At 67.3% G+C, this 53,195-nt stretch carries 65 protein-coding genes (2 of these 65 cut by a window edge); 31 read left to right on the top strand and 34 right to left on the bottom strand.

Features of this window, described 5'->3' with window-relative positions; translation table 11 throughout:
• On the top strand, nt 1-333 hold the 3' end of the coding sequence (locus tag ACIA49_RS22715; RefSeq protein WP_396379279.1) for an ATP-binding cassette domain-containing protein. Its footprint begins 2,028 nt before the window's first position; 333 of the gene's 2,361 nt are visible here — the last part of the coding sequence; the start codon falls outside the window, past its left edge; its stop codon occupies nt 331-333.
• A complete protein-coding gene (locus ACIA49_RS22710; RefSeq protein ID WP_396379277.1) occupies nt 320-847 on the top strand; it encodes a pyridoxamine 5'-phosphate oxidase family protein in 528 nt (175 codons plus the stop codon). The genes ACIA49_RS22715 and ACIA49_RS22710 overlap by 14 nt, the downstream gene beginning before the upstream one ends.
• On the opposite strand, the gene ACIA49_RS22705 is transcribed toward ACIA49_RS22710, so the two are convergent.
• The 3 genes from ACIA49_RS22705 to ACIA49_RS22695 are packed head-to-tail and all read right to left on the bottom strand — an operon-like array spanning nt 808 to nt 2,076.
• Nucleotides 808-1,353, bottom strand: a complete 546-nt coding sequence (locus ACIA49_RS22705) for a maleylpyruvate isomerase family mycothiol-dependent enzyme (RefSeq protein ID WP_396379275.1) — start codon at nt 1,351-1,353, stop codon at nt 808-810. The two genes, ACIA49_RS22710 and ACIA49_RS22705, sit on opposite strands and share 40 nt — an antisense overlap.
• A 10-nt stretch (nt 1,354-1,363) precedes the next feature.
• A complete protein-coding gene (locus tag ACIA49_RS22700; protein WP_396379273.1) occupies nt 1,364-1,669 on the bottom strand; it encodes an alpha/beta fold hydrolase in 306 nt (101 codons plus the stop codon).
• 50 nt (nt 1,670-1,719) lie between these two features.
• The gene (locus ACIA49_RS22695) at nt 1,720-2,076 is read right to left on the bottom strand and encodes an alpha/beta hydrolase (RefSeq protein ID WP_396379271.1); all 357 of its coding nucleotides are present in this window, start codon (nt 2,074-2,076) and stop codon (nt 1,720-1,722) included.
• A gap of 68 nt (nt 2,077-2,144) precedes the next feature.
• Between ACIA49_RS22695 and ACIA49_RS22690 the strand changes: the two genes are divergently transcribed.
• Together ACIA49_RS22690 and ACIA49_RS22685 are read left to right on the top strand one after the other, a co-directional pair.
• Nucleotides 2,145-2,429, top strand: a complete 285-nt coding sequence (locus ACIA49_RS22690; protein ID WP_396379270.1) for an ArsR/SmtB family transcription factor — start codon at nt 2,145-2,147, stop codon at nt 2,427-2,429.
• Complete coding sequence (locus ACIA49_RS22685) at nt 2,426-2,821, top strand: VOC family protein (protein ID WP_396379269.1); 396 nt, start codon at nt 2,426-2,428, stop codon at nt 2,819-2,821. Before ACIA49_RS22690 ends, ACIA49_RS22685 begins: the two co-directional genes overlap by 4 nt.
• Here ACIA49_RS22685 and ACIA49_RS22680 read toward each other — a convergent pair.
• Nucleotides 2,810-3,490, bottom strand: a complete 681-nt coding sequence (locus tag ACIA49_RS22680; RefSeq protein ID WP_396379267.1) for a VOC family protein — start codon at nt 3,488-3,490, stop codon at nt 2,810-2,812. The genes ACIA49_RS22685 and ACIA49_RS22680 overlap by 12 nt on opposite strands.
• A 102-nt stretch (nt 3,491-3,592) precedes the next feature.
• Entirely contained in the window at nt 3,593-3,988 is a 396-nt protein-coding gene (locus ACIA49_RS22675) for a cupin domain-containing protein (protein ID WP_396379266.1), read from the bottom strand.
• A gap of 109 nt (nt 3,989-4,097) precedes the next feature.
• On the opposite strand from ACIA49_RS22675, the gene ACIA49_RS22670 reads away from it, so the two are divergent.
• The gene (locus tag ACIA49_RS22670; protein ID WP_396379265.1) at nt 4,098-5,159 is read left to right on the top strand and encodes an HAD family hydrolase; all 1,062 of its coding nucleotides are present in this window, start codon (nt 4,098-4,100) and stop codon (nt 5,157-5,159) included.
• Here ACIA49_RS22670 and pqqB read toward each other — a convergent pair.
• The 5 genes from pqqB to pqqA form a co-directional block, all read right to left on the bottom strand.
• Nucleotides 5,156-5,965 (bottom strand): pyrroloquinoline quinone biosynthesis protein PqqB, encoded by an 810-nt coding sequence (gene pqqB / locus ACIA49_RS22665; RefSeq protein WP_396379263.1) that lies wholly within the window; start codon nt 5,963-5,965, stop codon nt 5,156-5,158. The genes ACIA49_RS22670 and pqqB overlap by 4 nt on opposite strands.
• Nucleotides 5,962-7,077: a pyrroloquinoline quinone biosynthesis protein PqqE gene (pqqE, locus tag ACIA49_RS22660; RefSeq protein ID WP_396379262.1), complete on the bottom strand. Its 1,116-nt coding sequence runs from the start codon at nt 7,075-7,077 to the stop codon at nt 5,962-5,964. The genes pqqB and pqqE overlap by 4 nt, the downstream gene beginning before the upstream one ends.
• Complete coding sequence (gene pqqD / locus ACIA49_RS22655) at nt 7,074-7,361, bottom strand: pyrroloquinoline quinone biosynthesis peptide chaperone PqqD (protein WP_396379261.1); 288 nt, start codon at nt 7,359-7,361, stop codon at nt 7,074-7,076. The genes pqqE and pqqD overlap by 4 nt, the downstream gene beginning before the upstream one ends.
• On the bottom strand, nt 7,358-8,038 hold the full coding sequence (pqqC, locus tag ACIA49_RS22650) for a pyrroloquinoline-quinone synthase PqqC (RefSeq protein ID WP_396379260.1): 681 nt from the start codon (nt 8,036-8,038) through the stop codon (nt 7,358-7,360). Before pqqC ends, pqqD begins: the two co-directional genes overlap by 4 nt.
• Before the next feature lie 198 nt (nt 8,039-8,236).
• Nucleotides 8,237-8,335 (bottom strand): pyrroloquinoline quinone precursor peptide PqqA, encoded by a 99-nt coding sequence (pqqA, locus tag ACIA49_RS22645; RefSeq protein WP_396379259.1) that lies wholly within the window; start codon nt 8,333-8,335, stop codon nt 8,237-8,239.
• Nucleotides 8,336-8,534: 199 nt separating this feature from the next.
• Between pqqA and ACIA49_RS22640 the strand changes: the two genes are divergently transcribed.
• From ACIA49_RS22640 to ACIA49_RS22625, 4 genes are all read left to right on the top strand, one after another.
• The gene (locus ACIA49_RS22640) at nt 8,535-9,191 is read left to right on the top strand and encodes a hypothetical protein (protein WP_396379258.1); all 657 of its coding nucleotides are present in this window, start codon (nt 8,535-8,537) and stop codon (nt 9,189-9,191) included.
• 28 nt (nt 9,192-9,219) lie between these two features.
• On the top strand, nt 9,220-10,041 hold the full coding sequence (locus ACIA49_RS22635) for a GNAT family N-acetyltransferase (RefSeq protein WP_396379257.1): 822 nt from the start codon (nt 9,220-9,222) through the stop codon (nt 10,039-10,041).
• 159 nt (nt 10,042-10,200) lie between these two features.
• Complete coding sequence (locus ACIA49_RS22630; RefSeq protein ID WP_396379256.1) at nt 10,201-11,430, top strand: hypothetical protein; 1,230 nt, start codon at nt 10,201-10,203, stop codon at nt 11,428-11,430.
• Nucleotides 11,431-11,455: 25 nt separating this feature from the next.
• On the top strand, nt 11,456-12,520 hold the full coding sequence (locus ACIA49_RS22625) for an inositol monophosphatase family protein (RefSeq protein ID WP_396379255.1): 1,065 nt from the start codon (nt 11,456-11,458) through the stop codon (nt 12,518-12,520).
• On the opposite strand, the gene ACIA49_RS22620 is transcribed toward ACIA49_RS22625, so the two are convergent.
• The gene (locus tag ACIA49_RS22620; protein ID WP_396379254.1) at nt 12,508-13,476 is read right to left on the bottom strand and encodes a helix-turn-helix transcriptional regulator; all 969 of its coding nucleotides are present in this window, start codon (nt 13,474-13,476) and stop codon (nt 12,508-12,510) included. The two genes, ACIA49_RS22625 and ACIA49_RS22620, sit on opposite strands and share 13 nt — an antisense overlap.
• Before the next feature lie 89 nt (nt 13,477-13,565).
• Between ACIA49_RS22620 and ACIA49_RS22615 the strand changes: the two genes are divergently transcribed.
• Nucleotides 13,566-13,967: a RidA family protein gene (locus tag ACIA49_RS22615; protein WP_396379253.1), complete on the top strand. Its 402-nt coding sequence runs from the start codon at nt 13,566-13,568 to the stop codon at nt 13,965-13,967.
• Nucleotides 13,968-13,987: 20 nt separating this feature from the next.
• Here the strand turns inward: ACIA49_RS22615 and ACIA49_RS22610 are convergent, their stop codons facing one another.
• Nucleotides 13,988-14,614: a hypothetical protein gene (locus ACIA49_RS22610; protein WP_396379252.1), complete on the bottom strand. Its 627-nt coding sequence runs from the start codon at nt 14,612-14,614 to the stop codon at nt 13,988-13,990.
• Between the two features lie 9 nt (nt 14,615-14,623).
• Nucleotides 14,624-16,405 (bottom strand): FAD-binding dehydrogenase, encoded by a 1,782-nt coding sequence (locus ACIA49_RS22605; protein WP_396379251.1) that lies wholly within the window; start codon nt 16,403-16,405, stop codon nt 14,624-14,626.
• Between the two features lie 157 nt (nt 16,406-16,562).
• On the opposite strand from ACIA49_RS22605, the gene ACIA49_RS22600 reads away from it, so the two are divergent.
• A complete protein-coding gene (locus ACIA49_RS22600) occupies nt 16,563-17,105 on the top strand; it encodes a dihydrofolate reductase family protein (protein ID WP_396379250.1) in 543 nt (180 codons plus the stop codon).
• Here ACIA49_RS22600 and ACIA49_RS22595 read toward each other — a convergent pair.
• The 5 genes from ACIA49_RS22595 to ACIA49_RS22575 form a co-directional block, all read right to left on the bottom strand.
• Entirely contained in the window at nt 17,098-17,517 is a 420-nt protein-coding gene (locus ACIA49_RS22595; RefSeq protein WP_396379585.1) for a VOC family protein, read from the bottom strand. The two genes, ACIA49_RS22600 and ACIA49_RS22595, sit on opposite strands and share 8 nt — an antisense overlap.
• 83 nt (nt 17,518-17,600) lie before the next feature.
• On the bottom strand, nt 17,601-18,179 hold the full coding sequence (locus ACIA49_RS22590; protein ID WP_396379249.1) for a GNAT family N-acetyltransferase: 579 nt from the start codon (nt 18,177-18,179) through the stop codon (nt 17,601-17,603).
• A 7-nt stretch (nt 18,180-18,186) separates the two neighbouring features.
• The gene (locus tag ACIA49_RS22585; protein ID WP_396379248.1) at nt 18,187-18,585 is read right to left on the bottom strand and encodes an NUDIX hydrolase; all 399 of its coding nucleotides are present in this window, start codon (nt 18,583-18,585) and stop codon (nt 18,187-18,189) included.
• 34 nt (nt 18,586-18,619) lie between these two features.
• Nucleotides 18,620-19,738, bottom strand: a complete 1,119-nt coding sequence (locus ACIA49_RS22580; protein ID WP_396379246.1) for a phosphotransferase enzyme family protein — start codon at nt 19,736-19,738, stop codon at nt 18,620-18,622.
• 353 nt (nt 19,739-20,091) lie between these two features.
• Nucleotides 20,092-20,847, bottom strand: a complete 756-nt coding sequence (locus tag ACIA49_RS22575; protein WP_396379245.1) for a class I SAM-dependent methyltransferase — start codon at nt 20,845-20,847, stop codon at nt 20,092-20,094.
• A gap of 296 nt (nt 20,848-21,143) precedes the next feature.
• Here ACIA49_RS22575 and ACIA49_RS22570 point away from each other — a divergent pair, with 296 nt between their 5' ends.
• Nucleotides 21,144-21,764: an SAM-dependent methyltransferase gene (locus tag ACIA49_RS22570; protein WP_396379244.1), complete on the top strand. Its 621-nt coding sequence runs from the start codon at nt 21,144-21,146 to the stop codon at nt 21,762-21,764.
• Between the two features lie 118 nt (nt 21,765-21,882).
• Here ACIA49_RS22570 and ACIA49_RS22565 read toward each other — a convergent pair whose 3' ends face one another.
• A complete protein-coding gene (locus ACIA49_RS22565; protein WP_396379243.1) occupies nt 21,883-22,575 on the bottom strand; it encodes a class I SAM-dependent methyltransferase in 693 nt (230 codons plus the stop codon).
• Nucleotides 22,576-22,758: 183 nt separating this feature from the next.
• Between ACIA49_RS22565 and ACIA49_RS22560 the strand changes: the two genes are divergently transcribed.
• Nucleotides 22,759-23,637, top strand: a complete 879-nt coding sequence (locus tag ACIA49_RS22560; RefSeq protein WP_396379242.1) for an aminoglycoside phosphotransferase family protein — start codon at nt 22,759-22,761, stop codon at nt 23,635-23,637.
• Here ACIA49_RS22560 and ACIA49_RS22555 read toward each other — a convergent pair.
• Nucleotides 23,626-24,318, bottom strand: coding sequence for a class I SAM-dependent methyltransferase (locus tag ACIA49_RS22555; RefSeq protein ID WP_396379241.1), 693 nt, complete (start codon nt 24,316-24,318; stop codon nt 23,626-23,628). The genes ACIA49_RS22560 and ACIA49_RS22555 overlap by 12 nt on opposite strands.
• Before the next feature lie 137 nt (nt 24,319-24,455).
• On the opposite strand from ACIA49_RS22555, the gene ACIA49_RS22550 reads away from it, so the two are divergent.
• Nucleotides 24,456-25,058 (top strand): dihydrofolate reductase family protein, encoded by a 603-nt coding sequence (locus tag ACIA49_RS22550; protein ID WP_396379240.1) that lies wholly within the window; start codon nt 24,456-24,458, stop codon nt 25,056-25,058.
• Here ACIA49_RS22550 and ACIA49_RS22545 read toward each other — a convergent pair.
• Nucleotides 25,027-25,533, bottom strand: a complete 507-nt coding sequence (locus ACIA49_RS22545) for a GNAT family N-acetyltransferase (RefSeq protein WP_396379238.1) — start codon at nt 25,531-25,533, stop codon at nt 25,027-25,029. The two genes, ACIA49_RS22550 and ACIA49_RS22545, sit on opposite strands and share 32 nt — an antisense overlap.
• A gap of 71 nt (nt 25,534-25,604) precedes the next feature.
• Here ACIA49_RS22545 and ACIA49_RS22540 point away from each other — a divergent pair, with 71 nt between their 5' ends.
• The 3 genes from ACIA49_RS22540 (at nt 25,605) to ACIA49_RS22530 (ending at nt 29,872) form a co-directional block, all read left to right on the top strand.
• The gene (locus tag ACIA49_RS22540) at nt 25,605-26,129 is read left to right on the top strand and encodes a GNAT family N-acetyltransferase (RefSeq protein ID WP_396379237.1); all 525 of its coding nucleotides are present in this window, start codon (nt 25,605-25,607) and stop codon (nt 26,127-26,129) included.
• 289 nt (nt 26,130-26,418) lie between these two features.
• Nucleotides 26,419-28,149 carry an ABC transporter ATP-binding protein gene (locus ACIA49_RS22535; RefSeq protein WP_396379235.1) on the top strand — a complete coding sequence of 577 codons (1,731 nt, stop codon included), beginning with the start codon at nt 26,419-26,421 and terminating at the stop codon, nt 28,147-28,149.
• Nucleotides 28,142-29,872 carry an ABC transporter ATP-binding protein gene (locus tag ACIA49_RS22530; protein ID WP_396379234.1) on the top strand — a complete coding sequence of 577 codons (1,731 nt, stop codon included), beginning with the start codon at nt 28,142-28,144 and terminating at the stop codon, nt 29,870-29,872. Before ACIA49_RS22535 ends, ACIA49_RS22530 begins: the two co-directional genes overlap by 8 nt.
• Nucleotides 29,873-29,880: 8 nt before the next feature.
• Here the strand turns inward: ACIA49_RS22530 and ACIA49_RS22525 are convergent, their stop codons facing one another.
• Nucleotides 29,881-30,306, bottom strand: a complete 426-nt coding sequence (locus tag ACIA49_RS22525) for a nitroreductase family deazaflavin-dependent oxidoreductase (protein ID WP_396379232.1) — start codon at nt 30,304-30,306, stop codon at nt 29,881-29,883.
• A gap of 113 nt (nt 30,307-30,419) precedes the next feature.
• Between ACIA49_RS22525 and ACIA49_RS22520 the strand changes: the two genes are divergently transcribed.
• The 3 genes from ACIA49_RS22520 to ACIA49_RS22510 all read left to right on the top strand — a co-directional run bounded on the left by ACIA49_RS22520 (nt 30,420) and on the right by ACIA49_RS22510 (nt 34,332).
• On the top strand, nt 30,420-30,926 hold the full coding sequence (locus tag ACIA49_RS22520; RefSeq protein WP_396379230.1) for a DUF402 domain-containing protein: 507 nt from the start codon (nt 30,420-30,422) through the stop codon (nt 30,924-30,926).
• A gap of 192 nt (nt 30,927-31,118) precedes the next feature.
• Nucleotides 31,119-32,321, top strand: coding sequence for a S1 family peptidase (locus tag ACIA49_RS22515; protein ID WP_396379229.1), 1,203 nt, complete (start codon nt 31,119-31,121; stop codon nt 32,319-32,321).
• Nucleotides 32,322-32,394: 73 nt separating this feature from the next.
• Nucleotides 32,395-34,332 (top strand): M13 family metallopeptidase, encoded by a 1,938-nt coding sequence (locus ACIA49_RS22510; protein WP_396379227.1) that lies wholly within the window; start codon nt 32,395-32,397, stop codon nt 34,330-34,332.
• 25 nt (nt 34,333-34,357) lie between these two features.
• Here ACIA49_RS22510 and ACIA49_RS22505 read toward each other — a convergent pair whose 3' ends face one another.
• Nucleotides 34,358-34,795 (bottom strand): VOC family protein, encoded by a 438-nt coding sequence (locus tag ACIA49_RS22505; protein ID WP_396379226.1) that lies wholly within the window; start codon nt 34,793-34,795, stop codon nt 34,358-34,360.
• Nucleotides 34,796-34,861: 66 nt separating this feature from the next.
• Entirely contained in the window at nt 34,862-35,863 is a 1,002-nt protein-coding gene (locus tag ACIA49_RS22500; protein WP_396379223.1) for an alpha/beta fold hydrolase, read from the bottom strand.
• A gap of 65 nt (nt 35,864-35,928) precedes the next feature.
• Here ACIA49_RS22500 and ACIA49_RS22495 point away from each other — a divergent pair, with 65 nt between their 5' ends.
• The gene (locus ACIA49_RS22495) at nt 35,929-36,507 is read left to right on the top strand and encodes a helix-turn-helix domain-containing protein (RefSeq protein WP_396379222.1); all 579 of its coding nucleotides are present in this window, start codon (nt 35,929-35,931) and stop codon (nt 36,505-36,507) included.
• 104 nt (nt 36,508-36,611) lie between these two features.
• On the top strand, nt 36,612-37,934 hold the full coding sequence (locus tag ACIA49_RS22490; protein ID WP_396379221.1) for a LuxR C-terminal-related transcriptional regulator: 1,323 nt from the start codon (nt 36,612-36,614) through the stop codon (nt 37,932-37,934).
• Here ACIA49_RS22490 and ACIA49_RS22485 read toward each other — a convergent pair.
• Both ACIA49_RS22485 and ACIA49_RS22480 read right to left on the bottom strand, forming a co-directional pair.
• The gene (locus ACIA49_RS22485; protein ID WP_396379219.1) at nt 37,916-39,067 is read right to left on the bottom strand and encodes a LuxR C-terminal-related transcriptional regulator; all 1,152 of its coding nucleotides are present in this window, start codon (nt 39,065-39,067) and stop codon (nt 37,916-37,918) included. The genes ACIA49_RS22490 and ACIA49_RS22485 overlap by 19 nt on opposite strands.
• A gap of 276 nt (nt 39,068-39,343) precedes the next feature.
• Nucleotides 39,344-40,462, bottom strand: coding sequence for a hypothetical protein (locus ACIA49_RS22480; protein WP_396379217.1), 1,119 nt, complete (start codon nt 40,460-40,462; stop codon nt 39,344-39,346).
• A gap of 137 nt (nt 40,463-40,599) precedes the next feature.
• Between ACIA49_RS22480 and ACIA49_RS22475 the strand changes: the two genes are divergently transcribed.
• Both ACIA49_RS22475 and ACIA49_RS22470 read left to right on the top strand, forming a co-directional pair.
• Entirely contained in the window at nt 40,600-41,715 is a 1,116-nt protein-coding gene (locus ACIA49_RS22475; protein WP_396379215.1) for a tyrosine-type recombinase/integrase, read from the top strand.
• 140 nt (nt 41,716-41,855) lie between these two features.
• Complete coding sequence (locus ACIA49_RS22470; RefSeq protein WP_396379213.1) at nt 41,856-42,113, top strand: hypothetical protein; 258 nt, start codon at nt 41,856-41,858, stop codon at nt 42,111-42,113.
• Nucleotides 42,114-42,125: 12 nt separating this feature from the next.
• On the opposite strand, the gene ACIA49_RS22465 is transcribed toward ACIA49_RS22470, so the two are convergent.
• Nucleotides 42,126-42,569 carry a GNAT family N-acetyltransferase gene (locus tag ACIA49_RS22465; protein WP_396379212.1) on the bottom strand — a complete coding sequence of 148 codons (444 nt, stop codon included), beginning with the start codon at nt 42,567-42,569 and terminating at the stop codon, nt 42,126-42,128.
• Nucleotides 42,566-43,312 carry a DinB family protein gene (locus ACIA49_RS22460; RefSeq protein WP_396379210.1) on the bottom strand — a complete coding sequence of 249 codons (747 nt, stop codon included), beginning with the start codon at nt 43,310-43,312 and terminating at the stop codon, nt 42,566-42,568. Before ACIA49_RS22460 ends, ACIA49_RS22465 begins: the two co-directional genes overlap by 4 nt.
• A 142-nt stretch (nt 43,313-43,454) precedes the next feature.
• Here ACIA49_RS22460 and ACIA49_RS22455 point away from each other — a divergent pair, with 142 nt between their 5' ends.
• Nucleotides 43,455-43,799 carry a hypothetical protein gene (locus ACIA49_RS22455; protein ID WP_396379209.1) on the top strand — a complete coding sequence of 115 codons (345 nt, stop codon included), beginning with the start codon at nt 43,455-43,457 and terminating at the stop codon, nt 43,797-43,799.
• Between the two features lies 1 nt (nt 43,800).
• Here the strand turns inward: ACIA49_RS22455 and ACIA49_RS22450 are convergent, their stop codons facing one another.
• Nucleotides 43,801-44,550 carry a DUF3626 domain-containing protein gene (locus ACIA49_RS22450; RefSeq protein WP_396379207.1) on the bottom strand — a complete coding sequence of 250 codons (750 nt, stop codon included), beginning with the start codon at nt 44,548-44,550 and terminating at the stop codon, nt 43,801-43,803.
• Nucleotides 44,547-45,308 (bottom strand): SAM-dependent methyltransferase, encoded by a 762-nt coding sequence (locus ACIA49_RS22445; protein WP_396379205.1) that lies wholly within the window; start codon nt 45,306-45,308, stop codon nt 44,547-44,549. Before ACIA49_RS22445 ends, ACIA49_RS22450 begins: the two co-directional genes overlap by 4 nt.
• A gap of 64 nt (nt 45,309-45,372) precedes the next feature.
• Between ACIA49_RS22445 and ACIA49_RS22440 the strand changes: the two genes are divergently transcribed.
• The gene (locus tag ACIA49_RS22440) at nt 45,373-46,002 is read left to right on the top strand and encodes an AAA family ATPase (RefSeq protein WP_396379202.1); all 630 of its coding nucleotides are present in this window, start codon (nt 45,373-45,375) and stop codon (nt 46,000-46,002) included.
• On the opposite strand, the gene ACIA49_RS22435 is transcribed toward ACIA49_RS22440, so the two are convergent.
• Nucleotides 45,953-47,104: a lipid II:glycine glycyltransferase FemX gene (locus ACIA49_RS22435; protein ID WP_396379200.1), complete on the bottom strand. Its 1,152-nt coding sequence runs from the start codon at nt 47,102-47,104 to the stop codon at nt 45,953-45,955. The genes ACIA49_RS22440 and ACIA49_RS22435 overlap by 50 nt on opposite strands.
• 228 nt (nt 47,105-47,332) lie before the next feature.
• Here ACIA49_RS22435 and ACIA49_RS22430 point away from each other — a divergent pair, with 228 nt between their 5' ends.
• Together ACIA49_RS22430 and ACIA49_RS22425 are read left to right on the top strand one after the other, a co-directional pair.
• Nucleotides 47,333-48,187, top strand: coding sequence for an aldo/keto reductase (locus ACIA49_RS22430; RefSeq protein ID WP_396379198.1), 855 nt, complete (start codon nt 47,333-47,335; stop codon nt 48,185-48,187).
• A 24-nt stretch (nt 48,188-48,211) separates the two neighbouring features.
• Nucleotides 48,212-48,883, top strand: a complete 672-nt coding sequence (locus tag ACIA49_RS22425; protein ID WP_396379196.1) for an HAD family hydrolase — start codon at nt 48,212-48,214, stop codon at nt 48,881-48,883.
• Here ACIA49_RS22425 and ACIA49_RS22420 read toward each other — a convergent pair.
• From ACIA49_RS22420 to ACIA49_RS22410, 3 genes are all read right to left on the bottom strand, one after another.
• Nucleotides 48,861-49,427 (bottom strand): isochorismatase family protein, encoded by a 567-nt coding sequence (locus tag ACIA49_RS22420; protein ID WP_396379195.1) that lies wholly within the window; start codon nt 49,425-49,427, stop codon nt 48,861-48,863. The genes ACIA49_RS22425 and ACIA49_RS22420 overlap by 23 nt on opposite strands.
• Before the next feature lie 72 nt (nt 49,428-49,499).
• Complete coding sequence (locus tag ACIA49_RS22415; protein ID WP_396379193.1) at nt 49,500-49,790, bottom strand: DUF1905 domain-containing protein; 291 nt, start codon at nt 49,788-49,790, stop codon at nt 49,500-49,502.
• Nucleotides 49,783-50,733: a helix-turn-helix transcriptional regulator gene (locus ACIA49_RS22410; RefSeq protein WP_396379191.1), complete on the bottom strand. Its 951-nt coding sequence runs from the start codon at nt 50,731-50,733 to the stop codon at nt 49,783-49,785. Before ACIA49_RS22410 ends, ACIA49_RS22415 begins: the two co-directional genes overlap by 8 nt.
• A 120-nt stretch (nt 50,734-50,853) precedes the next feature.
• Between ACIA49_RS22410 and ACIA49_RS22405 the strand changes: the two genes are divergently transcribed.
• The 3 genes from ACIA49_RS22405 to ACIA49_RS22395 all read left to right on the top strand — a co-directional run.
• Nucleotides 50,854-51,765, top strand: coding sequence for a toxin-antitoxin system, toxin component (locus tag ACIA49_RS22405; RefSeq protein ID WP_396379189.1), 912 nt, complete (start codon nt 50,854-50,856; stop codon nt 51,763-51,765).
• A 61-nt stretch (nt 51,766-51,826) separates the two neighbouring features.
• Nucleotides 51,827-52,672: a hypothetical protein gene (locus tag ACIA49_RS22400; protein WP_396379188.1), complete on the top strand. Its 846-nt coding sequence runs from the start codon at nt 51,827-51,829 to the stop codon at nt 52,670-52,672.
• Nucleotides 52,669-53,195 carry the 5' portion of an SDR family oxidoreductase gene (locus ACIA49_RS22395; RefSeq protein WP_396379186.1) on the top strand. It continues 259 nt past the right edge of the window, so the window shows 527 of its 786 coding nt (coding positions 1-527); it begins with the start codon at nt 52,669-52,671; the stop codon falls past the right edge of the window. The genes ACIA49_RS22400 and ACIA49_RS22395 overlap by 4 nt, the downstream gene beginning before the upstream one ends.

Here is a 53,195-nt window from a genome sequence, read left to right as displayed (position 1 = left end):
TCCGGTGGTGAGCGGCAGCGGCTGAAGCTGGCCACGCAGATGGCCGACAAGGGCGAGGTCTACATCCTCGACGAGCCGACGACCGGTCTGCACCTGGCCGACGTCGACAACCTGCTCGGCCTGCTCGACCGGCTGGTCGATTCCGGGAAGTCGGTGATCGTGATCGAGCACCACCAGGCCGTGATGGCGCACGCCGACTGGATCATCGACCTCGGTCCCGGGGCCGGGCACGACGGCGGGAAGGTCGTGTTCGAGGGGACGCCGGCCGCGCTGGTGAAGGCCGCGAAGACGCTGACCGGCAAGCATCTGAAGGAGTACGTTGCCGCTCACTAATCCCTGGCTGACGGGTCCAACTCCCGATGGTGTGCTGCCGCGGCCGGAGTTGGAGGAGCGGATCCTCAACCTGCTGTCGACGCAGAACCTTGCGGTGGTAGCGACGGTGAACCGCGATGGTTCACCGTCGGCGACGCCGGTGCGGTACTACAGCCTCGGGTTCGAGATCTTCTACAGCTCGTGGGATTCGTCGGTGAAGTCGCGGAACCTGCGCCGCGATCCCCGCGTGTCGGCGGGCATCGTCGTACCGTATGTCGGTCTTGCCTCAAGCCGCGGTGCACAGTTGTTCGGTACGGCGCGGACGTTGGCGCCGGCGGACGCGGGGGAGTACTGGGAGGCGTTTCGATGGCAGTCCGAGTACGCCGAACGCGGCCGGCCACTGGATGAGCCACCGACCGATCCGCTGACCATCATCACGCCGTCGCGGATTCTCTACACCGACCACTGGTTGCGCCGTACCGGACACGCACCCCGTCAGACCTGGCGACCGAACGCATCCAGCAACGTCGATTGAACTGATGCGTGGGGTGTCCCGCTCGGGCCGTCGCCGTAGGAGCCGAAGGCAAGCATCTCGGTCAGCTTCGGCTCGACGAGAGCCCAGAGGCCTTCGACGACTTCGGTGTCCAGCGTCTCGTCCAGGCCGGCGGACGACAACAGGTCCCAGGCATGCACGACGACATCGACCAGCCGGTATCTGAGGAACGCTTCGGCGGTGATGTCACCGCCTGGATGGTGCACGGTCTGATCGTCTGTCGCCTGGCTGAATGCGGCTCGTTGGTCGGCGGCCGAGTCTCGCAGCTCAGCCGGGCCGTTTGGTTGCGCGCGAACCGCAGCCCACGCCTCCGCTGCCCCGGCTCCGGCGAGCACCGCCACAGCAAAGCGGTTGCCCTCGACAACATGCTCGACCAGCTCGCGGATGCTGACCTCGCACGGCGTCGGGAGCTCCCAGCTGTTGTCCGGCAGCTCGGTCACCACGCGCTCGAACTCGGCTGAGGCCTTCGTCAGCAGCTCCACGTTCATGCCGAACACGCTACTGGGTGCGTGACAGCCAGCTGTCGAGGGTGGCCATGAACTGGTCGAAGTGGGAGTACCAGATGGTGTGGTCGGCGCCGGGGATGGCGTGGACGGTGAAGGTCTCCGCTTGGAGTTCGGCGGCTCGGGTTGATGAGACGTAGCGGCTGGGGTCTGCGTGGATGACGAGTGATGGGGTGTCGGGGGTTGGTACTTGGTGTTGGTTGTCGCCGAGCTCCAGAGCGACTGCGGTGGCGATGTCGAATTGCTGGGCCGCTGTCGCCTCGACTTGGCGGTCGGTCTCTGACCAGGCAGGCTTGGTCATGCGTAGTGCTTCGATGGACCGGCCGGCTTGGGCTGCGGTGAACTTGGCGGTCAGCTCTTCGGCCGTGCGGGGGGACCGGAGGAGGCGATGAGCGGAATGTCGACGAAGACCGATCGCTCCGGTTGGAGCGCGGTTGCCGCCAGTACGACGCCGCCCAGCGACTGACCAATCGCGAGTGCGGGGTGGTTGGGGACGACTGCGGTGACGGCGGTTGCCCAGGCGGCGAGGTCGGAACGCGCTGGTGGTGAGTTGCCGTGGCCGGGGAGGTCGACGGCGACAGCTCGGTAGCCGCGGTCGGCCAGCGCTGGGCCGATCCGGTGGTATTGCTGGGCCGAGCCCAGCATCCCGTGCAGGAGGACGGCGACCCGCTCGCCGGTACCCCAGGTCGTCGTACGGAGGCTGCTCACCTCTGCTTCGACGCGCGATGGGGGCGAGGAGTTGATAGGCAAGTGGTTACTTGCCTATAGTGACGCGCGTGGTCACGGTGTTCCGGGCGTTGAACGACGAGACGCGGCGGGTGATTCTCGACGAGCTGGCGGCGCGTGACGGCCAGACGCTGTTCGAGATCTGCTCGACGCTGACGACGCGGCACGGGCTGTCGTCGACGCGGCAGGCAATCTCGCAGCACCTCGGGGTGCTGGAGGAGGCCGGGCTGGTCACGACGGAGAAGCGTGGGCGCTCGAAGTTCCACTATTTCAATCCCGCGCCACTCGCGGAGATCACGCGACGGTGGCCGGTCGGCGAGAGGACCGCGGAATGAGAATCAACCTGGTGAGTGTGTTCGTGGACGATCAGCGGGCCGCGCTCGCGTTCTACACTGACGTACTCGGCTTCACGAAGAAGCACGACATCCCGCTCGGCGAGGCCTCCTGGCTGACCGTCGTGTCACCTGATGCCCCGGACGGGCCCGAGCTGCTGCTGGAGCCGGCGGGTCACCCCGCGGTCAAGCCGTACCGCGATGCGCTGGGCGAGGACGGGATTCCGCTCGTGCAGTTCGCCGTGGACGACGTCGAGGCTGAGCATGCTCGGTTGACGGCGCTGGGCGTGGTGTTCACCCAGCCGCCGACCGATGCGGGCATGGTGATGATGGCCGTCCTCGACGACACCTGCGGGAACCTCGTGCAGATCGTCTCGCCGAAGTCAGCCGGCTAGAACGACGAACTCGTTGCCGTCGGGATCGATCAGTACGCCGTCCTCGCCGGTCTTCGCGCCGAGAGCGACGAGGCGGTCGATCTCGGCCTGCAGGTCGCCGTCCGCGATCAGCTTGAACTGCAGGCGGTTGACGCCGAGCTTGGGGTTCACGGGCGGGCCACCCCAGGCGATCTTGGTGCCGCCGTACGGCGCCTGGATCGCGGTCTCCTCGTCCTGGTCCCAGACGAGCGGCCAGTCCAGCGCCTTGGCCCAGAAGTAGCCGACCGCCTGGCTGCCGTCCGACGACAGCGCGCCGATCACGGCGGTGTTGGCGAGGAAGTTGTTGGTCGGCTCGATCACACAGAACTCGTTGCCCTCGGGATCACCCAGTACGACGTGCGGCTCGTCCGGCGACTGCCCGATGTCGAGGTGCTGTCCACCCAGCTCGAGGACGCGGTCGACCTGCGCCTGCTGATCGTCGAGCGACGTACTCGTCAGGTCGAAATGCATCTGGTTCGGGCTGAGCTTCGGCAGGTCGCTGGCCACGAAGCGGAGTCGGAAGGCTCGCTCGTCAGCGGGTGCGATGACAGCGTCGTCGACGACCTCGAAGCCGAGCACGCCGGCCCAGAACCGCGCCAATCCGGCAGGATCTTTCGCTGCGTAGGTCAGTTCCTGCAGACGAACGCCCATCGGTTCCCACATCCCAACTCTCGGCCGGTGCAACACGAACACCGTAGACCGCTCCCGCCCCGGGAGCATGTGATTAAACGCTCCGAGGGCGGGAAGTCCGGGCTACCTCACGCGAAGGTGCTCGCGTTCGGCGAGCTCCTCGGCGCTGACCATCGTCAGGATCGGAGCACCCGGTTCCGAGAACAGTGTCACGACGAACGACGTCTCAGCGTCCTCCAGGTTGTTGGAGCCCTGGAGGTGGATCACATCACCGCCCGGCTCATAGAGCGCTTCACCCGCCTTCAGTACCCGCGGCGCCTGCCCCTCCAACTCGAACAAGACCTCGCCCGCGATCACATACCCGAAGACCGGCCCCGGATGCCGGTGCGGCGGCGCCCCTGGATCACCAGGCGCCAGTGTGATCCGAGCCGTCCTGGCCTCCGCCCCGGCCGGAATCTCGAACGCCGACCCAGACAGCGTCGAGATGACCTCGACCCCAGGCGGCAGCTGCTCACTCATCTAGTCCTCCGAATCAATGGCTGTCACCACCCCAGACCGAACACCTGCACCGTTTGTGACATCCGTTATCGCGGTGCGCCGCATGACGGGGTGCGGCATCATCGGCCCGGTGAGCGACGAACCGTACGTTCGGATCCAGGTGGAGTACCGCGGGCGCCTCGGCGTCGAGGTCGGGGTTTTCGTCGCGGTCGACCATCTACGGCGCTCGGGGCGGCTGTCGCCTGTTGATGAAGCGCGCTACCTCGATATCGACGACTGGTTCAACGAGCACCTGCCAAACCCGGTTTTCTACGCTGACGGCAACAGCATCGGCGCGGTCACCTGGTTCAAGCCGCCGATTCAGCCGGAGATGCTGACCCGCATTGACGAGCTGTGCAGGATCCTGACCACCTACGCCGTCCCGCATCACAGCGTGACCTCCGCTGATCCGGGAGCGATCGTGTACGACGACGAGTTCCAGGTCGGCGTGATTCCGCACCTACGCGGTCCTCAGACGCCATTACCCGTCCAGGGAGGGTTGCTGCCCACGAGTGGCGGCTCCAAGAGGGTGGTCGCTGCGTCCCCCATCCGCCATGTGCTGTGGGATGCGGATGGGGTGCTGCAGGAGTTGCCGGGTGGGTGGTACTCGGCGATGGAGCCGTATCTCGGAGAGCGCTCTCGGGAGTTTCTGCATCGGACCTGGAATGACGAACTGCCGATGCTGGCCGGGCGAGGGGACTACCTCCCGGTGCTGGCGGCGACCTTGCGCGAGTTCGGAGTCAGCGTTCCAGTGGGTGAGGTGTACGACGCGGTGTGGAAGAACATCGTGGTGTTCGAGGAATCGCTGGACGTGGTTCGGGGTCTTCGGCGCAACGGGTACGGCGTCCACCTGGGGACGAATCAGGAGTCGTATCGCGGCGGGTACATGCGAACGGCGCTCGGGTACGACGAGTTGTTCGACGTGAGTTGCTATTCGTACGACCTCGGTGTGGCCAAGCCGGATCTGGGGTTCTTCACTGAGGCGGCTCGGCGGATCGGGGCCGACGTACAGGCGGTGCTGTTCATCGACGACACCGCTCAGAATGTCGAGGGAGCGCTTGCTGCTGGGATGGCGGCTGAGCAATGGGATCTGGCGCAGGGGCATGACGTGCTGATCGAACTGCTTGCGCGGCATGGGGTTTCGGCGGGTTAGATCTCCCAGCGAGTGCCGTCATCGGGGATGACGTGCCCGTGCTTCTCGACGGCTTTGCGCTCGGGTGATTCGGCGTCGAGCACGGGGTTGGTGTTGTTCAGGTGGGTGAACGCCAGCGGCAGATCGAGTTGCTCGATCGTGGTGGTGATCGGCAGGTGACCCATGACGGTTTGGCCGGGCATCTCGTCGGTGCTGTGGAAGGTTCCGTCGAGCAGGACGTACGTCGCGCCGGCGGCGAACTGTTCGAACCCATCGGGTAGGTGGGCGACACAGGGGGCGTAGACGAGTGCGCCGCCGTTGTGCTCGAAGCGGTACGCGATCACCCACGGTCCGGGGGCCGGATCGTCGGCGTACCGGGGGCGTTTGTCGCTGACGGCCAGGGTCTTGACGGTGATGCCGTCGAGCTCGTCCGGGACTGGGGACCACGTCCAGGCGTGATAGCGATCGGTGATGTCCCGGAAACGAGAGAGCGCGTTCAGCACGGCCGCTGGGGCGTGGACGGTCAGTGTCTCGGCCTCGCGCAGGAGGAGCAGGCCCAGTGTGTGGTCGAGCTCCGCATCAGTGAGGAGGACGCCGCGGATCGGTGTGTCGCGCAGGCCGGGACCGGCGAGGAGCTCGGGCGTGGCGAGGATCTGGGCGCGGACATCCGGGGAAGCGTTCACCAGGTACCAATTGTTGCCGTCGGCACTGATCGCCAGGCCGTCCTGGGTCCGCGGTTCGAGGCTGGGGTTGCGACAGGTCGGGCAAGCACAGTTCCATTGCGGGAACCCGCCGCCGGCCGCCGTACCGAGCACGATCACCTTCATCGGCTCGGGCTCCGCATCACCAGGCCGGTACGGCGGGGTTCGGCCAGGATGAGGTCGACGACGCCGCGATCCGGCGACTTGTGGCAGACCGGGTCGGTGGCTGCCGCATCGCCGGTGAGCAGGAACGCCTGGCACCGGCAACCGCCGAAGTCGGTGTCGCGCCGGTCGCAGCTTCGGCAGGTGTCGCTCATCCAGTCGTCGCCGCGGTAGGCGTTGAACGAGCCGGAGTCGTACCAGATCTCGGCCAGGGAGCGCTCTCTGACGTTCTCGAGCTGCAGCGTGCTGATGGCGCCAGCCGCTGGGCATGGCAGGACGGTTCCATCCGGTGCGATGGTGATCTGGCGTGCGCCCCAGCCGTAGGTGCAGGGCTTGGGGTACTTCTCCGGGTAATCCGCGATCACATAGACGATCTGCATCTTGCCTTTGAGCCTGGTGAGCGCGTCCTGAACGATCGACTCGGCCGCGGCGAGCTGCTCCGCGGTCGGCATCAGCTGAGAGCGGTTTCTCAGGGCCCAGCCGTAGTACTGGGTGTTCGCGAGTTCGAGCCGGTCGGCGCCGAGCTCCTCGGCGAAGTCGATCAGCGCGGCGACCTGGTGGTGGTTCTCCCGGTGCAGCACGACGTTGACGCTCAGCGGAAGGCCCGCCTGCCGGACGAGGTCGGCGGCGACAATCTTGTGGTGGTGTGCGCGGGTGCCGGCGATCCGGTCGCCCGTTGCTGCGTCGGCACCCTGGACAGAAAGCTGGACATGGTTGAGTCCGGCGTCGACCAGGCTCTGCAGACGGGACTCGGTGAGACCGAGACCGCTGGTGACGAGATTGACGTAGGCGCCGAGGTTGGCGGTGTGCTCGATCAGTTCAGCCAGGTCCTTGCGGCCGAGCGGTTCGCCTCCGGAGAAGTGCACCTGCAGTACGCCGATGTGGTGTGCCTGGGTGAGGACATCGCGCCAGGCGGCTGTGTCGAGCTCCTGGTCACGGGTGAGGAGCTCGATGGGGTTGGAGCAGTATCCGCAATGCAGAGGGCAGCGGTGGGTGAGTTCGGCGGTCAGGCTGAGCGGCGGGATCGCGCCCTTGGGGTTCTGCGCGGCTGGGGCTTCGGGGAGCGGGCTGGTCATGTCCACTCCACTACCTGCTTGTCGGCGAGACGGTCGAGCAGGCTGCGAATCTGCTCGGGCCGGACGGCGTCGTACCGGTCGGCGAGGAGACTCGTGATCTCGGTCAGAGAGCGCTCTCCGTCGCACAGCTCGAGGACTGCGGTGGCGGTGGGGTTCGGGATCAGTACGCCCTCGGGATGCAGGACGACCGGGGTGTTCCGGACCTTGTCGTGGCTCAGCCGGACGCCGCGGCGGATGCGCGGCCGGAGATCGTCGGAGAGCGCTCCCTCGGGTTCAGCAGTCATTTCTTACTCGCCGCGTGATCGATTGCGTCGAGCAACGACCACAGGACGTCACACTTGAAGGAGAGGGCGGCGATGGCGGCTTCCTGCTGGGCGCGGGAGCGGCAGTGTTCGACGACCAGATCGAGAGTGGCTTGGCCTTCACCGGCGACTGCGTCGATGCGGTTCGTGAAGTAGGCGAGGTCATCGGGGCGGATCCAGTCGTACTGCGCGAGCATGTCGGCGACGCGCGCCTTCATCAGGTGGCCGGAGAACATCTCGGTCAGCCCGGAGGCGACCGCCTCGACCCACGGTTTGGTGCGTGCGAAACCGACGTAGGCGTCGACGGCGAACCGGGCGCCGGGAACGACGTGCCGTTCGTCGAGTACCTCGTCACGGTTCAGCCCGACGGCTTCGCACAGCCGCAGCCACCGTTCCATGCCGCCTTCGCCCGGGGCGGTTCCGTCGTGGTAGACGATCCGGGGCAGCCACTGACGCCGTACCTCAGGGAGTGGGCAGTTGCTGATGATCGCGGCGTCCTTGCGGGGGATCGCACTCTGGTAGTACCAGCGGTTGGCGGCCCAGACCTGCAGCCCCGGCTGGGACAGTTCACCGGCGTGCATCCGGTGGTGGAACGGGTGGGTTCCCCAGTACCGATGGGAAAGGCCGCGCAGTGCCCCGGTGAATTCGTCTGCGCTCATCGGCTGCATAGAACCTCCTGAGTGATCCGGCCATTCATGGAACGATTTCCAGATTTCGCCCACGGGACGGAACTCAGGGGAATTCAGCGAAACACCTGCCCCGACCGGCGGCTGCTGCCACCGGCCAGGGCAGGCCGATCATCAGGTGGGGGCGGAAACCCGATGATCACTTTGCTGTACAGGGGATACGGGTGGTGATCAGTTCACTCGGCCGGCGTATCCGGTGACCTCGGTGGGGGTCTCGAACTCGGTGAAATCCGGGGCGATCCAGTCTTCCCGGGCAGTGTTTTCCACCATCATTTGTCTCCTTGCGATCGTGGCGGGGGGCGCCGTCCTCGATATTCCCGGTCCAAGGGGCCGGAATCAGCACACTAGAGTGTCGGAGAAGGCTTTCCAAGAGTTGTCCCGCGATTCGAGCATTTCCGGTCTCGCGCACCGGCTGTGATCAGCCGTAAACCAGTAGTCGCCGGTACGTCGCTTCGGTAGCCTCCGCGAGGTGACACCAGACGAGGCCCGGCACCTACTGGCGGCCTACGCACGCGGCCGCGCCGACTGGCTCAGCCGCACGGCCTCGACCCTGCAGGCCGGGGGAGTCTGGCTGGTCGGCTCACTCGCGACCGGAGCCGACGATGAGTGGAGCGACCTCGACCTCATCGTTGTCGACGGTCAACCGGTGCTCGACGGAAGCCCCCTGACGATCGAGATGCCGGCCAACGGCCCGGCCGACGGTGGGTACCTCGGCGCGATGTACGACGTCGCCGGTCTCCCGCTCTGGGTCGACTGGTACCTCTGGCCGTCCCACGCCGCCATTCCCCGCGAGGCGCGCCTGCTGGCCGGCAGCGGAACCCCCGGCACTCTCGACCTTAACGCGACTCTCGACCATCTCGGCCGGGGTCGGCCGGGGACGCCGCCAGACCCGGACACCTTCGCCCTCGCCATGCTGCCCCTGGCCGCCAAACACGTCGCCCGAGGCAACCACGAGACCGCCGCCGCGATCGTCACCATGCTCGGCGCCCAAGCTGGGACCAACGTTGCCGCAGCATTGGCCGCCGTACTGTCTGATCTCAACAGCAACCATCCGGCCGCTGCACTCGTTCGCCGGCACTTGGATGTCGTCCGCTCGATTATCGGAGGTTGTACTGCGACAGCGTGATCTCGACGGGCCTGACAGTGTCCGGCTGATGCAAGAGTTGGTGCAGCGGACCTGGACGTCCGCGTCGCGCCTTCACATCGGTGACGTGGCGTGGGAGCGGGCCGTGAATGCGAGGCGGCACGGGGATACCTGGCGTACGACGTTCTGGGAGGACGGCGATCAGGTCGTCGCGTGGGGATGGGCGGAGCCTGACCACCTCTCGCTCGTGGTCGACCCGGCTCACGCCGGGGTAGCAGCCGACGTACTGGAGCGGTTCCAGAAGCTTGCGCCTGACGGTGCGGTCAGTGTCCTCGAGACCGAGACGCACCTGGTGACCGCGCTGGAGGCTGCCGGCTATCACTCGGACGACGAGGCCCCGTTCTTCACTCACCACCGCATCTCGCTCAGCGACCTTCGTACGCCGGTCGTTCCCGACGGATTCACGCTCCGGCACACCCACCCTGACGAGATCGCGAAGCGTGCAGCCGCCCATCGTGCAGCCTGGTCCGACATCGCGCCGTCCCAGCTGTCCGATGAGGACATGGCCGCTGTGATGTCCGTCTGGCCGTATCAACCTGAACTCGACTGGGTTGTCGAAGCTCCGAACGGCGAGTTCGCGGCCTCAGCGCTGATCTGGCACGACAAGGTGCACGGCATCGGACTGGTCGAACCCGTCGGCTGCGCACCGGCGTACCGGCGTCAGGGCCTGGCCCAAGCGGTCAACCTCGCCGCCCTCCACGCCCTCCGCGACGCCGGCGCCACCCACGCAATGGTCTGCCCCCGCGGCGACGACGGCTACCCGCAGGCCCGCGCCCTCTACCAGTCCATCGGCTTCCGGCCAGGCGCCCGCACCAAGCTGTACGTCCGCTAGGGGAATAGACGGACCTGGGCCACTCACTAACTCTTCCACAAGGGCCTCCTCGAGGCTTGGCCGAGCGTGAGCTCCACGCTGCCGACAGGGTTAGTGAGTGGCTGGGGTCCGGCACGGCAAATCGCAGCGCCCCAGGCGTGGGTCGAATATCGTCGGGGGATGGAGTTGCTGGCCTGCGGTCACCTAGCGAACGAGGGACCGTTCCGGACCTGCCTACACCTGTGTGTGGAGGAGGCCTCGCAGGTGTCGCGGCTGTATACGGGACGCGGCGGCGACTACCACCTGTTGTGCGGAGCATGTGCCAAGCTCGATGACCTGTGGTCGCAGTTGGCGGCTGTTTGTGAGGGGTGCACCGACCGAGCTGACGCGCGCAGTGTCGACCACGTCAGCGGTCAGCCCGAGGTACGGCGTCTGGACCGGCCGCTCGATGGATGCTTCTCCGAGGATGCAGCCCCCGTCCGCCCGAGGAATGATCGGTGCCTCGCGCCGATGGCAGACGGGTGGCTCGCGTACACCGGCCATCACCTCGTGCCGTCGGGCGGCACGTCGTACAAGCTTGAGTTGCCGGGCGACGAAGACGACGACAGCTTCGGTACGCCGGGACCGGCGCTGCACGTGTCTGAGGACGGGCGGTACGCGGCGGTCGTTCGCGACTTCGGCCGGTACGGCGTAGTGGTGGATCTCGCCGATGGCCGGGTGACGCTGCGGCTCGACCGCCAGGACTACTGCAACTTCGCGACGCCGTTCCCGATCGCCTTCCTGCCTGACGGCACGTTGGTGGCCGCGACTGACTGGAACCGCCTGGATCGGTTCAACCCGGCTACCGGCGAGCTGCTGACACCGCGCGATACCGAACTGCGTGACAAGGAGAACCCGCCACCTGACTACCTCGACTACTTCCACGGCGCGCTGACGGTCAGCCCGACGGGCCGCTGGCTGCTGGACGACGGCTGGATCTGGCACCCAGTCGGCGTACCGGCCGTCGTCGATCTCGCTGCCTGGCAGGACGGACGGACATTCGCTGCCGAACACGGTAACGAGCTGGTCGTCCGCGACTACCTCTGGAACCAGCCTGCGAGTTGGGTGAATGACAGCGTCGTAGCGATCCAAGGCGTTGGCGACGGCATCGATGCCTTGGTCGACGGTGTGCAGTTGTACGACGCTCGGAGCGGGGCTCGCGTTGGGACGGTGTTCGGGCCCAAGGGGCGGATGTGGGGTGTCGACGGTCGGCTTGCGGTGGTCGGGGAGGACGGGCTGGAGTTCTGGGATCCGGCCGAGGGCGCGCGCGTCGGCGTACTGGCGGGGTATCGGCCGACTGCCTACAACCCGCGGACGCGGACCTTCGCCGCGCTCGACAATCAGGTGCTACGGACGTACCGACTCACATAACTGTGGCTGTCTGCGTTGTAGGGGCATGTCACGTCGAACGCTGCTGGGCCGGACCGCGACGCATGCCGCGGAGTGGTCGCGCCGCGGCCGGGCCGTCCCTGTGTACGCCGCGATCCGGGCGCTCGGCCGGGACGGGGTCCGCGCGCTGGTCGAGCGGTGCTGCGATCACGCCCGCGAGCTGGTCCACGGGATCGGCGCATTACCGGACGTCGAGGTGCTGTCCGAACCTGGCATCAACCAGGGACTCGTCCGATTCCGCTCGGCCGACGGTGACCACGACCGCCGTACCGACGAGGTGATCGCGGACCCAGGCCGGCGGCGAGACCTGGTTCAGCGGTTCAGCACGCTGCTAGCTTGGGCGGCGATGAACGACCTTGAGCTCGCCTTCAGTACGGCGGACCTGGCGGCCGAGCTGGCCCTCACCCACTTCAGGACCGGTGTGGCCGTCTCGCTCAAAGCTGACGGCTCGCAGGTCACCGAGGCCGACCGCGCCGTCGAGCAACTCCTCCGCGACACCCTCTCAGCCGCCCGTCCCGGCGACGCGTTCCTGGGTGAGGAGTTCGGCGAGCTGGGCGAGTCCGACCGCGTCTGGATCCTCGACCCGATCGACGGCACCAGCTTCTTCACCCGCGGCGACCCCAACTGGCGGATCCACCTCGCCCTCGAGATCAACGGCATCATCGAACTCGCCGTCGTCGCCGCCCCCGCACTCCAGCGCACCTGGTGGGCAACCCGAGGCGGCGGCGCCTACGAGTCCGCCCCCTCCGGAACCCGCCGCCTCCACGTCAGTACGACGGCAACGCTCGCGACCGCCGTACTGGATGCCCTAGGCAACGACCCCCGCCTCCCCACCGCCCGCCCACCCGCCACCCCACTCCCACTGGTCGAGCTGGTCCGCGGCGAACTCGACGCCTTCCTGGTCGAGCGCTACTACAAATGGGACCACGCCCCCTGGATCCTCCTGGTCGAAGAAGCCGGCGGCCGCTTCACCAACCCCACCGGCACCAACACCGGCGACCAAGGCGGCGGCCTCTACTCCAACACCAACCTCCACCCCGAACTCCTCAAAGCCCTCAACTATCCCTCGTAGCGGGCGGCTAGTTTGGCGGCTTTGGTTTGGAGGGTGGTTCGGAGCCAGGTGGGGGAGAGGGCTTCGGCGTGGGTGGCTAGTTGCCAGAGGGCCCATTCGGCGTGACGGCGGTCTTGGAAGGTTAGTTCTAGGCGGAGCCAGCCGTCGGGGTCGACGGTTTCGGTGTGGATGGTGAGGGCGGTGCGGGCCAGTTCGTCGCGGCGGGTGGGGTGGACTCGGGCTTGGACGGTGACTTGGTCGCCGCCGGTGCGGAACTGGGTGGTGCGGTCCTGCCAGGCTTGGTCGAGGTCGACGCGGGGTGAGCGTTCGGCGGGTTCGGTGAGGGCTTCGGCGGCTTGGATGCGGGACAGGCGGTAGGTGCGGTCGGAGCCGGCGCGGGTGGCGAGGAGGTAGCCCTGGTCCCGGACGGTGACGACGCCGATCGGGTCGACCTCGCGCCACTGCGGGGGCTTGTTGAAGGCGGCGTACTCGATGCGGAGTTTGTGGCCGGCCAGTACGGCGCGCAGGACCTCGGCGGCGACGCTGTCGGGGAGTTCGTCGGTGAGGATCGGGCGGGCGAGCAGGTCGGCGGCTGGGTCGATGAGCAGTCGCTGGGAGGCGCCGGCGGCAGTGCTCCGGTAGCTCTCGGGCAGCGCGTCGATCACCTTGAGCATCGCGGACGCGAGGGCGGAACCGAGACCGAAGGCTTGAGCGCCGCGGCGTGATCCGGCGACCACGAGAGCGAGCGCCTCGTCTTGGTTGAGTCCGGTCAGTTCGGTCTGGAATCCGGGCAGCAGCGCAAACCCGCCGTACCGGCCGCGCTCGGCGTAGACCGGTACGCCGGCCGCGGACAGCGCCTCGATGTCGCGCAGGACCGTGCGGGTCGAGACCTCGAGCTCGCGGGCCAGCCGGACCGCGGACAACTGGCCGTGCTGGCGCAGTAACAGCACAAGCGAAACCAGCCGGTCAGCACGCATGCGGAAACCCTACCGGCATACACGACAGAGGGTGTCTTGATTGCCTGGAAGGCTTGTCAGTAAGAGAAAACAAGCCGAAGGGAACTGATGTGGGAGTAGCACGAACGGCGGTCAATCCGTGGGCCTGGTCGAGGGAACTGGGGTACAACCAGGCAGAGCTCGTCTCGGGTCACACCCGGACCCTGTACTGCGCGGGCCAGACCTCGATGAACGCCGACGGCAAGCCCGAACACGCCGGTGATCTGGGCGCGCAGCTCGCGCTGAGCCTCGACAACCTGGAGGCTGTTCTCGCCGAAGCCGGCATGTCGCTGGCGGACGTGGTCCGGCTCAACGTGTACACCACCGACGTCGACACGCTCTTCAGCGAGTACGGCGTACTGGCCGGCCGCCTGGGCACTGCCGGCGTGGCTCCCGCGACCACGATGCTGGGCGTGACGCGCCTGGCGATACCTGACCTACTGGTCGAGCTCGAGGCCACGGCGGTCGCGTGAGGCGCGCCTGGGATTGGTGATCACCAGGGTTCCGGCCGGGTGCCTGCCGTGGCATCCGGCGGATTGCCCGCTCGGCGCCTGGCGAGGTCCACGCTGACCGGGAGCAGTCCGATCCGGGCCCGGTTCGCGTCAACAGCCTCAGCATCCAGGTCAGGCTTTAGCTCGCCGTCTTGAAAGGCTGTCGCCAGTACGGCGTACTCCGGCGACCGGCTCGTCCGCGCGCACTGGTTGTCGACTATGTGCGCCAGGTGCCGCGGGTGCGCCTCGCCAGCCTGTACGGCGTGCTCCAGCAACGGGATGCACTCGGCCTGGAAGGTCAGATTCTCCGGCGTACCGATCGTGTGGACTCCTGATCCAGCGTGCTGGAGAATCAGCCAGAACGCGTCGGAACCGTCCTCGCCGACGAGTGACCTTCCAGGCCAGGCCCGCTCAGCCAGCACACCTCGCAGCCACTTCACGTTGTCGTGCACGACCGCGAGGACACGCCGTACCGGCTCAGGTCCGTCCAGTGTCTCCAGTAACGAGTACGGCCACGGCACGTCTGACTGTGGTCGGCTGTAGCTGTCCGCGGCCGCCAGGAACGCGCCGACAGCAGCACTGTCGGCGCTGGCCCTGGCGAGCACCTCTGAACGCAACTGGTTGTCCACGCACCCAAACTAGGCGCTTTCGGCCGCGGCGGCGCGCCCGGTCTGGCGGCCGGTGAACAGGCACCCACCGAGGAAGGTTCCTTCGAGGGCGCGGTAACCGTGGACGCCGCCACCTCCGAAGCCGGCGACCTCACCGGCGGCGTACAGACCAGGTACGGGTTGGCCGTTGGTACCGAGGACGCGGCCGGAGAGATCGGTCTGGAGTCCGCCGAGTGTCTTGCGGGTGAGCACGTTCATCCGGATCGCGATCAGCGGGCCGGCTGACGGGTCGAGGAGTTTGTGCAGCGGCGCGGTACGGGCGAGGCTGTCACCGCTGTAGGCGAGTGAGTTGCGAATGCCCATCACCTGACTGTCCTTGGTGAACGGGTTGTCGACCTGCTGATCGCGTACGACGATCTGCCGCCGGAGCTGGTCGTGATTGATCAGGTTGGTCCCGGTCAGCTGATTCATCCCGGTGACAAGGTCGGGCAGCGTGTTGGCGATCACGAAATCCTCGCCCTTGTCCATGAACGCCTTCACCGGCGGCGGCGTACTGTTCAGCAGCCGCATGGCGAGGTAGGCGACCAGGTCCTTGCGGGTCAGCTCCGGGTTCTGCTCCGAGCCCGACAGGACGAACTCCTTGTCGATAATCTTCTTGTTCAGCACGAACCACGAGTAGCCGTGACCGGACTGCCCGATCAGCTCCAGCGTCCCGAGCGTGTCGTAGCTGGGGACGCCCGGGTTGGCGAAGCGGCAGCCGGTGGCGTCGAACCACATCGAGGACGGCGCGGCCAGCACGCGGATGCCGTGACCGGGCCAGATCGGGCTGTGGTTGACCATGCCTTCGGTGTAGTGCCACATCCGGTCGGGGTTCACGGTGCGTGCGCCGGCACGGTTGCTGATGGCAAGCATCCGGCCGTCGACATGCGCCGGTACGCCGGTGATCAGCCGGGCCGGCGGCGTACCGAGCCGGGCCGGCCAGTTCGCACGGACTAGGTCGAGGTTGCCGCCAATGCCACCAGACGTGACGATCACCATGGGTGCATGCAGTTCGAACTCGCCGACCTTCACCCGCGAGCTCGGCGTACCGCGCGCCGCAGTACTCGCCTCCAGGACACTGCCCTGTACGCCGGTCACCGCGCCGTTGGAGGTGATCAGTCGGTCGACCTGATGCCGGAACTTCAGCGTCACCTTGCCCTCGGCCGCCGCGGCGCGGACCTTCTTCTCGAACGGTTCCATCACGCCCGGACCGGTCCCCAGGGTCAGGTGGAAGCGCGGCACCGAGTTGCCCGGGCCGTCGGCCAGCTGACCGCCGCGCTCGGCCCAGCCGACGATCGGGACCCAGGTGAGTCCGAGGCTCGCCAGCCAGGAACGCTTCTCGCCGGCGGCGAACTGCAGGTATGCCTCGGCCCAGCGCGATCCCCAGTAGTCCTGGCCGAGCGGATCGTCGACTCCGCGGTCGAACCCCGCCGTACTGAACCAGTCGTTGCGGGCCAGGTCGATCGAGTCGCGGATACCGGCGAGGCGTTGTTCGGGGGAGTTGATCAGGAACAGGCCGCCGAGTGACCAGAACGCCTGTCCGCCCAGGCTGGCCTCGGGTTCTTGATCGAGCAGGAGGACTTTTCGTCCGGCCGCGACGAGTTCGGCGGTCGCGACCAGGCCGGCCAGTCCGGCACCGACGACGATCACGTCGGCATCGATCTGCGCCGCGGCCGACGCCGGACGCGGCCCGAACGCGCCCAACGCCGTAGCGGCTGCTATTCCGCCGCCGGCGGCCAGGACGCTGCGGCGGCTAAGACTGTTGTCACCCATCGAGTCATCCCCTCACAAAGATGCACTACCGTTCAGTAAGGGTAGGGTTTGTGACGGGATGATCACCACACGTGACGGCGGGTCTGAGCCTGGTGTCGAAAACCGCGATCGTCGTTCGACGCAGTACCGAAGACACACCAACACGAGGAGAACCGCTATGTCCCGCAAGGTCGTTGCCGCTTACTTCCTGTCCCTCGACGGCGTCGCCGAAGGCGCCGACAAGTTCCTCACCGCCTGGGACGACGAGATGGACGCCGCCGGCGCCCGCCTGATCGAAACCCAGGACACGGTGATCCTGGGCCGCCACACCTACGACGAGTGGGTCGGCTTCTGGCCGAACAGCGACATCCAGCCCTTCACCGACTTCATCAACGCCGTCCCCAAGTACGTCGCGACCTCGACCCCGCTCGACGACCCCTGGGCCAACACCGAGGTGATCGACGGGGGACTGGCCGACTTCGTCCGCGACCTGAAGAACCAGCCGGGCGGCGACATCGGCGTGCACGGCAGCATCTCCGTCGCTCAGACCCTGCTGGCCGCCGGCCTTCTCGACGAACTCAGCCTCGTCATCGCCCCCACCGTCGTCGCCACCGGCAGGCGTCTGCTCGACAACCTCCCGTCGCTACGCCTCGAGGTCATCCGCAGCATCACCTCCCCGACCGGCCACCTCCTTGTCACCTACCGCGTCATCCCTAGTTGATATCGAACTCGTTGCCCTCGGGATCGGTCATCGCGACCGCGTAATGATCCAGCCCCTCCGCGGCCAGCGCCCGCACTCGCGTCGCCCCGAGACCAACGAGCCGTGCCGCCTCCGCCTCGACCCGCTCCCGCCGTACCTCAAGAGAATTCCCACGGCCTCCGCCGGCCGCCACGTCAATGTGGATCCGGTTCTTGATCGTCTTCTCCTCCGGAACGATCTGGAACCAGATCCGCGGCCCCTCACCCGTCGGGTCCACAATGCTGTCCACCCCGCCCCCAAGCTCCTCCTCAGGCACACCGATCGACCGGTAGAAGTCGTCCCACGACCCAAACCCATCAGGCGGCGGCGCCAACACATACCGCAAAGCCGCAGCCCAAAACTCAGCCTGCGCTTCAGGCGACCGGCAATCCATCACCAATTGGTACGACACAGCCATCGAGTCCTCCAGAGCGTCCAGTTCCCCTCACCCTGACACCCCCCACCGACAGAAACCCGTCAGATAAAGGTGAGGCGCATGACTAGTCTGGCGCCGGTGTCGCGGAGGGTGGTGAAGCCTCGGGCTTCGTAGGAGGCGCGGCGGCCCATGAAGCTGTCGTTCTCTTCGGCTCGGCGGTTGGCCAGGGTGTGGGGGGCGAGGGTTGCTTTGGGGAAGGCGTCTAGGGCTTGGGCGCCTGCGTTGCGGGCGTAGGTGATGGCGGCGTCCAGGAGGGCGCTGGCGACTCCGGTGCCGCGGTGGTCGCGGTCGACGTAGAAGCAGGTGATGGCGAAGACGTCGTGATCGTCGGGCGTGGGTCCGTACTTTCTGGAGCGTTCGAGTTTGCCGTGGTCCGGGCGTGGTGCGACCGCGACCCAGCCGACGGGTCGGTCGTCGAGGTAGGCGATGAGCCCGGGGTGGCGGTCTTGGTCGACGGTGGCGGCTTTGAAATTTGCCTTGGGGCCGTCGGGTGATTCTTGGTCGCGCCAGGCCTGGCACCAGCAGTGGCCGGGAATCGGTATGCCTCCGCGTGGGCCTTTGCGCTCGAACAACGCGACCAGATCGGCCCAGCGATCGGCAGTGACGACGTGAACTTCCACAGAAGGATCATGCCCCTTCGACGGCGCTCAGGAGGCTCGGCAGGCTGGTCGCGTGGGCGAGCTTCAGGTCCGCGAGCTCCTCGGGCCGGAACCAGCGAAGGTCGTCGTGCTCCTCCGGTGCCGCGTTCACCGGTTCGCCGTCCCAACGCGTCACAAGGAACGCATGTACGGCGAGGTTGGGGTCGCTGATCGTCATCGGGATCGGTACGGCGTCCTGTACGTGGACCCCGAGTTCTTCGAAGCACTCACGCCTGACTGCATCGTGTGCTGACTCGCCCGGGTCGACATGGCCGCCGACGAGGTCCCAGCAGTCGGGATACCAGCGGCGCGCCGGATTCCGATGCACCAGCAGCAACAGGCCATCACGGACAAATGCAGCGAGTGCGATCGGAATCTGGGCGCCCATGGCGAAACCCTAGAACAGGGGAGTGGTACCCGACTTAGCCCCGCAACGACGCGATCGCCTGGGCGGCCAGGCGTTCCGCGTGCTCCGGGCGCGCGACCCAGCCGATCCATCCTTGGTCCATCGGTGGCGTCGACCCGTTGCGCACCGACTCTCGATAATCGAGACACGCAAGCCAGAGTGGTCGCATAGCCAGTACGCCGGGCAACCGCTTGAGTTCCTCGGCGGTGAGCTCGACGTGCTCGCGATAACCCCGTACGACGGCGTCGATACCCTCCGCGTCACCTTCGCCGGCGGTCGTCAGCAGCCAGGCAAGGGCAGGCAGCCGAGGTCCGCGCCCGGAACCGGCCCAGCCGACGATGGAGAGTTCGCCCGGTGCACCGACGGCTGCCCACGCGTGGTAGTTCCCGTGGGTGAAGGCCTCGGGCAGACCTTCCGCGTCGTCGGCGTGCTCGACCTGGTCGCGCAGCCACTCGAACGTCTCGCGGCCCTCGGGAGTGACTGCCTCCTCGACGCTCACCAGAAAGCTCATCGCTGCCGCGAGATCCTGCTTCGGTCGTCCTGCGAAGAACGCGCCGTCGTGTTCCTCAGCCCCGCCGTCCCGTGCCACCGCACCACCGGCCGCGGGCAGTTTGTGCAGGCGGCCGAGCAGGCTCGCCAACTCATGAAGCACCGCGGGGGACTGGGCTGGGCGTCCGCCCTCGACGTACTGGGTCACGATCACGCCGTTTCCCTCGAACACCGACACCGGATCGTCGTGCGCCGGCCGCTCGGCGGGAAAGTTGTGCAAGGCAAGGAAGCGCAGGATCTCCGCATCACCCTCGACACGGCCGACGGTATCCGCGGCCGACGAGAAAACGCGAGCGATCCAGGGGGAGTCGTCCTGCCGCTTGACGACCAGCGTCCAGGGGTAATGGCCGATCCAGGAATCCCTCGGCCGCGTCTCCGGATCGTCGTCGATGGGCGCGATCGACGTGATGCGAATGCCGTACCGCGTCTCCAGGTGCGCCCTCAGTTCGGCGAACTCGACAGGTCGCGTCTTGGCGAACGGCGACTTGCTGCCCTTCTCCAGAGCTGCCCGGGCCTCGGTGTAGCGCAGCCCGGTCGCTTGTGCGCGCTGACGCACTGCACGCTTGAAACTGCCTTCTTTGGTCATGACAAGCCTCCACGATGTGCCCATTTCCCCCAGCGAAGCGGCACTCGGTACAGGCCTGGACAGCAGCAGCCTTGAGGGCAGAATCCCCTTCACCTTCTCGAGGCCCCGGCTGGGGCAGGTCCTCACGAGGCTGGGCGTCGGCAACGCCGTGCCCCGATCCTGCCCGGCCCCACACACCCATGTCAACGTCGCCCCGGCCCTGACCATTTCAAGGGAGATCCCCTCAAGTTGTCCCTTCTCCGGCCGAAATTTCAGCAGAGAACCGTCAACGTGAAGGGAGATCCGCTCAAATGTCCACGGGATGGGGGATCGAGAACCAGGACCTGAACCGACAAGGCCCGCCGGCTCTCGATTCAGTCCGGAGCAGCGCAGACGTAGAGTTGGAGCGCCGCATCTGCGGTGAGCGGTGCACGGGACCAATCGCCAAAGCGTTCAACAACCCGAAGACCGCCAAGGGAGAGCAGCAGCGGCAGCTCTTGGGGGAAGATGTTCCTGATCTCGAGCGGCGCGACACCGAAGTCGGCCTCGGAATCGGTCGAGAAGTACCACCTGGCGCGAGTTACCTGCGCGGCTGCGTCGTAGGTTTCCGCGACATCGACATGGACTACGCCACGATCGGGATCCACGAACGACAGTGCTTCGCGCCTGCGTCGAGTGCCGTCGGCCTGGGCAAGCATGCGCACGCTCGGGTTGAACACGTCGAAGATGAACCGCGCTCCGGGCGCCAGGTGCTTTCGCACCGACCGGAAGCAGTCCACCAAGTGCTCAGCTTTCTGCAGATGGAGCAGTGAGTTGGCGGTGATGAACACGAGGTCGAACGTTCTGCCCAGGTCGAACTCGCGCATGTCGCCCTGCACCCACTGCACCTCGACGTCGCGCTGGTCTGCCTTGCGCTGAGCCTCGGCAAGCATGTTCGGCGAGAGCTCCAGGCCCATGCACGGATGCCCATCGGATGCGATCGGGATCAGCTTCTGTCCGGTGCCACACGCGAGTTCCAGGACACGCCCGCCTTGCCGATCGGCCTCGGCCCTGTAGAAGTCGACGGCCTGTTCGCCACCGGGGAACAACCGGTCGTACAACCTCGCATCCGAGTAGAACTGCTCGCTCATGAGTCGCACGCTCCTTGCCGGATCTTGCGCAGCCTGCCTGAACACTTGGGCCACTGTGGCGATCCAGGCCGAGATTCTTCCACGGCTTTATCGACGCGACCGCAGATCAGCATGGTCGACCGGTCTGTGTGGAGGCAGTGTCTGCGGCGCCGGTTCCGAGCTTCATCAGCTCGTGCGATGCGCCGCGCGCGTGCAGAAGACTTCCGTGACTTGACTGGTAACGACGGTTGTTGGAGTACCGGGAGTTCCCCACCGCGCCGTGGTGCCTTGGACCTACTCGACCGTAAAGTCGGGTGATGGACTGGCAGGCATGGCACCGGCAATACGACGACCCTGACTCCGCACTATCGCGGCGCCTGGAGGCGGTGCAGGCGCAGATCCGGGACGCACTCGACCGTGCCCCCGCCGGACCGGTGCCGGTGATCAAGCTGTGTGCGGGGCAGGGCCGGGACATCCTCGGTGTCCTTGAGGATCACGCACGTCATGTCGACGTTCGCGGCCGCCTCGTCGAGCTGGATCCTGAGCTGGCAGCTAACGCCCGGGCGCGGGCTCCGGAGCAGGTCGAGGTGATCACGGGCGATGCGTCCCTGACGGACCACTATGACGGGATGGTGCCGGCCGAACTCGTACTGCTGTGCGGGATCTTCGGCAACATCACGAACGAGGACATAGAGCGGACGATCGCGGGCTGCCCGCAGCTCTGTCGGACCGGTGCGACTGTCATCTGGACCCGTCAGCGCAACGATCCGGATCTGGTGCCAGCGATCTGCGACTGGTTCGAGCAGCGTGGCTTCGAGCGTGTGTGGCTGTCGGACCCTCACGCCGGATTCGGTGTCGGCGTCCACCGCTTCACCGGCGAGCCGGAGCCACTGGTGAAAGGTCAGAGCCTATTCAGCTTCGTTCCGGGCGGAACGTGAGCAAGGCGAGCGCCCGCAGCCGTTGCTCCATGATGCAGCTCCCGTGATTTAAGCGCCGATAAGCGACATTATGTCAACTAGTACGTGGAGGACCGGATCTGATGCAGCTGCGGAACCGCTACCCCGCGTCGCGTTCGGCGCTGATGATCAGGAAGTTCGGCAGTGCGACGTAGGACTTGAGCGCGTCGTTTTCGCTGTCTCGTGCGACCTGTGGATCAAGTCTTGGTTCGCACAGTTCGAGTACGCGACAACCGAGACCGATGAGCTCGTTGACGTAGGCAGACAGCGGACGGTGGAAATCTGGTGCGAGACCGCCTGGAATCTCGTACTCGTCCAGGTAGCGGTCCAGTTGGTAGTGACCGTGTTCCCGCCACGTCGGGTAGAGATTCTCGAACGCCGGATGCGTGATCGAGAAGACGAACCGGCCGCCCGGCTTCAGGGCGCGGACGCAGGCCGCCATTGCCGACTGCCAGTCGGGTATGGCGAGCAGCACCATGCTGCAGACCACCGCGTCGAAGGGCTGGCCAACCTCCGGCAACGTCGAGAGATCAGCCTGTACGTACCTGATCCCCTGGCGCCGTTCCTGCTCAAGCTTCTGAGCGCGCGCCAGCAGCGCCGTGGCCGGCTCCACACCAACCACGTCGGCTCCGGCGTCGGCCAGCAGCCGGCTCAGATAACCTTCGCCGCTGCCTGCGTCGAGGACTTTCCGGCCATCGACGGTCCCCAGCATCCGCAGCACGTTCTCGTTCATCAAATGGCGCTTGGAAAAGTCACCCTGATCGTCGTATGCCTCGATCGCGTCAGCCGGCATCGCCGACCATGCTGCGATCGCCTCCGAGTTGCTGATCGTGGACATGCGCTCACACCTCTCCGACGGCAGATAGGCAACCTACCGCCTCGATCTGTCGGGTACTCCCCCGTAACCCGGTTGACAGCGGATCGGGCTGCACCTTCGGATGGGCTGGTGAGCCACCGGAAGATCCACCCTGACGAGATGGACATCGACACAGTGCTCGTTCGCGAGTTGGTGGCCGCTCAGTTCCCGCAGTGGGCCGGGTTACCACTGGAGCCGGTCGATTCCAGCGGCGTGGTGAACGCGATCTATCGGCTCGGTTCTGACCTCTCAGTACGGCTGCCGTTCCGGCCGTCGACCGCCGACATCGTGCATCGGGAGCAAGAGAAGCTCGGGGCACTCGCGTCGTTTCTGCCGGTGGCCATCCCTTCGGTCGAGGCGATCGGCTCCCCCAGCGACGCCTACCCGGGCGTGTGGTCCGTCCACCGCTGGCTCACCGGTACGCATCCGTCCGCCGACGCGCTGGTTGATCCACGAGGGCTGGCGACGGACCTCGCCGCGTTCATCAATGCGTTCCGCCGGATCGACCTGCCCGACCGGTCACCGGTGTACCTGGGCGAACGCCGTACGCGCGCTGCGATGATCTCTATAGATGCCCCGACCAGGAATGCGATCGGTGAGTTGGATGGCCTGATCGACACCCGTGCCGCGGTCGCGTCGTGGGAGGAGTCGCTCAAAGCCCCGTACGACGGGAGCGAGGTGTGGGTGCACTCGGACCTGACGCCGGGCAACTTGCTCGTGTCGGCGAAGGGTCGGCTGACCGCCGTGCTCGACTTCGAGACGTGCGGTGTCGGCGACCCGGCGTGCGACTTGTTCCCCGCGTGGCACCTGCTGCCCGCGAACCTCCACGACGAGTTCCGTACGGCGCTGGACGTCAACGACGCGACCTGGCTCCGCGGCCGCGGCCGCACGTTGTCCCAGGCCGTGATCGTGCTGGCTGCCCACCAGGACACCAACCCGGCGCGTGCCAACTACGCCCAGCACGTGATCAGCAAGGTGCTGGAAGCCTCACGCCTCTAGGACGAAGAAGAGGAAGCAGACGAAGGCTTTGCGTCCCTCGAGTTCGGGCGGGAGGATCTCGCGGGGCGTGTCGGTCGCGTACGGCGGTTCGCTGACGACGCGGAGCTGGAAGCCTGCCTGGGTGAACGCGTCGGTCATGGCGTGCAGCGGGCGGTGCCGGTAGGTCAATGTTCCTTCGTGGCCGGCGAAGTCGAAGGTCTCCGAGTACTTGGTGACGGCGAAGTAGTCGCGGTCCGGATAGTTCACCAGGTAAGCGCTGGGGTGCGGCACGGACAGGATCAGCCGACCGCCAGGCTTCAGGACGCGCCGCAGCTCGGCCAGTGGTGCTGTCCAGTCCTCCAGGTAGTGCAGACACAACGAGGCGAGGACTTCGTCGAAGGTGTCATCGTCGAACGGGAACGGATCCGCGAGGTCGGCGACACGCAGGTCTGCGTCGGCGCCCAGCCGCTGCTGGGCCAGGTCGATCATGGCCTGGCTCTGGTCGAAGCCGGTCACGACGGCTCCCCTGTCGCGCAGCGCCGCGGTCAGCGGACCGGATCCGCAGCCGGCGTCCAGGACTCGGTGACCGTCGATCTCCCCTGCCAAGCCGATCATCGCCGGCTGGTTGTAGTAGGCGTTGAGGAGGCCGGTCTCATTTGCCCGCGAGTAGGCGTCGGCAAAGGTGTCGTAGTCGGTGGTCACTCGTGAGCCTTCCGGTAGGTGTGCGGACTGGTCCGATCAACTTGTGGCAAGCGATGAAGTCACCAGATCTGGTGATGACGCGAACCGGGTCCCGCGGCGAGAGTTGAGGCATCAGCTGGTAACGAGAAAGAGGCATCATGGGCAAGGTAGTTGCGCAGGCGAACATGTCGCTCGACGGGTATGTCGCCAAGCAGGACAACAGCATCGGCCGGTTGTTCGACTGGCTGCAGAACGGCGAGGTCGAGATGCCCACGCCGGCGGGCGACTTCACTCTCCACCTCACTCCCCCGAGCTTGGAACACCTGCAGCAGTGGGTGTCGTCGCTTGGTGCGCTGGTGTGCGGGCGGGCGTTGTTCGAGGTGGCCGCGGGTTGGCAGGGTCGTCACACGCTGGACGTGCCCGTTGTCGTTGTGACGCACGAGGTTCCGACCGAGTGGGTTGATGCACATCCCGACGCGCCGTTCACGTTCGTGACCGACGGTGTCGAGTCGGCGATCGCCCACGCCCAGAAGATCGCCGGGGATCGCGTCGTCACGGTCACCGGCGGCACGATCGCCAAGCAGTGCTTGGATCTGGGCCTGCTCGACGAGGTGGCCGTCGACCTGGTCCCTGTCGTGATGGGTGAGGGCAACCGCCCGTTCTTCGGCAAGCTCTCCGCCGAGGACGTGAAGCTCGGCAACCCGACCGTCTGCGTCCAGGGCGACCAAGTCATTCACCTCGTCTTCCCGGTTGAGCGCTAACCGGATGCACGTAGCCGAGGTACGCCGCGCCGGCAGGCCCTGGGCGGGAGGTTCCGTCTCGGGTCCAGCCGTGTCGCTCATAGAACTGGATGGCGCGCGAGTTCCGTTCCCACACCTCGACCTCGCCGACGGCATCGCTCTCCTGAGCTATCGCGATGAAGCGCGCCATCAGAGCGCTACCGACACCGATTGACCACTGACCCGGTTCGACGAAAATGCCGGTGAGCCGAACGCGTTTCCGGTACGACGTGCTGACGTCGACCGTGAGCACGCCGACGAGCTCATCACCGGAGACGGCCACGAGAACGATGATCCGGGAATCGTCGACCAGCCTGCGCCAGCCCTCCCGGTATCCCTCGTCGGGATGTGTCGCGACGTCATGGCCGCCGGCGCGGTAGTACACAGCTCGCGACCGGGCATGCAACTCTGCCAACGCATCGGCCTCGCCGGGCTGTGCACTGCGGATGAGGACCACCTCAAACCCACTTGCCGGTGGAGGTGTTGGGGTGCTTGGTTGGCTGCATGTTGTTGCCTACTCCCTCGTTGTTGACCGATCGGCTTCGGTTGCGGCCGTTCGAGGATTCGGATGCGGACGCGCTGTATGCGCTGCACAGCGATGCGACGGTACTGCGGTATTGGGACTCGCCGCCGTGGACGGAGCGTTCACGGGCTGAGGGGTTTGTCGCGAAGTGCCGGCAGCTGGCTGAGGAGGGCGTTGGGGCTCGGCTGGCTGTGGATCGGGCGTCGGACGGCGTGTTCATCGGGTGGTGCAGCCTGACCCAGTGGAATGCGGACTTCCGCAGCGCGGCCCTGGGGTACTGCTTCGGCGAGGCGGCGTGGGGACACGGATACGCGACGGAGACGGCGGGCGCCGTACTGGGGTGGGCCTTTGACACGCTTGATCTGAATCGGGTGCAGGCCGAGTGCGACACCCGCAACGCCGCATCGGCTCGCGTGTTGGAGAAGCTCGGGTTCTTGCGGGAAGGAACCCTCAGAGAAGACTGTGTCGTCAACGGCGACGTCTCCGACTCGTGGGTCTACGGGCTGCTCAGGCGGGACTGGGAGCGCTGAGAACGAAGAAGATGAAGCAGAGGAAATGTGCAGCCCGCGTCGAGCACGCTGCGACCCGAGACGTCACCGGCCAGGTCGAGCATCGCGGGGGCGTTCGTAGTAGGCGTTCATGAGCCTGGAGTCATTCTCGGTGCGAAGCTGTCGTAATGATCGGGCCGCAAGACAGGGTCCTTTCATCTAGGTTGGTTGCTCCGACGACAGCCGGGCCGGTTTGGTTCGGTGGCTGAGGCTGCAGCAACCTGCAACCCTCCCTCCCCCGCCGGACCCCTGAGCCTGAAAGGATCGGGGTATGGCGAGGCTTCGCGAGTGGCTGGACAGAACGCCGGACACGTGGGCCCCACCGACAGCGAAGGACCTGGCCGGCCCGTTCCGGTTCCTGTTCTGGCTGACGCGGTCGCAAGCGCGCCGGGTCGCGCTCGGTGCGTTCCTCGGCACGGTCTGGATGGTCGGGCTCGCGGTACCGCCGTGGGTGTTGTCGAAGGCGGTCGACGAAGGACTCCGGCCACGCGACACCGGCGCACTCGTCAAGTGGGCGCTGGTGCTGCTGGTGGTGAGCGTCCTGATCGCGTTGCTCGCCGTCGCTCGGCACCGGACGATGACGAAGATCCGGATGGACGCGTCGTTCCGCTCGGTCCGCGCGACGGTCTGGCACACCTCCCGGCTCGGCGCTTCGCTGACGCGTGGCATCAGCGCCGGAGAGGTCGTGACGGTCGGCATCTCCGACGTCTACACGGTCGCGATGGCGCTGACCGTCACCGGCCCGGGCGTCGGCGCAGTCATCGCGTACGGCGTGGTCGCGGTGATCCTCTTCGCGATCTCACCACTCCTGGCCGCGGTCGTCCTGGCCGGCGTTCCACTGATCGTGGTCGCGGTCGGGCCGTTCCTGCAGCGCATCGAGCGCACGGGTGGCGAGTACCGGGTGCACCAAGGCCGGTTGACGACCCGACTGGTCGACGTACTGGCTGGGCTCCGGGTTCTCAACGGCCTCGGCGGCAAGACGTTCGTCGCCGACCGGTACGGCGAACAGTCGCAGCGCCTGGTGCGTCGCGGCTACCGAGTCGCGGGGCCGGCGAGTTGGGTGGGAGCGCTGTCGACCGGGCTGCCGGCGTTGTTCCTGGCCGCGGTCGTGTGGTTGTCGGCGCGGATGGCGGCGACCGGAGCGATCACGATCGGCGATGTCGTCGCGGTCTACGGGTACGTCGCCGTACTGGTGGTGCCCGTCGCGAACTTTATCGAGGGCGGTGGCGACATCGCGCGCGCCCGGGTGGCTGGTCAGCGGATCATCGACCTGCTGAACCTCCCTGTCGCTGACGATTCCGGTACGGCGCCACTCCCCCACGGCTGTGGCCCGTTGGCCGATGCTGAGTCGGGGGTGATCATTCGTCCCGGACTGTTGACGGCGTTGGTGGCCGCGCGCCCCGCCGAGACCTCGAGTGTGATCGAGCGGCTCGGCAACGATTCCGGTACGACGTGGGCCGGGGTGCGCGTGGGTGAGGTCAGCCGTGCGGAGCTCCGGCAGCGGTTGGTTGTCGCTGACAACGATGCTGAACTCTTCGCCGGGACAGTCCGCGAGATTGTCGCCGGTCGGCTGGAGCCTGAGGACGAGCGGATTCAGGCGGCGGTTCGGGCCGCGGTGGCTGAGGACATTGTGGAGGCGCTGCCGAACGGTCTGGACTCGGCGGTCTCTGCCGGCGGCAGCGACCTGTCTGGTGGCCAACGGCAACGAATCCGGCTCGCTCGCGCTGTGTACGCCGCCCCAGATGTGCTGCTCGCGGTCGACCCGACGTCCGCGGTCGATGCGAACACGGAAGCGGCCATGATCGACCGGATCCGCGAAGTCCGGCGTGACCTGACGACGGTGATCACGACGACGTCGCCGCTGGTGCTGGATCGTGCCGACGAGGTGATCGTGCTGGTCGAGGGCAAGGTGGCGGCGGTCGGCAAACATACCGACCTGCTGCACAGCGATCCCTACTACCGCGAGTTGGTCTCGCGTGCTCAGGACGGCGACGATGAGTAGGCAGATGCCGGTCGCGAGTCCGGCCGAAGTCCGTGCCGCCGCGATGCGCGACCTGGCGGCGGACCGGTGGGCGGTGGTGCGGCTCGTGCTGGTCAACGGGCTGGCTGCTGGAGCCGGTTTGATCGGGCCGCTGTTGCTGGGCCGGATCATCGACACGATCCAGGCCGGTTCGGGGAATGTGCTCAGTGCGGTCGATCGGCTGGCATTCGGCGCGCTGGAGTTCACCGTCGTACAGATGGTGCTGTCGTGGTGGGCGCTCAAGATCGGATACCGGTTCGGTGAGCGGACGGCGGCGCGGGTTCGGGAGCGGTTCCTGCTGCGGACGTTGGCGCTGCCGCCTCGGGTTGCCGATCATCTTCCGGCCGGCGATCTGATCGCTCGCGGCAGCACCGATGCGTCGCTTGTCGCGCTCACGCTGCGGTCCGCGGTGCCCGAGGTGCTCGTGGCCGTGGTCCACGCGCTGTTCCTAGTGGTCGCCGTACTGGTTCTTGATCCGCGGCTCGGGCTCTGTGGGCTGGTGTGTTTGATCGGTGTCGGCGCGGCCGTTCGGTGGTACATGCGGCGGGCGCGGCCGGTGTATCTGGCGGTTGCCGCGACAGGCGCGGAGGTGGCTGGGGTTGTCGCCAGCAACGCCAAGGGGGCTCGGACGATCGAGCTGCTCGCGCTGGAGGACCGCCGTACCGAGGTCTCCGAGGCAGCCATCGCTGAGTCGCGGTCCGCGAGGCTTGGGGCGTTGTGGTTGCGGACGGTGCTGTTCCCGTGGGCGGAGATCGCGCTGTCGCTGCCGGTGGTCGGTGTGCTGCTGGTCGGCTTCGCGCTGTACACGAAGGATCTGGTCAGCCTCGGAGTCGTCATCACCGCGACGGTCTACCTCCGCCAGCTTGTCGGTCCGCTCGACACTTTGATGCTGTGGATCGAGCAGCTGCAAGGCGCTGGAGCGTCGTACGCGCGGGTTGAGGGTCTGGCGGATGTCCCTGCGGCGGAGTCTGCCGCTCCGGTGGCGGAGAACATCGGTGATCGCATCCGGGTGGAGAACGCGCACTACAGCTACACCGGTGCGCGCGACGTGCTGCGCGGGATCGACCTGGTGGTGCAGCCCGGCGAGCGCCTGGCGATCGTGGGGACCTCCGGCGCGGGCAAGTCAACGCTCGCGCGGCTGCTCGCTGGTCTCGACCGCCCGCACACCGGCTCGGTGACGATCGGCGGTACGGCGGTTGTCGATCTGCCGCCGGATGAGCTCCGCGAGCACGTCGTACTGATCACTCAGGACCATCACGTCTTCCACGACACGCTGCGGGACAACCTGCTGATCGCGAAGCCGACCGCCACCGACGAGGACCTGTACGCCGCTTTGTCGGTGGTCGGCGCGGATTGGCTCCACGATCTCACCGACGGGCTGGACACCGAACTCGAGCTCGACGATGCGAGCGCTCAGCAACTGTCACTCGCCCGAGTCGTCCTGGCTGACCCGCACACCCTGATCCTCGACGAGGCCACGGCACTGCTCGATCCGAGGACGGCTCGCCAGACGGAGCAGTCGTTGGCCGCCGTACTGGAGGGGCGCACGGTCATCGCGATCGCGCACCGCCTGCAGACGGCTCATGACGCCGACCGGATCGCCGTCATGGATGCCGGCCGACTCGTCGAGCTCGGCACCCATGAAGACCTGGTCACCGCGAACGGCCCTTACGGCCGCCTCTGGCGCACCTGGCACGCCCAATGACGCGGAACCTACTTGCGGTGCAGCACGACGACCGGGATGAGCCGGTCGGTCTTCTTCTGGTACTCGGCGAAGTTCGGCATCTTGTCGGAGATGTGCTTGTACAGCCGCGCCCGCTCCTCGCCCTCGGTCAACGCCTCGGCGGTGACCTCGAGGGTGTCCGGACCGAACTCGATCGTGGTCTCGGGGTTGGCCAGCAGGTTGTGATACCAGGCCGGGTTCTCCGGCGTACCGGCCTTGGAGGCGATGATGAACAGCTTGCCGTCGACCTCGTCGTACGCGAGCGGTGTCACTCGCTTCGTGCCGGTCTTCGCGCCGACGTGGTGCAGCAGCACGATCGGTCCGCCGGCAAACGGCTCGATGGTCACCTTTCCGTTGTTGGCACGGAAGTCGGCGATGACCTTCTGGTTCAGATCATGCATATCGAACTCAGGCACTGAGTAGTCCTCTCGGGAGCGGTCAGCGGCCAAGGAAGATGACCGCCATACAACCGGTAACGCTCCCGCAGCGCCCTTTCATACCCGCCCACCTGCCCAAAGGAGCATGTGTCATGGAACACGTCCAAGTCCTGCACCGCACCGGCCAGTGGTGCCCCGGCCGACGGCTCGGTGAGGTGGTCGCCTACGACCTGCCGATCCTGCCTCGGTGGCAGGTTGCAGGGCACCCGACTGTCGATCGCGCCTACCTCCTGCTCGACCAGGGCATCCAACTGATCCGGACCGTGACGTTCGAGGGGCCGCTGATCGGCTGGTGGTACGTCGATGTGGTCGAGATCGAGGAGACCGACGCCGGCCTGGTCGTCCATGACCTGTACGTCGACTTCCTCGTGCCGCCCGGCGCTGCGCGCTACCACGTGCTCGACCTGGACGAGCTCGGTGAGGCTCTCACCCAGGGTGCCATCACACCGGCCCAATGCGCTGCAGCGCTCAGTAATGCGCAGGGCTTCATCGAGCGGCACCTGAGGGGTGCGGAGAAGGGTTCCATCGATCCGCCGCGGCAGTTTCCCCCGGAGGCGATCGCGGTGTTCGAGCGACTTCCTTCGTTCGGTGCGGGCTGAACCCTCGATCGGCGGGGTTCAACAATTGTTCACCCTCGGTCAATGGGTGGTTGACGCAGGGTGAACCGAAGGTTTGCCCTTGTGCGACCCCTCGGGGCGGGGCGACGGCTTGTCAGGACGTTTTGTTACCGACAACGATTCCCAACATCGTGGCCCTGAGGCAGGCCACCCCAGAGGAATCGGATGTGAACTATGCGCTTCCCGCCCCGCCCCCGGAAGTCCTTCACTGGTGCAGTTCTCGCTCTTGGACTCGGTGCCGCCGCCCTGGCGCCGATGCAGAGCGCGACGAGTGCACCCATCCCATCCCCCATCGACGGTGTGTACGACGTACTCGGCCAGAGCTGGGGTGTCAGCCCGGCCGAGGCGAAGGTGCGGCTCGATGGTGAGCACACCAAGGCCGCTGCCTTCGAGACTGCGAAAAGCCAACTGGATGGTGCCTTCTTCAACGCCGACCGGCAGCTGGTCGTGAACGTGCACTCGGCGAAGGCCGCCGACCTCGCTCGTGCGCAGGGCCTGTCTCCCCGGACTGTGGCTCGTGGTGAGAAGGCACTGGCCAAGTTGCAAGCCCAGGTGCAGGCCCTGGCTGACAAGTCAGGCTCGCTGCAGGTTCAGTCGATCGGCGCCGACCTGCCGACCGACCGGCTGCAGGTGGTGCTCCAGCCCGGCAAGCAGTCCGCGAAGACGGTTGCCCTGGTCAAGCAGTTGAAGGCGATCCCAGGGGTCGAGGTCAGCACCAACGACACCACGCTGACGATGACCGCCGACGTGATCGGCGGCCAGATCATGGACCTGGTGCCGGGCACCAACTGCTCGCTCGGATTCTCCGGGACGCGGAACGGCGGCGACAACGTGATGCTGAGCGCCGGTCACTGCGTCGAAGGCAACCCGATGGTGCAGAACCGCTCCGCCGTCCGGCTGGGTGTCGGGGTGGCGAGCCGGTTCCGGACCGGGTCGCCGAGCGTCGACATGGGGCTGATGGACATCGACTCCACCAACGTCGGTCGCGGCTACATCGACAACCGCAACGGCCAGACCACCCGGGTCACCGGCTCCTCCAAGGCTCCGGTCGGCTCAACCATCTGCAAGGCCGGCAACACGACCGGCTGGACCTGCGGCACGATCACGCAGTACAACCTGACCGTCAACTACGGCGGCGCCGGCGGCTCGGTCACTCGCACGAGCGGCCTGGCCCGTTCGACCGTCTGCACCGAAGGCGGCGACTCGGGCGGTGCCTACATCTCCGGCACCCTCGCCCAGGGCATGACCTCCGGCGGCCCGAGCGACGGCCACGACTGTGGCTTCAACCAAGGCAGCAACGCCACCGGCTCCTACTCCTTCTATCAGCCGGTCGTCGACGCCGCCCAGTACTACGGCGTCACCCTCACGCTCGGCTGAACTGGACCGCTGCCGAACTAGGGTTCCCTGTCGGGTGCGCAGTGCGCGTGCCTGACAGGGAACGGAGCGGTTCATGACGCGTTCGGGCATCGACGTCTGGAGCCTGTCGGGCGAGGTCCGCCCACAGGACGACTTGCACGAGTACGTGACCGAGGGCTGGCAGGCGCGCACGGAGATCCCCGCCGACCAGGCCCGGATGGACACCTTCGTCGAGCTGTCGCTGCAGGCCGAGGAGAACCTCCAGGTGATCGTCGCGGAGGCCGCTGGCGGTGATGCCGAAGCCCGTCAGGTCGCCGATCTGTTGCAGAGCTTCCTGGCCGAGGACACGATCGAGCAGCTGGAACTCCGGCCGCTGATCGAGCAGCTCGGCCTCGTCGACCAGGTCACCGACCTGTCCAGTCTGCTGCAGGTGCTCGGGCGGCTGCGGACCGAGGGGGTCGACGGGCTCTTCACCTGCGACGTCGCGATCGACGCGAAGAACTCCGAGCGGTTCCTGATCCATCTCGGCCAGTCCGGACTCGGCCTGCCCGACGAGTCGTACTACCGCGAAAACGGCTTCGAGACCGAGCGCACGGCCTACGTCGCGCATGTCGCCAGGATGCTCGAGCTCGCCGAGCTTCCCGCGGCCGCTGACCGCATCGTGGCGCTCGAGACCCGCCTGGCCGAGCAGCACTGGGACGTCGTCGCCAAGCGGGACGCCACCGCGTCGTACAACAAGTTCGACCGGGCCGGGCTCGCCGAGCTGGCCGGCCTCGACTGGGCCGCCTGGCTCGCCGGTGCGGGGATCGCATCGGAGGCCTTCGCCGAAGTGATCGTTCGGCAGCCGAGCTACCTGAGCGCGGTCGCCAAGCTGCTGAGTGAGGTACCGCTCGGTCAGTGGAAGGAATGGCTCACCTGGCGAGTGGTGAAGACGGCCGCTCCCCTGCTCGGCGCGGCCTTCGTCGAGGAGAACTTCGCGTTCTACGGCCGGACGCTGACCGGCGCCACCGAACCACGCGCCCGCTGGAAGCGCGGCCTCGACATCGTCGAGACCGCGATGGGTTCAGCACTCGGACGCCTGTACGCCGAGCGCCACTTCCCGCCGGCGGCCAAGCTGCGGATGACCGAGCTGGTGGACAACCTGATCGAGGCGTACCGGCAACACATCACGGCGCTGGACTGGATGAGCCCACAGACCAAGGAACGTGCGCTCGACAAGCTCGGCCGTTTCGTCGTGAAGATCGGCTACCCCGAGGTGTGGACCGACTATGCGCGGCTGGAGATCCGCCCCGACGATCTCGCCGGGAACGTCCGCCGGGCCGCTGCCGATCACCTACGCCGCTCGATGGAGCGACTCGACCGTCCCGCGGATCGCCGGGTGTGGACCTTCATGGATCCGCACTGGGTGAACGCTTACTCGAACGCGCGGTGGAACGAGATCATCTTCCCGGCGGCGATTCTGCAGCCGCCGTTCTTCGATCTGGAGGCCGACGACGCCGCGAACTACGGAGCGATCGGTGCGGTGATCGGTCACGAGATCGGGCACGGCTTCGACGACCAGGGCTCCAAGTACGACGGCAGCGGCAACCTGGCGAACTGGTGGACCGACGCCGACCGGTACGAGTTCGAGGCGCGCACCCGGCGGCTGGTCGATCAGTTCGACGGGCTGGAGCCGGCAGGCGCTCCGGGTCACGGGGTCAGCGGCGCCTTGACCCTGGGCGAGAACATCGGTGACCTCGGCGGGCTCGCCGTCGCGCACACCGCCTACCGGCTGTCGCTGGGTGGAGCGGAGGCACCGGTCCTCGACGGGTTGAGCGGCGATCAGCGGTTCTTCATCGCGTGGGCGCAGATCTGGCGCAGCAAAGCGCGGACCGCCGAGGAGATCCGCCTGCTCGCCGTCGACCCGCACTCCCCACCGCAGTTCCGGACGAACGTGATCGTCCGGAACCTCGACGCGTTCTACAGCGCGTTCGAGGTCGGGCCAGCCGACGCGTTGTGGCTCGACCCGGCCGAGCGGGTCAGCATCTGGTGAGGGTCCGGGCGACGCATCGATGGCCTCAGCTCAGTTGCTGGGCCAGGCCGATGAGGATGCCTTCGGGGCCACGGATGTAGCAGAGGCGGTAGCTGTCGCCGAACTGCGCTACCGAGCCGACCACCTCGGCGCCGTACGGGCGGAGGTGGGTGATGGTGTCGTTGATGTCGTCGACGGCGAACATCACCCGGTGCATGCCGAGCGTGTTGTGCGGTGGGTTGTCCGGGGCCGGCAGGGCGACGGGGTGGCGGTACTGCGCGAGCTCGAAGCGGCCCGAGCCGTCGGGGGTTCGCAGCATCGCGACGTCGCAGACGACGCCGTCGAGTCCGACGCATTGGTCTGCCCACGGGCCCTCGACCTGGGTGGTGCCTTCGACCTCCAGCCCGAGTTCGGTGAAGAAGGCGATGGCGGCCTCCAGGTCGCCGACGACGATGCCGACGTTGTCCATGCGCTGAACAGTCACGGTGGTTCTCCGTTTCGTTGCTTGTACCCCTGAGACGAAGCCGCCACCACGTCCTCGACATGTCCGTCAGCCGGCGAAGAAGTTCAGCAGCTCGGCGGTGACGAACCTCGGATTCTCCTCCGCGAGCCAGTGACCGGCCTTGGGGACCTCGACAGCCCGGGTGATCCGGCTCAGCCGCGGCTCGAGAGTGGCGCGGGTGAACGGGAGCATGCCCTCCGCGGTCAGGAGCAGAGTCGGCGTACCGACGGGGATGGCTGCGGTGTTGTCGCGTTCGTCCTGGTCCAGTGTCCGGTAGAGCTCGAATCCGCCGGTCAGGACCGATGGGCGGCGATAGGTGCGGGCGAACTCGTCCATCTCCTGATCGCTGTACGGCGATGTGGTGTTGGTACCGCCGAAGCTCCCGCCTCCGCGGGCGACGTACGGGAAGAACAGGCCTAGGTACCTCCGGACGTCGTTGGCGACCACCGCTTCGGGGAAGTCGTCCTGGGCGTGGAATGCCAGGTGCCAACTGAGAGAGCGGTATCTGACGGCGCTCAGGGCGGGTCCTGGGAGTGGGTAGTCCAGGTGGGCGTACTTGATCACCTCGCGCGGGAACTGAGCGGCGTACTGGAAGCCGACCCCGGCGCCGAGGTCGTGGGCGACCAGGTTGATCGAGCGCAGGCCGAGTTTGCCGGCGAGCAGTCTGTGGAGGTATCGGGCGAGCGTGGCCTTGTCATAGCTGGTCGGTGCGCCCTGGCTGTCGCCGAGCCCTGGCAGGTCGACGGCGTACACCGTGAAGCGTTTGGCGAGGACCGGCATGAGCTCGTGCCACTCGTACCAGGACTGCGGCCAGCCGTGCAGCAGGACAAGCGGTGCGCCGGTCCCACCGGTGACGTAGTGCAGCTTCACGCCGTCGAGGTCGGCGAACTCGTGACGGAACACCCGGTTGAATGCGGCGTCGTCGCGGGTGGCTGTCTCGAAGCCTGCCGGTCGGACAGTGGCCGGGGCCGCCGCCTGGACCGGACCGACCGCGAGGGCCAGAACGGTCAGGACGGCCGCCGTACTGCGGATCCACTTGCTGAGGTTCATGCGTCCAGACTCGTCGCGCCCGCTCCGTTCTTGCAAGAGTTCTTGCGGATCCGCATCATGAGCCCATGGAGAGAACTGAGCAGGACGTTCTGGCCGGAGTCGGACCGAGGTTGCGGGCGCTGCGTCGGGCCCGTGGAGTGACGCTGGCCGACCTCGCGACCGAGACCGGCATCACCTCCAGCACGCTGTCGCGGCTCGAGAACGGGAAGCTCCGCCCGACGCTGGAGCAACTGCTGCCGCTGGCCCGGGCGCACGGCGTACCGCTGGAAGATCTCGTCCAGGCACCGCTCACCGGCGATCCGCGCATCCACCTGCGGCCGGTACGGCGATATGGACTGACCGTGATCCCGCTGACGCGGCGGGCCGGCGGGATCCAGGCCTACAAGGTGATCCATCCGCCTGCGCGCCCCTCGCGACCGGTGAAGCTGCAGACCCACGACGGCTACGAGTGGTTCTACGTCCTCAACGGTCAGGTCCGCCTGATTCTCGGCGAGCAGGACCTCCGGCTCGGGCCCGGCGAGGCTGCCGAGTTCGACACCCGGGTGCCGCACGCGATCGGCAGCGCGAACGATCAGCCGGCCGAGCTGCTGACGCTGTTCGGGGCCCAGGGTGAGCGCGCGCACCTTTCCGCAACCCATCGGTGACAACTCTGTGGTTGCACCGTAGAGACTGCGGGTGATCGGCAGGCGAGGATCAGCTGACCTGGGAGCGTTTCCAGGACCAGGTCAGCGCAACGGGGGAACTGGGGATGAACTTTCTGGCCGACAGCAATCGACGGCGGGACGCGATCGTGGCGGCCGGCGCGGATCCGCAGCGCCTGCGTGCCGACGAGCTGGAACCGCTGGTGTACGCCGTGGGCGGTGCGACCGACGACCCGGCTCTGGCCGCACCGTCGGCAGCCACGTTGCTACGGCATCTGTTCGCGGTCAACCAGAAGCGCGACCGTGAACCAGCCGTCGCCGCAGCGCTCATGACGCTGGACTCCCCACCGACCAGCCCGGCGTCGATGCTGCGGGCGCTACTGGTGCTCCTGTACGCCGAGGAGTTCGCGCAGGCCGAGTCTCGTCTCCTCAGGATGCTGACTGCCGGCGAGGTCTGCCCGGTGTTCGCGATGCTGCTGGCCCGGATCGTCGCCTGCCAGGGCCGCAGCCGGGAGGCGGCCGGGCAGCTCGGCACTCTCCTCGGCGGTGACCTGCGGGCTGATCTGATCCCGGCCGCTGTCGCGTGGCGGGTCTCCGCGCTGGTTGATCTCGGCGAGCTAGAGCAGGCCAACGAGTTGCTGCGCCTCCACGGGTACGACGGCGAGCTGGTCGACGTACCGGATCGGCCTGAGCTGCTTGCTGCTCGCGGTGCTCTGCACCTGGCGGAGGGGCGTTTCGGACTCGCGTACGACGACTACTCCGCCTGTGGTCGGGAGCTGACCGCGTGGGCCGTGGTGAATCCTGCGGTGGCCAACTGGCGTGCGTATGCCGCTTTGTGTGCACACATGACGCGCCGGAACTGGCTCGCGAAGACACTGGCGAGTGACGAGCTCGCAGCCGCCCGCTCCTGGGGCGGACGCCGTACCAGCGGAATCGCGCTGCAGGTGTCCGCTCGGCTCGCCCCTGACGAGCAGGCCCGAATGGAGCTACTGGAGAGCGCGGACAGCGAGCTGGCCGGCAGCGGTGCGCTGCTCGAACAGATCCGGGTCAAGTACGACCTCGCCGTACTGCGGGCTGAACGCAGCGACGACGCGTCAGCGCTCGCATTGCTCGGTACGGCGCGGGCGCTGGCTGACGAGGTCGGAAACGACCTGTGGCGGGACCGGATCGCCGCAGCGATCAACCAGCTCGAGGGAGCCCCCGGACCGGCGCGGCTGACCCCGCAGGAGCTGGCCGTTGCGCGAGAGGTTCAGCCGGGGCGCACCAACCGGCAGATCGCCGAGCACCTGTGCCTGACGGTCCGGACGATCGAGTTCCACCTGTCGTCGGTCTACCGCAAGCTCGGCATCTCCGGACGCCGGGAGCTGCAGCCGGCCATCCTCCTCACACAGGAAGGCCGGCGTACCCGCCTTCAGCCCATCATCTGGTAGAGCTCCGCGCGCCCCGAGATCCCCAGCCGCCGGTACGCCGCGGAGAGGTGGAACTCGACCGCCCGCACGGACAGGTTGAGCTGGGAAGCGATGTGCCGATTGGTGGAACCGGCACGGGCCAAACTGGTCACCCGAAGCTGCTGTCTGGTCAGCGTTGGGTGGGGCCGGCGCCCCTGGAGCCGATGCAGCGCCGAGTCGATGCGCTTGGCCCAGTGCGACCGAGCGTCCTGCCGGGCCAGCTCGGAGGCTCGGGTCAGGCGCTGCCGGGCGGCGAGTGCATCGCCCTTGGCGGCCAGGTGACCGGCTGTCCGGAACAAGACCGGCACGAGTTCACTGCGGGCGTCGGCGATCTCCAGCAAGTCGATCGCCTCACCGAGCAGCGCAGGCGTCTGCTGGTCGTCACGGACCATCGCATGCGCGTGGAGCGCCCAACCGATCTGGCGCGGAGCACCCCAGCGCATCGCGAGCATCAGCTCCTCGTCAGCGAGCCGAGCGGCCAACTCAGGTCGATCTGCAGCCAGAGCAAGCGCTGCGCGCGATCGCCAGGAGGTGACCGCTGGGTTCTCGATCGGCCCGTTGGCCGGCGGGCGGCCGCTCTCGATGAAGTCGGCCACCGCCTGGTGCGTCACTCCGAGCGCGAGCTGAAGCTGCCCGCGGGCGGTGAGCAACGTGCCACGCCCCGGGAGTCCGGAGGGGATGGTGCCGTCGAGGCGCCGACTCCGGAGCAGCTGCTGAGCGCCCTTCACCTCCCCCAGATCGAGCATCGCCTCGATCGTCCAGGCCGTGCGAATCGCGGCCAGCCGATCCACCCGCACCGGCAGCGAGTACGCCGCGAGCGCCTGGCTCACCTGTCCGCGGAGGAAACGCGTGCGAGCCTGGATCAGAGTGATGCCTTCGAGGGCTTCCTGGGACGTCCGCGGATGCTCGGCCAGCCACAGGCAGTACTGGTCGGCCCGGCGGAGTTCACCCGCGGAAATGAGCGCATAGAGCGCGCTCCACAGTTGCCAGGGCGATTCGAAACATTCCGTCTCCGCCAGTACGTCGAGTGCGCGGCGTACCGTTGTCTCCCTTCGCTGGCCGATTCTCAGGTTTTTGGATGCTGTCGCCGAGATATTCCCCAGTTTGTCACTCATACGTCGGCTGGACCTCACTTCAGGCGCTGCAGTGGGCGGCAGAGCACAGTGATCACGCTCTCACAGGTGAGCGTGACAAAGCTCGACAATGTCTGTCAAGGTTCGCCGACGGGCAGCGCATTTCGCTTTGCGCAAAGCCGGGGAAAATGCGAAGAATGCGCGCCCATTCGTCAATGATTGACGAACGGACGCGCATTCCTGGACGTGGGTATCGCCGCAGGTAATCGGTGGATCAGCTGCGGCCTGGAATCATGGTCAGTCACTGACCGCGCTCGGTCAAGCACTCACCGCGTCCTCCGCGATGACCGGCTCCGGACGCGCGACGAGCTGCTCGCGCAGTGCCTCAGTGGTCTGTTCGGCTGCGCGCTGGGCGGACGCGGCAGCCGCGACGCGGTCAGCTGCTGCTTGCCTGATGTCGGCCAGCTGGGCTTGGTGATCGGAGCGCAGCTGGTCGCGATCGGCACGGTGCTCGGTGCGCAGGGCTTCGAGCTCGCCGCGGTGCTGGTCGCGCAGTTCACGCAGCTCGGCGCGGAGCTGGTCGGCAGTGTGCTGAGCGGTCTGGCGCTCAGACTCAGCCGTGGCCTGGGCGATCCGGGCGACCTCGACCTCGGTCCGCGCCTGCTGGATCTGGAGCTCTGCAGCCGATTGGATCTCGGCGATGCGCCGCTCGGTTTCCAGGCGCAGCTCTTCGGCGTGTGCCGTGGCGGCTTCCTGCGCGGCCGTCACCTCAGCGCGGGCCTGCTCGACATCGGCGGCAGCGCTCTCGCGAGCTGTGACAGCGTCTTGCCGGGCCTTCTCTGCCGCGGTCAGCGCAGCCAGCGCTTCGGCGCGGGCGGATTCGAGCTCCTCGATCGCGTCCTGGGCGGCGGCATCAGCCTCTTCCCGCGCATCTTCGGCATCAGCGGCCTGCTGCTCGGCCTGGCGCCGGCGATGCTCCTCCTCGCCGCGTTGCCGCTCGACCTCGGCCACCTGGGCTCGCGATGAAGCCTGCAGTTGCTCCACCTCGGCAGCCACCGCTTCGGCATCGCCGTACGCGCGAACTGCTGCTGTGATCCCGGTCAGGAACTCCTGCAGCTGATCGAGTCGCCGGGGCAGCTCCAGCATCTGGTTCTCGAGCGTTGTCCTGGCGGTCGTCACCGGCCCGGCCGGCAGCGGCGAGAGCGACCCCGCTCCCCCGGCGGCGCGCTCAGGGCGTCTCTCAGCGGCCTTCTTGGCCGACCAAGCGGTCGCCTTGTTGTGGACGACCAGTTTCCCGTCGATCCCTGGGCCTTCCAGGCCGCAGTACTTCGGCGGCCGGCCCGATGCTCCGGCATCTACCAGCTTCGGGTTCGGGCAGTTCACGCCAGGGAACTCACACAGCCCGCTGCGGGCCTGTTCAGTTTCGGTCGCCGTCATGAAGGTCATCCTATCCTAGTTTCGTCATTTCGTTCGTAGTTACGTTCGTTTAGTTACGTCAGATCTGACTGAACTATGAGAACTAAACAAAACCTGGAGAGAGCGCATAATCCCCGTTATGCGCTAGGATCTACGCTGTGGACGATGAGCGCGGAACCTCCCTGGAACGACGTGACGAGCTCGCTGAAAAAGAGCCCCTGCCCGATCGGGCGACCGAAGCCGCCGTACGACGATCCCTCGGAGCCCGCCGTCCCCTAGGAGCTGAGCGCTCGGCGGAACCCGTCGACCGACTGGACCTGCTGGCCGCTGCCCTGGCACCCGAGCTGACTGCGCTCTCCGTGCTGTGGCTGGGCGGCACGCGCCGAGCGAGCACCCAGACGCGGATCGCGTACGCCGACGACCTGCTGCTGTGGGCCGAGTGGGCGCGCCGTGAGCTCGGCCGGGACCGCTTCGCGCTTGATCTGCACCGCGCCGAGGTGACGATGTGGTTGTCGCAGCAGCAAGATGCCGGCGTCACCCAGTCCTCGATCGCGCGCCGGCTGTCGACGCTCTCGAGCCTCTACCGGTACGCCGCCAGCTGGGGTCTGCAGGTGGTCTCCCCCATCTCCGACGACGACCATCGCCCGAAGTTCCACCGCGGCCGCCGCGCGACCTCCGCCCGGGTACTGCAGGCAGACGACATCTCAGCCATCCTCGCGGCCGCCACCGACGTGCGGGACGCCCTCGTCGTCGGCCTGCTCTTCACCGGGGCGCTCCGGGTCTCCGAGCTCTGCGCCGCCGACGACAAGGACCGCCAGGACGAAGGCCGCCGTACCTGGCTCGTCATCACCCGCAAGGGCGGCGCCTCCGTCCGCGTCCCCCTGGAGACCACCGTCGCCGAGCTCCTCGACCTGTACGTCGCCATCCGCCCACCGTGGACCGGAACCGGCCCAGCGCCTCTGGTCGCCGACGCGTCCGGCAACCGCCTCGACCGCCACGACGTCACTCGGCTACTCCGCCGGCTCGCCAAGACCGCAGGCATCCCGCGCCCGGAGAAGGTCACTCCGCACTCGCTGCGCGCCACCGCCATCACCGACCAGAAGCGCCGCGGCCTCAACGCCGAGGACATCCAGGAGCTGTCCGGCCATGCCGACGTCCGCACCGTCATGATCTACATCGACGACGACGGCCGCGCCGAACGCGTCTCCGCCATCACCGACGATCTCGGCCGCGTCATGCGAGCCGTCCCCCGCCACCTCCGCCGTACGGTGTGAGCGCCGAGGACCCGCTCAGCTGATACGAATGTGGACAAGCATCCGATCCGCCCTGTGGAGTGCTCATGAGTTATGGTCCGCCGCCTGGTCAACCCTGGACCGATCCGCATGGGCGCGGGTGGCCCGGTGGACCGCCCCCGGTGGAGCCTCCCAAGGGGGCCTGGATCGCCGCGGTCGCGTTGGTCTTGGGCGTTGTCGCGTGCGGGGTGTGGCTGCTGCCGATCAATCTGGATGGCATCCGCGCCTACTCGCCGTTGCCGTTCGCGTTGCCCGGGCTGGCTCTCGCGATCGTCGCCCTGACCGGACGCCGTCGCGGCAAGCCGATGGCCGCGATCGGTGTGGTCCTTGCCTGTCTGGCGCTGTTCCTCAGCATGATCATGCTCGTGAACAGGTCCTGAACGCCCGCCGTACTACGTGAGTGGCAGGGAGTAGAGGATGAAGCCGCGGTTCTCGGCGACCTGGTCGTAGAGGCGTCGCGCGGTGGCGTTGGACTCGTGGGTTGACCAGTAGAGGCGGCTGCAGCCGTGGTCGGTGGCCCAGGTGGCGACGGCGGCGATCAGGGCGCGGGCGGCGCCTTGGCCGCGGGCCTCTGGAGCGGTGAAGAGGTCCTGGAGGTAGCAGGAGTCGGCGGCCGTCGTACTGGCGTGGGTGAGGAAGTGGGCGATGCCGACGAGATGCTCGTCCAGGCGTGCGCCGAGAGCATGCAGCTCGTCTCGCTGGAACCTGACCCAGGCGTGGTCGTAGAAGCCGTCCGGCATGGTCGGCCGGCCGTAGAACTCGTTGTAGCCGGCGAACAGGTGCTCCCAGGCCTCACGGTCTGCCGACTGGAGCGGTCCGATCGTCAGCGCTGTCACGCTGTGAGGGTAGCGAGGTCTCGGGTCGCGTAGCGGAGGTGTTCCCACTCCTCCTCGAGAATCGTGTGCAGGCACGACAGCACGGTCTCTGGGTACTCCGGGGACCAGGGGTTCTTGCGGGTGCCGGCGAGCTCGTCCGTGGTGACGGTGGCCAGGTAGTCGCGGACCTGGGTGACGTGCTCGGCACGGACGGCCAGGACTTCGTCGTACGACGGTTTGGCCGTACTGAACACGGACATGTCGAGCCCGTCGGTCTCGTACTCGGCATTCGGCTGGCCGATCGGATGGTGCGGGTTCTCGGCGCCTTGGATCGCGCCGTTGAACCACGTGTTGGTCGCCATCACCAGGTGGCGCAGGGTCTGCGCGAACGACCACTCGCCGTCGACGGAGATGTCCGTCGTACCGGCCGGCATCGCTGCGACCTGCTCAAGCGTGGTCGCCCAGGCGCGTTCGAGCGCGGCCCACGCCGTACGCAAGGCTTCGGGGTCGTTGGCGACGCGGAGTTCGCGGCCGGGGAAGCGGCGGTTCAGTTCGGCGTCGACGTACGGGGCGACGTCGACTCCGTTCACGAATAGGGCGTTGTCACCGCTGAGCAGCCAGGGTGCGTCGATGTCCGCGCCCGCGACCTCGGCAGCGCGCAGGATCACCCCGGACAGATCGCACCGGACGAACCGCGCTCCGGACAGGTTCACATCCGTGAACACGGCTTTCTGCAGGTCGTCGTTCTCCGTGAAAGCTGCCATGCGGGTCAGTCTCACACCCGGGCACCGGCCGGACCAACGGTTGCAGGAACCTGCAAGAGGTTTGGGGGTCTGCGTGGGCGGGCCTAGCGTGAGCGCCTTGTTGGCCAAGAGGAGCCAACACTCCAATTCGGGAGGACTGCGCATGCCGAACAAGATCATTGGCCGGATTGCCGTTGCAGTAGCGATCACGGGGGCGTCGCTGGTCGCGGCGACCGGCCCGTCGCAAGCCATCGACTGCACCCAGTACGGAACGAACAAGGACGGCGGGTTCCTCTACACCAACGGTTCGGTTCCCTACCACCGCGGACCGGCGGGCTCCTGCTCTTCGATCGCCCACTCGGGCAAGGCCGCCATCTGGTGCTCGACGTACAACCCCGACTCGGGCAACCTCTGGTACTACGCCCGCGACATCTCGTCGAACGGCATGGGCTGGGTGTGGGCCGGCAACGTGACGAGCGTCCAGGGCTCGAACCACAAGCTTTGCTGACTCAGGTGGCGCTGCCCGCCCGGCCGAAGTGAGCCAGGCAGTGCCACAGGTGTTTGAGGTCTTGGTACGACTGGGTCCCGGCTCGGGCTGCTCGGCCGATCAGGTCGGGCGTCAGCACCGGGCCGAGGGACTCGGCCAACGCAACGATGTGCAAACCCCGGTACGCCGGTCCGATCGCGGCGGGCCGGACTCTGAAGCCCGGGTGGTACTCGACGGGACACCCGAGCCGCTCGGCGGCAGCGGCGATGGGTGTGCCGGCGAAACACGGATCCAGTACGACGGCCTCGGCGTCGGTGCTGAACCGGACGGGACCGTGGACCTGGGCTTCGACGGCGTCGTCGAGATCGCCCAGGGCTGATTCGTCGGCCAGGGCGCAGAGACGAGGGAGCGCTCTCCGGTCTCCGAGATCGGTCGGTTCATAGACCGAGTCCGGGAAGCAGAAGGTGGCGCGGTCGGCCACGTCGGGACGTAGTCGCACGTAGGACGATCCGAAGCGGACCGCTCCCCCGTACGGATCGGCGCGCCGGTTCCAGGCGCCGTATACGGGTCGGGCTTCGGCGGGAGCGTCGTCGTACCGGCCGGAGAAGAGGCGCGACTCCCAACGCCAGCGGTCTCCGCCGGGGTGAGCGGTGAGACCGCCGTTGGAGGTGCCGGTGCTGAACTGCGAACGGTAGATGCCGTCGGCAACCATCGAGTCGATCACGGTGCTGCCGGCGGATGGCCAGTCCGGATGGAACTGGAGTGTGATCACCGGCGGCGCGCGAGCAGGCGGACCAGACCGAGCAGCTCGCCCTGGTCGGCCTCGAGCATGTCGGCATCGGGAGCGTAGCCGCGGTCGACGAGATCGCAGGCCTTGAGCCACTGCAGCCAGTCGTCCCAGCCACCGGGGACCATCTCGGCGGTGGTGACGTCGACCAGCTCGGTGCGTTGCCAGTGGTTGCGCCACCAGTCCGGGGCCAGCCAGGTGAACAGGTCAGGCGTCCAGCGCTCAGCCAGGTACGGCGGGAGCGTCAGGCCCGGGTCGTGGGTGAGCCCGGGGACAACGACGCCGATTGAACCGTGCGGCTTGAGGAACTCGAGGAGATAGGCGAGGTACCGGGATTCGGTACCGAAGTAGTGGTACGAGTCGATGCTGATCACCGCGTCGAAGAACCCACGAGCGAACGGCAGCTCACGCGCCTCGGCCCGGATCGGGTGCACGCGATGGGCCACGTCCCAGGTGCGGATCCGCTCCCAGTTGTCGGTGGGATCGGTCCAGAGGTCGGCCGCCCACACCTCAACGCCGTACTCGCGCGCCAGGAAGACCGACGAGACCGCTGCGCCACAGCCCAGGTCGAGGACGCGCATGCCGGGTTCGAGTGTCATGACTTCCAGCAGCGATTCGACGGACCACAGTGGGTGCGGTCCCATCGGTCGCTCGACGATCCAGTTCGGGTCGTAGCCGGAGCTCCGGGGATAGCGCTCTCTCGTGAGCGCAGTGCGCAGGTCTTGCTCGGTGGAAGGTGTCATCTGTTAGAAGATGACAGGACTCTCGCTGGCGCCGCAACGCAATTGATCCTGGAGGACGCACCGCATGACGAGTGGCCGACTGATCATCTTGATCGGTACGTCGAGCGCCGGGAAGTCGTCCACCGCGAAGCAACTGCAGCTCCTGCTGCCTGAGCCCTATCTGCTGGTCGGTCTCGATCACTTCTACGACATGTTCCCGCAGGACTGGGGCGGTCACCGGCGTGGACCGGGCCCCGGGCTCTGGCAGGAAACGTTGACCGATCCGGACGGCAAGCCACGGATCGTCACGCACTACGGCGAGGCGGGCCGGCGAATGTTCGAAGGCATGCGGGCAGCCGTGCTCGCCCTGCTCGACGCCGGGAATCACGTCATCCTCGACGACATGCCGGTCGACGAATCGATCGTGCCGGCCTGGCGACGAGCGCTGGCTGGGAGAGCGGTCTATTGGGTCTCGGTCGAGGCGCCGCTGGAGGTCATCGAGGCGCGCGAACTGGAGCGGCACCACGGCCGGCATCTCGGCAACGCACGCGGGCATTTCGGCCTGGGCCAGGACGGCGAGTTCGATCTGCGGCTGGATGCGGCAGCTCTCTCTCCGGAAGAGCGTGCCGCGACGATCGTCCGGGCCGCCTCGGAGAGCGGTTTCTTCAGCGCCGGGAGCGGTAGCGCGTCATCGCCCGCAGGAGCATCTGATTGATCGGTCCGGGCAGTGGGCGTTCCCACTCGCCGACTGCTTGCACGAGTTCACCGCCGGTACCGAGCTTCCAGCGCAGCAACCCGAACGCGCGGTCCTCGGGATCGAGTGAGTCGGACACCCCACGCATGTCGTAGCGATCGGCGCCCAACTGTTGGGCCTCGGTCATCATTGTCCACTGCAGGATGTGGCTCGGGCGGACCTCACGATGGTGGTTGGCCGAGGCGCCGGACTGGTACCAGACCCGGCGGCCGACGACGTTCATCGTGTGGGCCGCGAGCACCTCGCCGTTCCAGCTGGACAGGTACAGCCGCATCCGGCCGTGCCGCTCGGCGTTCATCACGCGGTACTGGCGTTGGTAGTAGGCCAGCGACCGGCCGAGCCGGAACCCGTTGCGGCGTTCGGTCGCCTCCAGCAACGCGAAGAACGCCGGGAGATCGCTCTCCGAGCCGCGCCTGATCTCGATCCCGGACTTCTCCGCCTTCTGGATGTTGCGCCGCCACTCCTTGCTGAGCCCGCTCCACAACTCGGCGTTCGTCCGCCCGCCGATCGGTACTTGGAACAGGTACCGCGGCTGTGCGTCGCTCCCGGCCCCGTCCTCGCCACCACGGCTCCAGCCGAGGTCGCGCAGCCGATCAGCCACTGAAGCTCCGACCGGCTCAACGACATCTGGCAGTACGTCGTCCACGCGGCGCCCCCGCCGTACGGCGCTCTTGAGCGTTGTCGCCTGCCAGCGTTTCAGAACCTCGGGCGGTCCGAGCCGGACCGCGAACACCTGGCGCCGATCCAGGTGTTCGAGCAGCGGATCCAGCCACCGCTCGAGCCGTGGATCGGCCCAGTCGATGTCCGGTCCTTCGGGAAGGTAGGCGTACCAGCGGGAGACGCCCGGCAGCCGGCGGTACAGCACGAGCGTCGTGCCGGCGACCTCTCCGTCGCTGGTTCGCCAGGCCAGCAATTCAGAGCTCCACTCTGTCTTCACCGCCGCCCAGGAAGCGACCTGGAGAAAGCTCCGGCCGCCGTGGAGTTCGGCCAGCGAGTGGTATTCCGACGGAGTGATTACTCCGATCTGAAGTACTTCCGAACGCGTCCTGACCTCGGTCTTCACGGTGCCTCCCCAGCAGTCGCCTCTACCTACACAGACGTAGCGGGCGCGCGAAAAGTCACACGGGGGCTGGGGATCCGGGCCGGGCGATCGAGGGCCGGGCAACAAAAAATCCACCCGGAAAGGGTGGACGGGAAGTAATTCTTGTTTTATTCTGAGCGAATGCCCAATTGGAATGGAAATGCATTCCTACTAATAAACATATCACCAGAAATTGCGAGGTGCAAGTCCATGGAGTTCTGGCGGGGAGTGCGACGAGTCGGGTTCGGTACGAAGCGGCTGGCCGGGTCCGGCGGCGGAACCGACCTGCGGGCCAAGGCCGTCTCGCTGATCCGGCAGGCGGTCGAACTCGGGGTGAACCACTTCGACACGGCCGCCTTCTACCCGAGCTACGCGCAGGGCGGGAACTCACGCAGTTTCGAGTCCCTGGGCTGGGCGAACGAGGCGCTTCGCGAGGCACTCGAGTCGTCGGGCCGGGAGGTGCTGATCGCGACGAAGGTGGGTCCACAGATCAGCGGGCTGGCGCGCCCGGACGAACTGCAGGCCCTCGTGGAGAGCGATCTGCGCGCGCTGGGCCGCGACACAGTTGATGTCGTCTATCTGCGGCAGACCGGTCTGGAATCGGTCGCGGAGCATTTCGGCGTCCTGGCACAACTACGCGAGAAGGGACTCATCCGTGAGCTGGGATTGTCGAACGTCCGGCCAGAACACCTCGAGCAGGCCCAGGAGATCGCACCGGTCGTCGCCGTCCAGAACCGGTACGGCGTGGGCTTCGGCCGGGTCAACGACGAGCTGATCCGGATCTGCGGTGCACAGGGCATCGCCTTCGTCCCGTTCTTCGCGCTCGCCGGCGCCTCCCGCGAGGCCGGCGGTGTGGAAGCATCCGACATCGTTCAGCAGTTGGCCGACGCCCACCAGGCAACACCTGCCCAGATCCGCCTTGCCTGGACCCTCAGCCGTGGCGACCACATGCTCGCTATCCCGGGCACGAGCAGCATCGAGCACCTGAATGAGAACCTGACCGCCGAATTCATCCACCTCTCCCCCGCCGACATCGCCGCCCTCGACGCCGTACCGTCTAGCTAACCCAACCGATCTGGAGGTCGCCGCGTGCTCAAGGTTGTCCTGTTCGATCTCGACGGCACCCTGGTCGAACAAGAGCATGCGGCGGCTCTGGCGGTCGTCGAGTGGGCCGCGCAGTATGGCATCACCGGTCCGGACGTCGCCGTCCGCTGGGCCGCGGTGTCGGATCCTCACTACCGGCGGTATCAGCGGCGGGAAGTGACCTTCGCCGAGCAGCGCCGGGCGCGGGTCCGGGAGTTCCTCGGGCTTCAGGTCGACGACACCGAGGCCGACGCGATCTTCGACCAATACCTGTGGCGCTACGAAGCCGGCTGGCAACTGTTCGACGACGCGATCCCCGCCGTACGACGAGTTCGGGCGGCCGGGCTGCGGGCCATGGTGTTCACCAACGGCAACACGGCCCACCAGCAGCAAAAACTCGACCGCTTCGGGCTCACCACAGAGATCGACGGGCTGATCTCGTCCGAACAGCTACCGGCCGGCAAGCCCGACCCACGTGCGTTTCGGCAGGCGCTAGTGCTGGCCGGCGTCGAGCCCGATCAGGCGCTGATGGTCGGCGACTCCCTCACCAACGACGTGCAGGGTGCACTCGCCGTCGGCATGGGTGCCGTGTTGCTGGCCAGATCCGGTCAGCACGCCGACATCGGCGTACGGCGCATTGCCAGTCTCGACGAACTCAGCTGGCCGGCGGCACGTTGAACGAGAGCTCCGCAGCGGTCTGAATTCCCGCGGTTCGCCCCGGAGCCCGGTGGTACTGCCAGTAGAGGTTCGTGTGCGCGATCACCTTGTCCGGTGTCGGGGCGCCGTACTCGGACAGGTCCTCGGTGGTGTGCGCGTCGGAGACGAGCGTGACGTCGTACCCACGGACAAGCGCACCGTGAAGCGTCGAGCGGATGCACTCGTCGGTCTGAGCACCGGTCACGAACAGCCGCCCGATCCCGCCGGCGGCCAGCACCGACTCCAGGTCGGTCTCTTCGAACGAGTCCGGGTAGGTCTTCGGCACGAGCCGCTCCGCCGGGTCGCGTTTGAGCTCGGGGGCGAACTGCCACGCCTCGGTCTCCGGCACCAGGTCGTCGTTCGAGTGCTGGATCCAGATCACCGGGACCGCGGCCGCCCGCGCGGCATCGATCGCGGTGTTGATGTTCGCGACCACCTGGTCGCGCTCATGGGCACCGGAAACAACCCCGTTCTGGACATCGATCACCAGCAGTGCCGCGTTCGGCCGGTCAGTCAGCGTGCTCATGTCGCCCCTCCTCGGATGGTGAACAAAGACGGTAGCCCGGGCCTCCGACAGTTTTGTCAGGTGCGCTGTTCGTCAGGTGCGCAGCCGGAGGCGGACAGTGGGGGTGTCGCCGTCGTCGAGGTCTTCGGCCCGGCGGACCGCGGCCTTGATCGGGACGATGTAGTTGCCGTCCTTGGGGAACAGCGACGTCTCCCACGTGCTGGCGCCGATCTTGGCATGGACGGGGATCATGCCCCAGCCGTAGCTGACGAAGCTGGACTCGGCCTCGAGGTAGGCGCACTCCTCGTCGGGGACGGTGATGAAGTACCAGGGCGCCGGGCCGCGCCAGAACCAGATCTCGCCGACGAACTCCAGTTCACGCATTCTTGCTCGCCTCCAGCAGCCGGCCCGCCAGGTTCCGGGCTGCTTCCTGCAGTTCCGGGGAGCCGATGATCCGGTACGGCGCGGGCAGCTCGGCCAGCTTGGAGACATACCAGAGCGGTTCGTCGGTGCTGGCCACCAACCGCGTCTGATCCTCGGACATCGCTTCCAGCCGCCCCATGCTGCGTGCGATCCAGTGCCGGATCCGATCGATCGGCGCATCGATGACGATCTCGACCGGATACTTCCAGCCCATCGCGAGATGCTCCTCGACGGCCGCCAGCGGATCCAGATCGGCCGGGGTGCAGAACTCGGCGCCGGTCTCCTCGACACCCTTCACCTTGTCGGCCCGCAGCACCCGCTGCGCCTCCTTGGCGTGTGACCAGCACAGCAGATACCACCGACCCCGCCGTACGACGACCGCCCACGGATCGACCTCCATCGCGCGGACCCGGTCCGGGCCGAGGGAGTAGTCGACGACGACACGGCGCCGCTCGGTACTCGCGGCCACCAGGGCCGCGGTGATCGCGGGATCCGGCGTGCGGATGCCGGGGTCGGCGGCGCGGGCGCTGACCTTGCGGACGGCGTCGGTCGAGCGGGCGACCGGCTCGGGGAGAACGCGAATGATCTTCCCGAGAGCGCTCTCCACGGGATCATCGACGCCGCGCGGGCTCTCGAGAACAGCCATCACCAGACCGAGCGCCTCGGCCGTGCTGAACATCAACGGCGGCAGCCGCAGACCACGGCCGACCCGATAGCCGCCGTACGGGCCGCGGACGGACTCGATCGGGATCTCCGCCTCGCGCAGGATCGCGACGTACCGCCGGGCGGCACGCTCGGAGACGCCGAGCTTGTCGCCGAGCTGCTCGGCAGTGATACCGGGCCGGTTCTGGATCAGCTCGAGAACCGTCAGCGTCCGCGCGGTCGGGCTCACGTCGTGGGCCATCGGCCTCCGTTCCGGAAGGAGTTCGTCCGGTACAAAAGGCTAGCGGAGGGAGTAGTTGACTCCGAAGGTGAGTAAGGTTCGGGAGTTCGTCTTTCAGGCTTCTAGTCCCAGGAAGTTCTCGTGACCACATCACCACCGCAGCCGCCGCAGAACCCGACCGGCGGCCAGCCCGGCAACTACGGTCCCCCGCCGGAGCAGTTCCCGCAGTACACCCAGCAGCCGGCGCCGCAGCAGCAGCCCCAGTACGGCCAGCCCCAGCAGGGGCCGCAGTACGGACAGCCGCAGGACCCGGGTCAGTACGGACAGCCACAGGCACCGTACGGACAGCAGCAGCCGGGGCCGTACCAGCAGCCCTTCGGACAGCAGGGTCAGCCGGGACAGCAGTTCCCGCAGCAGGGCCAGTTCCCCCAGCAGGCGCAGTACCAGCCGGGCACCTGCCGCTTCTGCGGTGGCTTCCCCGCGGTCGACGCGACCGTGCGCGGCCACCAGGGCATGCTCATCATCATGCGCTGGCTGAAGCTGACCGGCCCGTTCTGCAAGACCTGCGGTACGGCGTCCGTCCGCGACATGACCGCGAAGACCATGGTCCAGGGCTGGTGGGGTGTCGGCTCGGCGATCATCACTCCGTTCGTGATGCTGTCGAACATCGGTCCGGCGCAGAAGTTCAAGCAGCTGCCCGAGCCGCAGGGTGCTCAGCGGCAGCCGATGAACCCGGGCAAGCCGCTGTTCAAGCGCCCGCAGGCGCTGATGCTGCTCGCCCCGATCGCGATCATCGCGGCGATCGTGATCGGCAACATCACCACCACGACCACCAGCGAGGCGACCGTCGGGTCGTGCGTGGTCAACAAGGGTTCGGACTCCGACCCGGACGTGAAGGTCGTCGACTGCAGCAGCTCGGACGCGCAGTACCGGGTCGTCGGTAAGCTGACCGGCACGGACGACAGCGCGTGTGAGCAGTTCCCCGGCTTCGAGGCGTCGTACACGAAGCAGGAGCGGTACAGCAGCTACACGCTCTGTCTCGGCGCGAAGTGAGCTGACGGGCCCGGCCGGAAAAGGCCGGGCCCTATCGGCGCTGCTGTGGCAGGGTGACCGCGTGACTCTGACCGTCCTCGGAATCGACGTACCGCCGGCGTTGCTCGACAAGTGGGTCGGATGGCTGGCCCCCGATGAGCAGCCGTTCTTCCTCACCCCGCAGCAGGCCGATGAGTTGGGGCTCGAGGGCACGGCGCGAGAGCCCAGCTTCGAGGACCGCGATACCTTCTGGTCGTACGCCGTCGACAAGTCCGCGAGCGTGATCGTGTGGCTGAGTGAGGCGCAGTTCGCCGCTCTCGACAAGCCGGTCCGTGCTCAGTTGGTGCGGGCGCAGGTTCGTCATGGTCGTGGGTCGGTTCCTACCGTTCGCAAGTGGCAGGGAGTGCTCGGGCCGGAGCTGCGGGCGCAGGCCGACGGGCATCGCTTCGTCTGGTGGAAGTCGCTGCTGGCAAAGCATGCGGACGAGATCCTGCCGGAGATCGTGAGCGAGGATCTCGGGCCGAGCCGGCACGCTGAGGTGACCGCCTGGCCTACCGCGTTCCCCCGTGCCCGCGAACTGGCCGGCACGTTCGCTGACGGCAGCGGACCGAACTGCTTCGGCACGGTCATGGCCGCCGCCGGAGTCGAGGGCGCGGACACCGTATGGATGGTTCGCGAGCCCTTCGAGGAATGGCTTGCGACACACACGGTCCCGGGCGGTCGCGACGACGAACCTGGCACGGTCTTCGTGTGGCGAGGTGGGGACCAACTGGTCCAGCATGCCGCGATCACCATCGGCGACGGCTGGATGTTGCACAAGCCGGCGCAGTCGTGGCGCACCCCGCGCAAGATCCGCACGGTGGCGGAGGTACGACGCTCCACGCGAACCGCCGGCTGGAGGCTGACCCGTCATAGGGTGACTGGGTGAAGCTGCTCGTCACCGGCGCGGCCGGGCTGCTCGGTCGTGAGGTCGTCCGGCTGGCCGACCATGACGTCGTACCGACTTATCACTCGGCTCCGGTCGATGGTGGCGTGCAGATCGACGTCCGCGATCGGTTTTCCGTGCATGAGGTGATCCGGCGGGTGCGGCCGGACGCGATCATTCATGCCGCGTTCAAGCAAGACGACTGGGCGACGACAGCGAACGGTCCCGTCAACCTGGCGGTCGCGGCACGGGACGTGAGGTTCGTGTTCGTGTCGACCGACGCGGTCTTCGGTGGCGGACCCGACCCGTACGACGAGACTGCGCCGCCGAGTCCGATCACGCCGTACGGCGCAGCGAAGGCAGCGGCGGAGACCGCGGTCCAGGCGATCCATCCGGAGGCGGTCGTTGCCCGGACCTCGCTGATCGTCGGAAGCGACGGGGCCTCAGAGTCCGAGCGGCTGACGCATGCGCTGGCTGGTGGGGCGGCGGGCGCGCTCTTCAGTGAGAACATCCGCTGCCCGGTGCA

The sequence above is a fragment of the Kribbella sp. NPDC051587 genome, assembly GCF_044453945.1.
Taxonomy (GTDB): domain Bacteria; phylum Actinomycetota; class Actinomycetes; order Propionibacteriales; family Kribbellaceae; genus Kribbella.
Note: the sequence above shows the minus strand (reverse complement) of the source record. Positions and strands in the feature narration are given on the sequence as shown.

Coding starts and splice junctions, on each gene's coding strand:
- ACIA49_RS22705 (WP_396379275.1), bottom strand. CDS start 1,353: ATGAACGTGGAGCTGCTGACGAAGGCCTCAGCCGAGTTCGAGCGCGTG.
- ACIA49_RS22700 (WP_396379273.1), bottom strand. CDS start 1,669: ATGACCAAGCCTGCCTGGTCAGAGACCGACCGCCAAGTCGAGGCGACA.
- ACIA49_RS22685 (WP_396379269.1), top strand. CDS start 2,426: ATGAGAATCAACCTGGTGAGTGTGTTCGTGGACGATCAGCGGGCCGCG.
- ACIA49_RS22680 (WP_396379267.1), bottom strand. CDS start 3,490: ATGGGCGTTCGTCTGCAGGAACTGACCTACGCAGCGAAAGATCCTGCC.
- ACIA49_RS22675 (WP_396379266.1), bottom strand. CDS start 3,988: ATGAGTGAGCAGCTGCCGCCTGGGGTCGAGGTCATCTCGACGCTGTCT.
- pqqB (WP_396379263.1), bottom strand. CDS start 5,965: ATGAAGGTGATCGTGCTCGGTACGGCGGCCGGCGGCGGGTTCCCGCAA.
- pqqE (WP_396379262.1), bottom strand. CDS start 7,077: ATGACCAGCCCGCTCCCCGAAGCCCCAGCCGCGCAGAACCCCAAGGGC.
- pqqD (WP_396379261.1), bottom strand. CDS start 7,361: ATGACTGCTGAACCCGAGGGAGCGCTCTCCGACGATCTCCGGCCGCGC.
- pqqC (WP_396379260.1), bottom strand. CDS start 8,038: ATGAGCGCAGACGAATTCACCGGGGCACTGCGCGGCCTTTCCCATCGG.
- pqqA (WP_396379259.1), bottom strand. CDS start 8,335: ATGGTGGAAAACACTGCCCGGGAAGACTGGATCGCCCCGGATTTCACC.
- ACIA49_RS22635 (WP_396379257.1), top strand. CDS start 9,220: ATGCAAGAGTTGGTGCAGCGGACCTGGACGTCCGCGTCGCGCCTTCAC.
- ACIA49_RS22630 (WP_396379256.1), top strand. CDS start 10,201: ATGGAGTTGCTGGCCTGCGGTCACCTAGCGAACGAGGGACCGTTCCGG.
- ACIA49_RS22625 (WP_396379255.1), top strand. CDS start 11,456: ATGTCACGTCGAACGCTGCTGGGCCGGACCGCGACGCATGCCGCGGAG.
- ACIA49_RS22620 (WP_396379254.1), bottom strand. CDS start 13,476: ATGCGTGCTGACCGGCTGGTTTCGCTTGTGCTGTTACTGCGCCAGCAC.
- ACIA49_RS22605 (WP_396379251.1), bottom strand. CDS start 16,405: ATGGGTGACAACAGTCTTAGCCGCCGCAGCGTCCTGGCCGCCGGCGGC.
- ACIA49_RS22600 (WP_396379250.1), top strand. CDS start 16,563: ATGTCCCGCAAGGTCGTTGCCGCTTACTTCCTGTCCCTCGACGGCGTC.
- ACIA49_RS22595 (WP_396379585.1), bottom strand. CDS start 17,517: ATGGATTGCCGGTCGCCTGAAGCGCAGGCTGAGTTTTGGGCTGCGGCT.
- ACIA49_RS22585 (WP_396379248.1), bottom strand. CDS start 18,585: ATGGGCGCCCAGATTCCGATCGCACTCGCTGCATTTGTCCGTGATGGC.
- ACIA49_RS22580 (WP_396379246.1), bottom strand. CDS start 19,738: ATGACCAAAGAAGGCAGTTTCAAGCGTGCAGTGCGTCAGCGCGCACAA.
- ACIA49_RS22575 (WP_396379245.1), bottom strand. CDS start 20,847: ATGAGCGAGCAGTTCTACTCGGATGCGAGGTTGTACGACCGGTTGTTC.
- ACIA49_RS22570 (WP_396379244.1), top strand. CDS start 21,144: ATGGACTGGCAGGCATGGCACCGGCAATACGACGACCCTGACTCCGCA.
- ACIA49_RS22565 (WP_396379243.1), bottom strand. CDS start 22,575: ATGCCGGCTGACGCGATCGAGGCATACGACGATCAGGGTGACTTTTCC.
- ACIA49_RS22560 (WP_396379242.1), top strand. CDS start 22,759: ATGGACATCGACACAGTGCTCGTTCGCGAGTTGGTGGCCGCTCAGTTC.
- ACIA49_RS22550 (WP_396379240.1), top strand. CDS start 24,456: ATGGGCAAGGTAGTTGCGCAGGCGAACATGTCGCTCGACGGGTATGTC.
- ACIA49_RS22535 (WP_396379235.1), top strand. CDS start 26,419: ATGGCGAGGCTTCGCGAGTGGCTGGACAGAACGCCGGACACGTGGGCC.
- ACIA49_RS22530 (WP_396379234.1), top strand. CDS start 28,142: ATGAGTAGGCAGATGCCGGTCGCGAGTCCGGCCGAAGTCCGTGCCGCC.
- ACIA49_RS22520 (WP_396379230.1), top strand. CDS start 30,420: ATGGAACACGTCCAAGTCCTGCACCGCACCGGCCAGTGGTGCCCCGGC.
- ACIA49_RS22515 (WP_396379229.1), top strand. CDS start 31,119: ATGCGCTTCCCGCCCCGCCCCCGGAAGTCCTTCACTGGTGCAGTTCTC.
- ACIA49_RS22510 (WP_396379227.1), top strand. CDS start 32,395: ATGACGCGTTCGGGCATCGACGTCTGGAGCCTGTCGGGCGAGGTCCGC.
- ACIA49_RS22500 (WP_396379223.1), bottom strand. CDS start 35,863: ATGAACCTCAGCAAGTGGATCCGCAGTACGGCGGCCGTCCTGACCGTT.
- ACIA49_RS22495 (WP_396379222.1), top strand. CDS start 35,929: ATGGAGAGAACTGAGCAGGACGTTCTGGCCGGAGTCGGACCGAGGTTG.
- ACIA49_RS22490 (WP_396379221.1), top strand. CDS start 36,612: ATGAACTTTCTGGCCGACAGCAATCGACGGCGGGACGCGATCGTGGCG.
- ACIA49_RS22485 (WP_396379219.1), bottom strand. CDS start 39,067: ATGAGTGACAAACTGGGGAATATCTCGGCGACAGCATCCAAAAACCTG.
- ACIA49_RS22480 (WP_396379217.1), bottom strand. CDS start 40,462: ATGACGGCGACCGAAACTGAACAGGCCCGCAGCGGGCTGTGTGAGTTC.
- ACIA49_RS22460 (WP_396379210.1), bottom strand. CDS start 43,312: ATGGCAGCTTTCACGGAGAACGACGACCTGCAGAAAGCCGTGTTCACG.
- ACIA49_RS22455 (WP_396379209.1), top strand. CDS start 43,455: ATGCCGAACAAGATCATTGGCCGGATTGCCGTTGCAGTAGCGATCACG.
- ACIA49_RS22445 (WP_396379205.1), bottom strand. CDS start 45,308: ATGACACCTTCCACCGAGCAAGACCTGCGCACTGCGCTCACGAGAGAG.
- ACIA49_RS22440 (WP_396379202.1), top strand. CDS start 45,373: ATGACGAGTGGCCGACTGATCATCTTGATCGGTACGTCGAGCGCCGGG.
- ACIA49_RS22430 (WP_396379198.1), top strand. CDS start 47,333: ATGGAGTTCTGGCGGGGAGTGCGACGAGTCGGGTTCGGTACGAAGCGG.
- ACIA49_RS22420 (WP_396379195.1), bottom strand. CDS start 49,427: ATGAGCACGCTGACTGACCGGCCGAACGCGGCACTGCTGGTGATCGAT.
- ACIA49_RS22415 (WP_396379193.1), bottom strand. CDS start 49,790: ATGCGTGAACTGGAGTTCGTCGGCGAGATCTGGTTCTGGCGCGGCCCG.
- ACIA49_RS22410 (WP_396379191.1), bottom strand. CDS start 50,733: ATGGCCCACGACGTGAGCCCGACCGCGCGGACGCTGACGGTTCTCGAG.